Below are 57,671 nucleotides of genomic sequence, written 5' to 3' on the forward strand. Positions count from 1 at the left end.
ATGGGAAACAAAGTTCGGAAAATTGATCTTTCGAAAAGTATAAGGGGAAGGTTATTAGAAAGCTATCTCATTAAAGTTTGATACAGAAAAAGATATAGATAACTTATCCGTAAATATTGGTAGGCTGGCAATCACGGATAATTCTATAGCACCTTCAGAAATAAGAAAAGCAACATTTGACGAAATCATGTTCGAAGATTATGCACATGCAGAAGCCCGTATTTACTGGGAACGCACCCGAAATGCTACATTATATACTATTCATCGGGTAATGGAAGATGGAACCAAAAAGTTTATTGGAGCAACTCCTAATAATGCTTTTTATATTCCTCCATTTGAAAAAGATGGAAAGGAAGATAATTTTGATTTTGAAATTACACCAATCTCTGAAACAGGTGTAAAGGGACCTGTAAAAGAACTTCAATTTGACTGGACCATTCCGACCAATACAGCTGAATTCGTCGATAGAAAAAACAGGGGAAATGTTGCTTTAAACCAACCAGTGGTTTCAAATGTAGATGTGGAAAACGATGGTCCGGTCAATAAAATTAATGATGGAGTTATTACATTAAGTAAATGGGCTACAAAAGGAACATCAAGTAAAACAGATCCACACACTGCCACCATTGATTTGGGAGAAGAGAAGGAAATTAGCCGTTGGGTTGTCCACCACGCAAACGCTCCTGGAGCCGGAGAGAGCCCCTTGATGAACACGGTAGATTTTAAACTGAGATATGCAAAGGATGATGGGTTACCGTTATTGAATGGTGATACCTCCGAAAGTAAAGAACGGGTAAGTAAAATGGAGTTTCTTAATGCCGATTCAGTGACAGATAATAGACTTGATGTCACAGATAGAAATTTATCGGAACCGATCAAGGCTAGATATATTCAGTTATATGTCACAAATTCTGATCGGTCGCAATGGAAAGCAACTAGGGTATATGAATTTGAAGCGTATAAAGAAAAATTCAATCCACGGACAGAACCGATTAACATGCAGTTTGTAAAGGCGAAAAATAACAAAGATGCTGATGATGTTGTTCTTGTAAGTGAAGTTACGGAGGGTGATAAAGTTAACCTCTACAGTGATATAGATTCTAAAGAAGTATTAGCTAGTAAGGTTGCTCCGGAAAGTGGATTAGTAAAATTTACAGAATTAGACTTTGGGACCGACAGAGGGAGAATTTATTATACAGTAAAAAATAAGAACTATTTGGAGAGTGTTAAAAGAAGTGTGCCATATGGTGCTGAAACTGGTGAAAAAATAGAGGTACCGCAAAAAGAAGATATATCTCTAAAGCGTTCATTAAAAGGTAATCAACCTTCTTATGCTAATAAATATGGGGTCTTAACATTGAAGAATCTACCAGACGGTGTCCGTGCTGAAGTGTATACAAGTGAAGATCAACTATTCCCTGATTTATTATCTGCTCCTGCTAGAAACGGGGTTATCGTGCAAGAGCGTATACCACTGGAGGAAAAGAATGGTGAAATTTACATTGAGTTAGTGAAAGAAGGAGTAAACAATTCAGATCGTTTTACCGTTACCTATGAAACGGACAAGTTGTCAGGAGATGTAACCGGGTTGAAAGATATCATTTTCGAGTATGGCAAACTTAAACAAGAAGATTACACCTTAAAATCATGGGAAGATTTTAATACAGCAATGAAGGAAGGCAAAGAAATTTTGGCCAAAGATACTCCAGCAGTAGAGGAGATACTTCGTATACAAGATGAAATAGAGTCTAAAGCCTCGGATTTAAAAGAGAGAGAGGCATTTATCAATTCAGGAATAGATAACTTAGATGATGAACTGGAAATAGCTTATGAAAAAGGTCATATTACTAACCATGGGATCTTTAATAGTTTGCTAAATAAGGCAACCAAGATTCAACAAGTTAGTGATAATAAGGTAGAAGTGATAAATAGATTGAAAGCACTTGGCAATCAAGTTCGAGCACAATCCGGTAAAAAAGTAGATGAAGTGTTCGCTGAAGGGTATTTAAGTTTAATTGAAGATTTAAAGAATGAGATAAAGAGATAGTATTGAAGAAATGACATTGTTAAATATGATTAAAGCTCTGTAAAGAAAATTCTTTGCAGAGCTTTTATGTTTTTCAATAAGTGATGCCGCACCTTCACCCCTTTAGAACCATTCTTTATCCCACATCCCTGACCTTCCATACCCACCAAATCAACACAAATTGTAACGGCAAACGTAGCCATAGAGCATACTCAGAGACACTAAATTTTTCTGGTGTGAATGCCATATAAATGTTTACAGGGAATACGAGTACTAGAAATATGGCAATGAAAACCCCGGCAGGTTTCCTCGTGAACGGGTTTAATAGAGTGATTGCGAGTAAAATTTCTACTACACCTGATACATAGACAATGGCTGTGCGGAAGGAAACCCATTCTGGCATAGCAGCTATGAAGAAGGAATCTAGTAAAAAATGTCCAATTCCTGCAAGGATGAAGAGGGCGGCAAATAAATATAGTGCAATTTTTTTCATGTGGTATCCTCCTGACTTGTTGCTCGTGTTTATTGTAACATGTGTAGAATATGGGTGTGCTTGAGGGGGCCTGATACTTGCCGAATTCTAGAAAATACTATTTCTTTAATAATAAAATAGAATTGCATATAATGGTTTTAATAGGAGGTGAATAACGTGCAAAAACATGAATTAAATGAGATTCATCATGCTTTAAAAAAATATTCAGGGGGAAATAACAGGGAAAATTACTGAACTTGAGGAACGAATGGATGAACGTTTTGAACGTCTTGAAACTAAATTCAATAGCACAAGAGCAGAACTAATAGAGACACAAGAAACAGTGGACTTTCTCTCCAGTAAAACTGTGCAACACGAGAAGAAACTACGTAAATTCCTCAATCAATAACATTCCTACCAGAAGCTTTTTTTAACGTTGAACTTATGTAAGCAATCATTGATGATCAGATTCTGATGTGGCTCTGCTTTTTAATACCTCACCACTATAATCGTCTCAAACATGAAGAAAGGGGCATGGACGGTTTAAAATCCTTTGTTCACTTAAAAGAATTCATTCAGCACCTTATGTCTACGTCTTCTTTTTGTTTCTGTTTCTGTTTAAGTATGGCCCACTTTTTAGAACACTTTTAGGTACTCTTTTGGCCCTCTATTAGGCACATTTTTACACCTTCTCACTAGCCACGATTATCGTTTCTACTTTTTTAAAAAAAATACCCACTATTTATGCCCCCATTCTTTATTTTCCTACGATATTAGATATAAAAGCATTTCTTTAGAAGGTAGAAGGATGGATTATTTTAAACAGCCATGAATTTCCTGAAAGAATTGATTTGGAGCCCATTTCAGTTCATGCATGGTCACTTTGGTTTACTTTGGACTGCTATGGCGAAAGTCTTTTGCTGCGTGCTTCCAGGCTCCAGGTCAAGACAGTGTTATTTATGTAGGCGCGAAACGAATTTATCAATATAGTTTCAAGTGATCGTAACCATTCTGCAGCCTACCCTATGGTTCAATTATAAACGTATCTAGAGGGAATGGAGAGTAATTGTGAACTGCAAAATGAACCACAAGATGAGCCACAAAGTGAGCCCATTAATTAAACATAAATAAAACTAAAATAAAAGAAAAGAGAAGAAGCTGCTGCTATCGTTCGTATCATACAAAAGTCCTGAATTTTAAAAGATAAGCGTTCATTTTCTAGGCAAAAGGATTTGTTTGTTACGAAAGCAATTCTCTCCCTTGCTTTCTTGCCTTATACTATTGGTATAGGAAATATAAGGAAATAGTTGGGAGGGGAAGCATATAAAAGTTCTCAACGTGGAGCAATTACATAATGGATTGGATCAGACGGTAAAAGAGGTTAATGACTTCGGACCTCAAGTCAAAGAATTAGAGCAGCGTATGCAAGCATTAATAAATTTAGAAGATTCTTTTCAGGGAAAAGGCGCCCAAGCGATCAAGTCTTTTTATGAGGAAGCTCATATACCATTTCTGTTGCTGATGGAAGGAATGCTGACTGATTTTACAAAAACGATCGGTCAAATCAAGTCCTCGGTGCAAGCGTTTGAATCGAATAAAAAGGGCGTCATTCATGAGCAATTTTTACAGGAGAATGTGGAGCAGGGACTTACAATGGCGGAAAGTGTTACACTATCTTTAACAGATGAAGCCAATGCGCTCATCGATGAAGTCAAGGATATTGTGGTCCTCCCGGAGATCCAGGAAGAAGATTTTCGGCAACGGATCAAGCAGTCTCGTAATCAAGTGGATCATACTCTGGAAAATCTGTATGCCCTCGACGAGGAAAGTACGGGCAAGCTAGAAAAGATGGACAACGATCTCCAGACGATGAAAACCTATGTAGAGAAAATTTCCGGGTTGTTTCAAAATGGGGATTTGAGTGTTGCAGATTATGAGGTGAAGCAGCTAAGTACGTATGATTTTCATCAGGAGCTGGTGGGAGCGGTAAAGGAAAAGGCGAAACAAAATACGTTTTCCTTGGATGTTTTCCTGGAATGGGGCGGGAAGAAAGTCCTTTCCCGTTTTGGTTCCCTTGGTGATGTTGCCATTGCCTATATCCAGGAAAAGTTCTCTATGCGGACAATGGATTACAGTGTCCGAGCAATGAAAGCAGTGCTTGCAGCGACAGGCAGCCACATTACAGCAGCTGAATTTACGACAGTAAAAGATCAGGTTGTGAAGGAAGTAGCCGTTTCCGATTACAAATCGGAATGGCAGGGCACCTACCTGACCTTGGCTAATGGCCGAATTTTACGGAAGTATACCGACACCGCCGGAGAAGTGCAGTATCAGTTTGTGGAGGAGATACCGGAGAGTCGGGAGCAAAACGCCTTTATGAAAACAATGGACACCTTTGGGGAAATTGGCCAAGACGTTTGGGATGCTGCCGGCCAACGTGCAGACAAGATGACAGATTCCTGGTATGATTTCGGTAATTACATTACGTTTGGCGCTTTTGATACGGGAAAGGGCATGTATGAAGGATACATGCACCGAGCTGATAAGATGTTCGATTCGACGTATGATTTGTTCAATGCCTTTTCCTTTGGCGCAGGAGATATGATTCAGGGAGCAATCAATCCTGAGGAAAACTTTTCAAAAGAGCATTGGCTTAATAGTATCGGTCTTGCGGGAATGGTGGTTGGCGCAAGAGTACCTGCAGGAAGAGCTGGCAGTGGAACGAAAGCAACGGTAAATAAGGTGGAAGGAGCAACGAAGACTCCAGATGCTACTCCTAAAGCGAAACCGGACGCAGGAAAAATGACTATCCCAACCATCCAAACCCTCACAGGGAAGCTTAACTGGTTTAAAGCACATTTGCCTGAACTGCGGGTAGTTCAAGATAGTACGGGCGGGCAGCATTATGTGTTTAGTAAGCGTGGGGATGGGAATGGTAATCTTAGGGAATATAAAAATTATAAGTCAGTAGAGTATAATGGAAATACTAAAGTTAATGGAAAAGTTAGAAACACTAGCAGAAGGGTTTATCAAAGGAAAGACATAGATTACGAAAGAGTTGATCCAAAGACTGGCAAAAATAACTATCAATTAATGAAAAGTGGAAAACCACCAATTTGGAAAGATGGTACTAAAATAGAACTTCATCATTTAATTCAAAGAGAACCTGGATCCATGGTGGAACTCCCGAGTAGTATGCATAAGGAATATGATAGAATATTGCACGGTTTAGTGGAAAATGGCGGGAGTTTTAGAAATGATCCCGTTTTAAAAAAACAATATGAAAATTTTAGAACGAAGTATTGGAGATGGAGGGCTAAACAAATAGATATTGGCGAAAATTATAAGGGGGATTTTTAATGAATAAAAAAAAGCTAATTAATCTTATTAATGAAAATAAAGAACCAGATGATTTTACAGGAGGAGTAGATGAAAAGCAGATTAATTTAGTTCAGGATACTCTAAATTTAAAATTGCCGGAAAGTTATAAGTGGTTTTTAAGTAATTATGGATCTGGTGGTTTATTTGGAGTAGATATTTTAGGGATAGCAAAATCTAATATTGCTACTGTTATTATTGAAACAGAAAGTTATAGAAATTTGGGAATTAATGATAATTTAGTAGTTATTGAGGATATAGATGAATATGCTTATTGTTTAGATACAAGCAAAATGGCGAGTAATGAATGCCCGGTAATAGCTTGGGATAAACAAACAGGGCTGGATGACTACAATACCGCAGAAAATTTTTATGAGTTTTTATATCAAAGGCTACAGGATTGCAAAAGAAGCTTGGGAAGAAGATTTTTGATATAGTAATCGATTAATTTATATAGCTAACAATAAAGCACTTGCTTGTCTTATGAGGCAAACAAGTGTTTTTTTTTCGATACAAATAAAGTGCAAATTTCACATTTAATCATCTGTACTGTCTCCACCTTAATTTTTTTAAGTGTTGACGCGAGTGCGAATAAAACTTTTACTACACTATGAGAAAAAATTAAAACAAAAATAGACTTAGCATTACTTCTTGAATGGAAAAATACTAGAGAATATGGGTAGTAATTAGAGTACCTAAGGATACAGTATTAAATATTGGGAGGGCTGAACAACAGTTTACGTGAAGTATGGTTGGTTTGATCATAATTATAGATGAAGGAGACAAATGAGCTTCCAAATAGATAGGAGAAAACAATGGATAATCGTAAGCAATTACTTGAACAAATAAAAATAGTTATAAATAAAATTGAAAAGGAATATGGTAACGAATTAGATGATGGCATTTTACAAACTATATATATAAGATATAAGAACGCATTAGAAATATTAGAGAATGAAATGAACATAAATGAAATAAATATAACTGGAGGTGTAAGAGCATATATGGATAGTTATAGTGACTATCAAAATCCGCTATTAGGAGAAATACATATAGCTGAAAAAATGCTCAATGTATTAGTGTAAGAAGTTTGAATTTTAGTTAACTCTTATTTACGGCTTTATGTGATAAACATCACAAATAATTGATTTTTAAAATCAAAGTGTTATTATAGATATATAAGATTAGTGCTATTTACTATATCTTATTATGTGAAATAGTGATCAATTAAAATAATGGAGGATGATTTAGAATGAAAGTAGCGGTAATTGGATGTACTCACGCTGGAACTGCAGCGATTAATAATATATTGAAGCTTTATCCTCAGGCGGAAATTGATGTTTTTGAAAAAAATGATAATGTTTCTTTCTTGTCCTGTGGGATTGCACTTTATGTAGGTGGTGTAGTGAATGATGCAAATGGACTGTTCTATGCTTCTGTAGAACAATTTGAAAAGCAGGGTGTGCGTATGCATATGAATCATGAGGTGACTTCCTGTGATGTAAACAAAAAGCAGTTAGTGGCAAAAGATATGAAAACAAATGAGATCACAGCTGTGGATTATGATAAGTTAATTATTACTTCAGGTTCTTGGCCAGTAACACCACCAATTCCTGGCTCAAATTTGGAGAATGTATTGTTATGTAAAAACTTTGCACATGCCAATGAGATCATTGCGCGTTCTGCATCTGTGGAGAATGTTGTTGTTGTGGGAGCAGGATATATAGGGGTTGAGCTGGTTGAAGCATTTGAGCAAAATGGTAAAAATGTAACATTAATTGATAGTGAAGAAAGAATTCTCAACAGATATTTAGATGAAGGTTTTACAGCTCCTGTTGAAAAATCCTTCGAACAACGTGGCATTACGTTAGCACTTGGTCAGACAGTATCTGAGTTTGCAGGAACAGATGTCGTGGAAAAAGTGATTACCGATCAAGGCGAGTATAAAGCTGATTTAGTGGTTATGTGTATTGGATTTAGACCGAATACACAGCTCTTCAACGGCCAGGTTGATATGTTAGGTGATGGTGCCATTGTTGTGAACGAATATATGCAGACAAGTGTAGCGGATGTTTATGCAGCTGGGGACTGTTGTGCGGTGAATTACAATGCAACCAAACAGCCGGCTTATATTCCGCTTGCAACGAACGCTGTCAGAATGGGCACACTTGTGGCGCATAATCTGGTGAAACCTGTATTAGCACATCCTGGAACACAAGGTACTTCCGGATTGAAAATTTATAACCATAACATTGCTTCAACAGGATTAACAGAGCGTGCTGCAGAGATGTCAGGTCTGTCTGTAGATAGTGCATATATTGAAGATACGTCTCGTCCGGAATTTATGCCGGAAAATGCGTTGATCCAATTGAAGCTAGTGTATGAAACAGACACATACCGTATTGTTGGTGCCCAGGTGATATCTGACACTGATTTCACACAGGCGATTAATACAATTAGTGTTTGTATTGCTAACAATATGACCATTGAACAACTGGCTTTAACTGATTTCTTCTTCCAGCCACATTTCAACAAGCCTGTGAACTATTTGAATCAGGTAGCATTGGAAGCAATGGCAAAGGAAAACGCGAAAGCAGCTGAGGAATTGAGTAAAGAGCATGCTGTGTTGGTTTAGAAAAATGGGCTATTGATGTAGAAACACCCGTACTAGCGAGTGGGAGACTCATCGTAACTTTCAAGACATGAAAGATAGATAACTTAGCATGAAAAGCGGACAGTGTCGTACTGTCCGTTTTTTCATGGGATAGAGGATAATGCATACGTTAAAGAAAACTATGCGAACTAAGAAATCACCAAACCTTGCACTTAGTCATTGAAGTTAATATTCCAACATATACGTACATGCTGGTTTCTGTAACGTAGCTCATTCCTGCTTGCCTATTTCTTCCTATTCACTAACTTTGACATTATAAACTCTTAGCCAGTAATCAATTTGGCATAAATGAGCAATGAGCTGTGGGCCAGTCATGAGCTGTCCATACCAGGGTTCTGTGAATTCTTTTCCTTCGCTTTCAACGAGAGCTTCAACTCGCTCCCGTTTGATAAACTCAAATAATCTGGAGTTGGGGTCTGCGAGTATTTCTTTCATCCACTGGACAACCTGACGGGTATATTCAGGGTGGAAGGTTTTCGGATAAGGACTTTTCTTTCGATATAAAACATCGTCAGGCAAAAGTCCTTCCAATGCTTTACGAAGAATTCCTTTCTCTCTGCCATGCAAGTTCTTTATTTCCCATGGGATATTCCAAACATATTCCACCAATTTATGGTCTGCGAATGGAACTCTAACCTCCAGGCTGGCACCCATACTCATTCGATCCTTGCGATCTAATAATTGTGCCATAAACCAATGCATGTTTAAGTAGAACAATTCTCTTCGCTGGGCGTCTTCTTCGCTTTCCCCAGCTAAACGTGGTGTCTCCTGAATGGTTTCTTGATAACGATCCAGGACATAGGATTTGAGATTTAGCTTCTTTTGCCATTCCGGGTGTAGTAAATCGATCCTCGAATCTAATGATTTCATCCATGGGAAAGTCGCTTCTTGATCGCTTAAGTTGTGAAACCAAGGATAGCCTCCAAAAATTTCGTCTGCACATTCTCCTGACAAACTAACGGTTGTATGTTCTTTGATTTTCCGGCAGAGCAATAATAAGGATGAATCAATATCTGCCATCCCAGGTTGATCTCGGAGCTCCACAGATTTCTTTAATGCATTTGCCAGTTCCGTTCCGGATATTACAACATGATGTTGGTTGGTAGAAAATTGGTCAACAACTTTTTCGATCCAAGCATGATCACTAGAGGGCTGGAATTTACTCTTTTGAAAATATTTGTCGCTACCTTCGAAATCCACCGAAAAAGTTGATAATGTGCCTTTGTCGTTTGCTGCAAAATAATTTGCCGCAATTGCGGTGATTGCGCTTGAGTCTAATCCACCAGATAAGAAAGTGGATATTGGAACATCTGCAACTAACTGACGTTCAACAGCATTGACAAATAAACGTCTAACTTTTTCTGCTGTTTCTTCTACGGTGTCCGTGTGTGCATGACTTTTCACATTCCAGTATCGCCAGACATCTAACCCATTTGTGGAAAAGGTTAATGCATGACCAGGGCGAAGTTCCTTCAACCCTTTGAAGATTCCGTGGCCCGGTGTTCTTGATGGTCCTAAACCGAATATCTCTGCAAGGCCAGTAACATCGACCTCAGCAGTAACAGCATCATGGGCTAAAATGGCTTTTAATTCTGAACCGAAAATAAAGCTTTCATCGTTTTCTGAGTAAAATAATGGTTTAACACCAAGTCGATCTCTAGCCATGAAGAGTTGTTTTCTATCCGGATCCCAGACCCCAAAAGCATAGATCCCATTTAAGTAGTTGACACAATCTTCTTTCCACTCGAGATAGGAAGCGAGTAGAACCTCTGTGTCGGATGAAGTTGTAAAAGCATGGCCTTTGCCTGATAATTCTTTTCTTAATTCCTCTGTGTTATATAATTCTCCATTGTATACAAGTGTATAAGTAATGGTATCCTTTTCCTTGTGCATTGGCTGCTTCCCGCCTTCAAGGTCGACAACGGCAAGTCGTTTATGCCCAAAGGCAGCGTTTTTACATGCCCATACTTGTGAATCATCCGGTCCCCTTGAAGTCAACGTATCTGCCATTCTTTGAACTGTTTGCTTTTCCTTCCGAACATCCTTTTTCCAATGAACGATGCCAGTGATTCCGCACAAAATATATCATCTCCTTCGCATTGTAGTAATTAATGGAAGTTATCATATGCAGCAAGATGGGATTTTGCCACAATTAAAAAGGTATGGCGGCATCTTGTTATTTATGTTGAAGGTCACTATGGGCTATTGCTTATTGGAACCCCTGCAGTCTTGAATAAAATTGTTTCACGAACCTGTAAAACAACTCTTCTGATGGCGCAAGTGTTCTTTCTTTTGGTTTAATGATTCCAACTGTGCGGCGAACCTCCGGGATTTCCAGAGGAATCTTAACGGTCATTCTTGGGGTGGATTCGTGAAAGGTGCTCTCTGGTAAAAGGGTGACTCCAATGCCAGCGGAGACGAGACCCTTAATTGCATCAAGGTCTTCTCCCTCTGCAGAAACAGTTGGTGTAAAACCTGCTTGCTTGCACGTGTCCAACATCATTTTTTTCAGGATGTACCCATTAGGAAAACTAACAAAGTCATCTTTTTTTAAGTCGCTAAGGTAAAGGCTATCTCTTTCTGCTAACGGGTGATTTATAGGAAGTAATGCCAGGATGCTTTCAGTAAATAAAATATGGGAAGCTATTTCCGGTTCACTCTTTGGCAGGGGTCCAAGGAATGCTACACCCATCTCTCCTTTTTTTACGGAATCAGTTAGAAAATGATAGGAACCCTGGCGTAGATGAAACTTGATATTCGGGTGTGCCTCCTTAAAAGCAGAAATAACACTTGGCACGAGATGTGTGGACAAGCTTGTTGGGAAGCCAATCTTGATGATCCCACGCTCAGGGTCCAGAAAGTCATCAATTTGTTTTTTAGCATGTTCAATGGCCTGCATAGCAAGCTTTGTATGTGTATAAAATGTTTTCCCAATCTGGCTTAATTTAATATTTCTGCCTTCCCGTTCGAACAAATTCACACCAAGTTCTTTTTCCAAGTTGGTAATTTGTCTGCTTATCGCCGACTGTGCAACATGTAAATGGACAGCCGCCTCCGAAACATGTTCCCGTTCCGCCACTTCCATAAAATAACGTAATTGGCGCAATTCCATATGCCATTCCTCCTTATCTATATCAAAAACGTATTAATTCTATCTAAATTATATATTGTTTCGAACGATTTGGAAATTTATAATTACCAATATAAAGATTTAACAAAAAATGGAGGGATATATAGTGCATTATAATCAGATACCGAAAGCACAGGGTTTGTATAATCCAACCTTCGAACATGATGCATGTGGCATTGGCTTGTACGCACATATTCATGGTGTGCCGAATCATGACATCGTAACAAAAGGCCTTCATTTGCTTTGCCAACTTAATCATCGGGGTGGAAGTGCTGATGAAACTTTAGGAGATGGAGCGGGATTACTAGTGCAGATCCCTGATATCTATTTTCGTAAGGAATGTCCTGAAATGAATTTGCCCGAGCCAGGACGTTATGGTGTTGGGATGATTTTTTTCTCTAATGATATGGATCATGAGGAATGGGAAAATGAAATTAACTCACTTATCAGGCAGGAAGGTCAGGAGGTACTAGGCTGGAGAACAGTGCCTGTCCATGTTAAAGATATTGGAATCGAAGCACAAAAAAGCTGTCCAACTATTCGCCAACTATTTATTGGAGCAGATGTTGCTCATAAGGATAATATGGATTTTGAACGGAAATTATATGTGATCCGTAAGCAGATTGAGAAATTGGTAGTTGAGCAGGGTGGGCATATTTATTTTTCCAGCCTCTCAAGCAAGACAATTGTTTATAAAGGCTTGTTACAGCCTGAACAACTGAATTCCTTTTACACAGATTTGCAGGATCCGGATTTTGAATCTGCCTTTGCGCTCGTTCATTCCCGCTTTAGTACCAATACATTTCCAAGCTGGGAAAGGGCACAGCCAAATCGGTATTTAATGCATAATGGAGAAATTAATACATTACAGGGAAATATGAATTGGATGCGGGCACGTGAGAAACAATTTGTATCCGAAGCGTTTGGTGAAGATTTAGAGAAAGTACTTCCTGTTCTGGATACAGATGGAAGTGACTCTGCCATGTTGGATAATGCACTGGAATTCTTAATTCTCGCAGGTCGGAAGCCGTCACATGTAGCTATGATGCTTATACCGGAACCGTGGGAGAACCACCCGGATATGTCAGATGATAAAAGGGCTTTTTATGAATACCATAGCTCTCTGATGGAACCATGGGACGGCCCGACGTCTATTGCCTTTACCGATGGAAAGCAGATTGGTGCTGTATTAGATCGGAATGGGCTCAGACCCGCACGATATTATGTTACAAAGGATGACTATTTGATCTATTCCTCGGAAGTGGGCGTTATTGAAGTGAAGGAGGATCAAGTTCTTTACAAAGACCGACTAAGTCCGGGGAAAATGCTGCTACTCGATATGGAAGATGGGCGAATTATTTCAGATGAAGAGATAAAAGAAGAATTAATAGATGCAAAGCCGTACGAAGCATGGCTGGATAAACAGCAGGTGATGCTACCGAACAAGGTGGAGCAATTCGAAAGGAACCCATTAAATAATTTGGTGAAAAGACAGAAGGCATTTGGTTATACGTACGAAGATGTTCACAAGTATTTAATCCCATTAGTAACAGAAGAAAAAGATCCCATTGGGGCGATGGGAAATGATGTTCCATTAGCGGTTTTATCCGATCACCCTCAATCCTTATTTGCTTATTTTAAACAATTATTTGCTCAAGTTACCAACCCTCCCATTGATGCTTATCGCGAGCAAGTGGTCACTTCAACCATAACAATGCTTGGTCCAGTTGGAAACATTCTCCAAAATGATGAAAAAATTTGCCGCAGATTGAAGCTTACTACACCTGTATTATCCAATCGTCAATTCCGTTTATTACAGTTGAACCACTATGAAGGTTTTGAGTCCCGTACCATTGATATATTATTCCATGAGGATTTGGAGCTTGCCTTGGAGCAGCTGTTCGAGAAAGCGGAAAAGCTAATTGCAGAGAGTGTGCATATCCTCATCCTCTCCGATCGGAACATGGATGAAAATAATGCAGCGATTCCTGTTCTTCTCGCGGTAAGTGCACTGCATCAGTATCTCGTTCGCCAGGGTAATCGGATGAAGGTAAGTATTATTGCTGAAACAGGAGAAGCCAGAGAAGTACATCATTTTGCAGCACTTATCGGTTATGGTGCGGATGCGATTAATCCTTACCTCGCATATGCAACATTAAATAAAGCAATTGAAGAGAACCATCTGCAACTGAGTTATAAACACGTGATCAATGTTTATATAAATAGTATTACAGAAGGCATTGTCAAAGTAATGTCCAAAATGGGTATTTCCACAATTCAAAGTTATCGGGGAGCGCAAACGTTCGAAGCGATCGGCATTAGTAAAACAGTTATTGATCATTATTTTACAGGTACAGCTTCTCAGCTTGGTGGTATTGGACTGGATACAATCGCTAAAGAAGCTTTGATGCGTCATAAACTAGCTTATGAAAATAATTTGGACACTTCGTTGGATGCGGGGAGTGATTTTCAATGGAGAAAGATGGGAGAGCATCATGCGTTTAATCCGAAAACCATCCATACACTTCAATGGGCGTGCCGCGAGGTGATTATGAACTCTTTAAACAATACTCCCACGCAGCCAATGAAGAGCGACTGAATTTTTTGCGGAATTTACTTGATTTTAAGGACAGGGAATCCATTCCTGTAGAAGAAGTCGAACCAGTTAGCTCTATTGTTAAACGATTTAAAACGGGGGCAATGTCTTTTGGTTCGTTAAGTAAAGAAGCACATGAAACATTAGCGATTGCTATGAATCGAATTGGAGGAAAAAGCAACAGCGGTGAAGGTGGAGAAGATCCGAAGCGTTATGCCCCTGATGCAAATGGAGATTTACGGAGGAGTGCCATTAAACAGATTGCATCCGGACGATTTGGTGTAAAAAGTCACTATTTGATTCATGCAGATGAACTCCAGATAAAGATGGCCCAGGGGGCAAAACCTGGAGAAGGAGGACAGCTGCCCGGGAATAAGGTGTATCCATGGGTAGCTGATGTGCGTGGATCAACCCCGGGTGTTGGTCTCATTTCACCACCACCACATCATGATATTTACTCGATTGAGGACCTGGCGCAATTAATTTATGATTTAAAAAATGCCAATCGGGAGGCACGTATCAGTGTGAAACTCGTTGCTAAATCAGGTATTGGTACGATTGCGGCAGGTGTTGCTAAAGGAAAAGCGGATGTTATTTCCGTAAGTGGCTATGACGGAGGTACAGGCGCTTCACCGAGAACGAGCATTAAGCATACCGGACTTCCATGGGAACTGGGTCTTGCTGAAACCCATCAAACGCTAATGTTAAATAACTTGCGCGAACGAGTGGTTTTGGAAACCGATGGCAAGTTAATGACCGGAAAAGATGTGGTGATGGCTGCATTGCTTGGTGCTGAAGAATTTGGGTTTGCAACAGCACCACTTGTTGTCCTTGGATGTGTCATGATGCGGGTATGTCATAAAGACACTTGCCCCGTTGGAATTGCTACCCAGAATCCCGAGTTGAGGGAAAAATTTATGGGAAATGCGGATCATGTTGTCAACTTCATGCATTATATTGCACAGGAAGTCAGGGAAATAATGGCGATGCTAGGATTTCGGACGATAGAAGAAATGATTGGCCGGACAGATATATTGACGATCAGTGAACGGGCTAAAGTGCATTGGAAAGCAAAGGACCTGGACTTGTCTACATTAATTTACCGTGTGGATGGGGGAAGAACCTGCCAAACCAAGCAGGATCATCAGCTTCAGCGCTCTCTGGATGAAAGTGCTATATTACCGATGGTTCTGTCAATCATTGAACAAAATGAAAAAGTGGATATCACCTATAACATTAAAAATACACATCGTGCCGTTGGAACTATTACAGGCAGTGAGATTACGAAGCGCTATGGGGAAGAAGGGATGGTTGAAGATGCGATCACATTACGGTTCAACGGTTCAGCAGGTCAAAGCTTTGGTGCCTATGTACCTAAAGGCATGACTCTCCGTTTGACAGGAGACGCCAATGATTATGTTGGAAAAGGACTTTCTGGCGGAAAAATAATTATTTCTTCCCCACCGGAAGCAAAGTCTGCTGAATCAGGCAATATCATTATCGGCAATGTTGCTCTTTATGGAGCAACAACTGGAGAGGCTTATATTAACGGATATGCTGGTGAACGGTTTGCAGTTCGTAATAGTGGTGCAAATGCAGTGGTTGAAGGAATAGGTGATCATGGCTGTGAATATATGACAGGAGGTCGTGTTGTCATACTGGGAGATGTAGGAAAAAACTTTGCTGCAGGTATGTCTGGTGGTATTGCTTATATTCTTACAGAGGATCCGGAGAAATTTGATGTGTTATGTAATAAAGAGATGGTTGCCATTGAGACAGTGTCAGACCCAATGGAGTTGGAAGAAGTAAAACGATTAATTCAAAATCATTATCACTACACTGCTAGTCAAAAAGCCCGTTTCGTTCTGTCTCATTGGAATGGATCCATGCAGAAATTAGTGAAAGTGATACCGAGAGATTTCCGGCATATGCAGGAACAAATACAAACATATAAGAATGCTGGGATGAGTGATAGAGAAGCAGCGTTGCATGCGTTTGAATTAAAAAAGAAGAATGCAGTTGGTAATCAGAATTTAAAAACGTCTACCGTTGTTCCATTATAAGAAGGTTTAGAATGGTATAGCGTCGATGGGTTCATACGTCCGGTGTGAAAAGATCGGAACTTATGAAAGGAGCGGTACTATGGGGAAATTAACAGGGTTTATGGATTATGCAAGAGAGGAAGTGGAGGAGCGAGAGGCTCGACATCGGATCAGTGACTGGAGAGAATATAAGGCGCCCTTTTCAGATGAAACGCTTAAAAGGCAGGGAGCGCGGTGTATGGATTGCGGGACCCCTTTTTGTCAAATTGGAGAAGTGCTCGATGGGGCAACAACTGGTTGCCCGATTTATAACCTCATCCCGGAATGGAATCACCTTGTGTATTTGGAAAAATGGGAGGAAGCACTGGAACGGTTGTTGAAAACAAATAACTTTCCTGAATTCACTGGCAGGGTATGCCCGGCACCTTGTGAAGGATCTTGTACCCTTGCTATTGCTGATCCAGCTGTGACGATAAAGAGTATTGAGCGTACGATTATTGATAAAGGATTTGAAAACGGATGGATAGCATCAAGAATGCCACGGAATCGAACAGGCAAATCTGTTGCGATTATTGGTTCAGGCCCTGCCGGATTGGCCAGTGCAGATCAGTTGAATCAAGCTGGTCATATGGTGACTGTTTATGAGCGGCAGGATCGAGCCGGCGGTTTACTAATGTACGGAATCCCAAATATGAAACTGGAAAAAGAAGTCGTGGAGCGTAGGGTTAGGCTTTTGGAGGAGGAAGGCATCCAGTTTATTTTAAACACGGAAGTCGGTATAGACATTCATGCCGATGAATTAAATGAAATGTATGATGCTGTCATCCTTTGTACAGGAGCCTGAAGCAGCGGGATCTTAAGGTGGAGGGGAGGGAAGCAAAAGGGATTCACTTTGCGATGGATTATTTGACTTTATCTACGAAAAGCCTCATAGGGGCTGAGGAAGAAGACCTGGAATGGATTGATGTAAAAGGGAAGGATGTCATTGTTATCGGCGGAGGAGATACCGGTGCGGATTGCATAGCGACAGCACTTCGCCAAGGATGTAAGAGTGTTGTTCAATTTGGCAAGCATCCGAGGCTTCCGACAGACAGAACTCCAAATAATATGTGGCCAGCATATCCGAATGTATTCACAGTGGATTATGCCCACCATGAAGCTACAGCTACATTCGGTCAGGATCCTAGGAACTATTCGATTCAAACAAAACGATTCGTTTCAGATAAGGATGGACAGCTGAAGGAAGTGCATACTGTCCAAATGAAGAAAATAAAAGAAAAAGATGGAAGTATCTCCTTCCAAGTAATCCCTGGTACGGAGAAGGTTTGGCCGGCGCAGCTTGTGTTTATTGCTATTGGATTTGAAGGAACTGAGCTTGGGTTATTACAACAGTACGGCATTGATACAAACCATCATAAGGTGAAGGCGACGTATGGGGATTTTACTACAAACAAAGGGAATGTTTTTGCAGCTGGCGACGCGCGGCGTGGACAAAGTTTAATTGTCTGGGCGATTAATGAAGGGCGTGAAGTTGCTCATAAAGTAGATTCCTATTTAATGGGAAATTCTGTACTGCCATCGTATTTGAAAGGATAGCAAAGAAAATTAGAATTCTTAGGAGGCAAAAATATGGGTGTAACATTATCGAAGGAACAAATACGCAAAAAAATGGATGAGGAAAATGTGCGGTTCATCCGCCTGCAATTTACCGATATGCTTGGAACCATTAAAAATGTGGAAATTCCATTAAATCAACTGGAAAAAGCGTTGGACAATAAAATGATGTTTGATGGATCCTCGATTGAAGGCTTTGTACGAATTGAAGAATCTGATATGCTTTTATATCCTGATTTAGATACATTTGTGGTTTTTCCATGGACATCAGACAAAGGGAAGGTAGCACGCTTTATTTGTGATATCTACAATCCGGATGGAACACCATTTGAGGGGTGCCCACGCTATAATTTGAAAAGAAACCTTAAGAAAATGGAAGCAATGGGTTTTTCTGCATTTAATATTGGAACAGAGCCGGAGTTTTTCCTGTTTAAATTAAATGAGAATGGTGAACCAACCTTGGATCTGAACGATAAGGGCGGCTATTTCGATCTTGCCCCAACAGATTTGGGGGAGAACTGTCGTAGAGAAATCGTTCTTGAATTGGAGGAGATGGGGTTTGAAATTGAGCTTCCCATCATGAGGTCGCTCCTGGACAGCATGAGATAGATTTTAAATACGCAGATGCGCTAAAACACGCGGATGATATTCAAACATTTAAGCTGGTAGTAAAAACGATAGCCCGCAAGCATAATTTGCATGCTACATTTATGCCAAAACCTTTATTTGGTGTGAACGGCTCGGGCATGCATGTGAATATGTCCTTATTTCAAGAGGGCAAAAACGCATTCTTTGATTCACATGGTGACATGCAATTGAGTGAAGTGGCCTACCAGTTTACAGCTGGTATCATAAAGCATGCAATTCATTTCACGGCAGTAACAAATCCCACAATCAACTCATATAAAAGGCTTGTCCCTGGGTATGAAGCACCATGCTATGTTGCATGGTCCGGTTCGAACAGAAGTCCCCTCATTCGTATTCCATCTTCGAGGGGATTAAGCACACGTATTGAAGTACGAAGTCCTGATCCCTCGGCCAATCCATATATGGCCTTGGCGGTGTTGCTTGCAAGTGGACTTGATGGCGTAGAAAACAAGCTGACACCTCCAACGGCTGTGGATCAAAATATCTATACAATGAACAAATCAGAACGAATTAAAAATGGCATCCGCGATTTGCCAGCAACCTTAATGCATGCATTAGAAGAGCTGGAGCAGGATGAAATTATTAAGCAAGCACTTGGTGAGCATCTACTGGAACATTTTGTGGAAGCCAAGCAGATCGAATGGGATATGTTCCGTACAACTGTTCATCCATGGGAACGGGAACAGTATCTGTCTAATTATTAGTTTTGTATTATATATAAACATGGAGGAGTACGGAGGAGACTCACATTTTGATATAACATAATTTTTTGAGAAGGTCGCTTTCGTAGAGCGCCTTTTCTTTGTGGAAAAGTTGCAATTTTGGAAGCTGAATAGTCTCTCTCCTATTGTGTGTGACAATTAGGATGTCATCAATAATAACTGAATTAATTAAGTGTAAATAAAGGGAAATGTGAAAAGCCTTCCAAAAGGAAATATAAAACCTTTTGGAAGGCTTTACTTTTTTAGTTAACCTCCATGCCCTTCGAATTTTTAAGTTTATTCATTTCTTCTGTTGCAGAAATAATAGATAGAAATAGTAATTTAAATCTAGGGATTAAGCTGTCAATTACCAAATATTCCTCTTCACTATGCCATTTACCACCGACAGGCCCCATTCCGCATATAGTAGGAGTCCCAAGCGAAGCTACAAAACCGGCATCTGAAGCGCCTTTTTCATGTTTTTCAGAAACGTTCAGGTTTAATTTCTCTGCGGATTTTTGAACTAATTCAAATAGAGTGGCGACACCATCATGCTTTTCCATTGGTGGGATTCCTTCACCACCTTTTAATTCGCTAATAGTACCGTCTATAAAACTAGTGTTGAAAATAGAAATAAGCTGCTCTTTAACATTTGCGAGATCATTGGAAGTAGGATAGCCAACATGTATAGTGCCGTTTACTTCTGCTGCAACAACGTTAGAGTTTGTACCACCATGAATTGTCCCGATATTTACGCTTATGCCTTTTTTTGTATCATTCAACTTTTGGATTTCCACAATTTTATAACCTAATTCCTCTATTGCACTGATACCTTTTTCTTTAGCTACACCAGAATGAGACGCTTTTCCGTTGATGCTAAAGTTAAAATGAGCTGATCCTTTCCGTTTTGTTACAACTTCACCATTCGGTCTTCCAGATTCTAGTATAAATGCAGCATTAGCTTCCCGGGCTCTTTCTTTAATGAGTCTTCTGGATATGGGGGAACCATATTCTTCATCTGGTGTAAATAATAATTCTATATCGCACGTTTCTATACCAAACTTTTTTATAGTAGCCGCAATATAAATCATACTGACTATTCCTGCTTTCATATCTGACACACCTGGGCCATAAACGTTTGTTTCATCCTTGTGAAATTTATGTGTTTTTTCAGTGTTAGGCGGGTGGACAGTATCATAATGACCAAGTAAAAGAATTTTTCCAGGAATAGCCCCTTTAATGTTTGCGATGAGTTGATCACCATATTCATCTAGCTTTTTTCGAGTGTAATCAATATTATATTTCTTGAGATTATCAGCGATTAATTCAGCTGCTTTATTAACATTATCCTTATTGTGGGTGTACGTATTAATATCTACCAATCTATTTAGTAAATGAAATATCTCTTTCTCATTACTTTCAATAAATTGTAATGCCTGTTCTACTGCCATGTGTATCCTCCTAGCTGTAAACTAATTATTATCAAATTGTTTTTAATATCTCCAGATTATCTACAGTCATTAGTCTATCTTCGTTTTCTATTTCCTTTATCATGCCTAATAAGCTACAAGTCAATGGAGTAGCTATATTGTGCTTTTTAGCGAGTTCAATAACTGGTTCTAGATAATAAGGGACTTCTGTTTTTCTTTTATGGATTTTCAGATCTCTCCAAAAACCCGTTTTAACTTTTTTATATGTGAGTAATCTATTAATATGTTTATCAAACTGTGAGTTTATTTTTGTCCAATTCCTTTGTTCCTTTGGATAAATTAAAGAAGGTACCCAATCATCAAATTCCTCTGGTTCTACACCCTCCTGATGAGCAACAACAAGTGCTTCTGAAGCCAGTTCAATCAGCACTTCTCTATTTTCAACAGGCTTCAGAACATCTACTATTCTTTCATCTGTTAGAGCGGTTGCTATTAGAACAGAAGCATAAGACATTTTTCCCCATAGGTATCCTTGTATATTGGAGGTTTTTTTTGCATCTCCCCAGTTCAACAACTTTCGATGAATAACTTCTAAGCGATTTGTAAAAGAACCATCTAATTCGCCTATATAAAGGCTTCCTGCACCTCCATATTTTATATGCCCTGGCCCTATATAATCTGAAAATATATTTACAAAACTCCCGATTGTTCTATCGACACCTATTAAATTGGCAATTACTTGCTCACAAAGTCCATTTTGCAAAGATACAACCATAGATTCATTATTTAATTTATTTTTTATCTGAAGAATTGCAGTTTCGGTGTGCTGTGCTTTGACTGCTAGAAAAACTATATCTAAATATAGATCCATTTCCATAAATTCTTCCATCGTAACAGCATTGATCTGGGTAGTGAAATCTTCTGTTAGCGCTTCTACTCGTAAACCGTGTTTATTTATCCTTTGAATATGTGCCTCATTAACATCCACTAATGTAATATTTTCACCTGATTTTGCGAGGTACCCTGCGATAACCCCACCTATAGCACCTGCACCAATTATTGTGATAGCCATTTTGAACACCTTTTTTCGTTATATATTCCATCCCATTCCATAAACACCGGGAAGTGTTAATTCTCTTTTTAATTTTTCGGCTGCTTGCTTAGCCCAGTGTGGGTTTTTTAATAGACCCCTGCCAATAGCAACCATATCTACCATCTCATCTTTAATTACTGAATCTGCAATAAAAGGAACTTCTAAGCGGCCCACACCTATTACAGGTACAGTACAAATATCTTTTATCTGTTTTCCAAGTTCAATTTGATAGGCTGGAAAAACTTCAGGCCGATTTGGATCGTTCCCTCCTGAACTCACATCAAATGCATCAACTCCCAAACTTATAAAATCAGGGATATATTGGAGGATATGGTCAATATTATAGCCGCCTTCACTATATTCCTTACCAGATATTCTCATAATCAATGGCATATCTTCAGGTATGTTTTTTCTAACGGTACATATTACCTCATTGGCAAACCGCCCATAATCACCGTATTCATCTTTTCTGTTATTACTTAAAGGCGAGAGAAATTGATGGATCAAATAACCATGGGCACCATGAATTTCAATAGCGTCAAAACCCGCCTTAACAGCAAGTCTTGCTGATTCACCAAAATAATCAATGATATTATGAATGTCCTTTTTAGTTAGTTCTTTTGGTGTACTATACTTGTTAGAAAAAGATATTGCAGATGGAGCGACGGCTGTCTCATCACTAATTTCAGATTTCCGGCCAGCATGCGCTAACTGTATGCATACTTTAGCTCCTTGATCTTTACAAAAATCAACAATCTTTTTATATGCAGGGACTTGATTCTCTGACCAAAGGCCAAGACAATTTTCTGTGATTCTGCCTCTTTTCTCCACATTTGTCATTTCAATACATATAAAACCCACTCCTCCAATCGCTCGCGAACCATAATGTATAAAATGCCAGTCAAGTGGATATCCATCTTTGCCTTTATATTGGCACATCGGGGACATCATAATTCTGTTTTTAAGTTCTAATTTGTTTATTTTAATAGGGTGAAATAAACCTACTGCCATTGTCATTACCTCCAGAAGATTTCTTTGTGATCTCAGCCAAGTTCTCTAATGTTGTAAATTCTACCTCTGGAAATGAAGAGATATAATTAACAAGCTTTTCTAGATAATCTATTCTATGTGCTCTACCAATTAATTGTGGATGAAATGTTAGAACAATAGATTTCTCTTCCTTATAAAGTGCTGTAAATTCTTCCTTCCAAGTTTTAAAAACAGACTCAGTTGGTTGGATTAATCGGCCGTTTAATCTGGATGGAACATAAAAAAGGGAGCATCATCCATAAGCCATTGAACTGGTATTTCTACCACACCATTTAAATGAATATAGGGGTCATCTGCGTCCATCATATTGGAGGAATAAAGGAAATTATATTCAGCTAGAAGATTTAGCGTATTTGAACTGAATTCCCAGGCAGGTGAGCGATAACCCTTTGGTTTTTTTCCTGTTAAACCTTCTATTATATGAATTCCTTTTTCTATTATTTGCTTTTCTTCTTTTACATCCAGGGTGTGTGGATATTCATGCAAATATCCATGATGTCCAACTTCATGACCGTGTTTTACAATTTGTTTCATTTCATCAGTATATGTTTCAATAATCCAGCCAGGTATGAAAAAAGTGCTTTTAATAGAGTGTTTATGAAGGAGGTTTAATATTCTTTTTACACCTGTTTTTGGCCCGTAAGCTCCATGTGATAATGCGACAGGTCTCTTCCAATTACCTTCATCTCTAGATGTCCATAAGGTTTCTCCGTCTACATCAAAAGATAAAGCTACGTATCTTTTTTGCATTTTTTTTCACCTCAATAAATTCCTATCTAATGTTTAAAATGGTGCTATTATCTTTATCAATATTCTCTTGATTTTCTCCAAATAATTTAAAGGTTTTTGGATTCCATAGTTTAAATACCCGGAACAAAATAAGATAAAGTAATGATGAACCTGCGAAGAATAGCATGGATGTTCCAACATTCCATCCCCATAAAATAGGGGCTATACCTAAAAAGATTTGCGTCATGGTTAATGGTAATAATGAATTGTAGAGAGCTATTTCAAGAATTGGTGGGGTTTTAAATCTAGGATCACAATTCTTAGTAATAGAAGAGAATTGGGAACTTGACCTGTCACCATTCCATAAAATGATATACTCCTTTCAAAATCGTAATTGCTTCCCATTCGTTGTCCAATATAAAAGCAGATGACGGTAGTTAGTATGCCGCCAATAACCGTGACAAAAATAATCGGAAGTAGAAATTGTTGTATAGATGCAAGAGAAATAGACATAAAAGATGCCACAATCATAAAATCAACCATCCAACCTGTTAACGACTTCTGCAGATCATCAGAAAACAAGTGGCTAATTTTTAATTTTTTCGCAGCGGTGGAGAAGATCATTCCCCAGAGTACGCCGAAGATAAAAAGGGAACCCATTATAAATGATGCTAGATTAGCAGGGAGTATTTCGCTTAACCATGTCATTGAATAGTAAGCAATAAGGTATACCGCACCAATAATAGCGATATGGAATGCAAGCGTTTCCAAATTAGAAGAATGAAAGGTTAAATTTCCCATTTTCTCAGGCTTATCTTTTTCCATTACACCCTTTAATAAATTCTTAGAAAGCTTTTCGGAATTTTTTGCCAGCCCTTTTCTGATTCCGTATCGTGCAAGTGGGATTCCTACAAATGTAGCAAATATATAACCAACTACCGCAAAGGTAATAGCTACGGACGCAGCGTTTTGGAAACCAATTTCTTCAGCAACCCCACCGTAAGAGATAGCTTGTCCTGTACCCATTGAGAATCCAAATGGCAGTAGAATTCCATACATAGGATCCATAGATTCTCCAAAAATATTTAAACCTTTAATTGTTAACATACCCATAAGAGCTTGTAAATTTACGAGTAAGCCCCAAGCAACTGCAAACCAGATAACTCCTTTGGTTAATGTACTGCCATTTTTCTGTTTAGTGAGGCCATTGTTATTATGACTTCCTGTGCCGGTTAATCCGATAGATATAAAAGATATAATAAAAAACTGTGCAACAAACGTTTGTAATAACCCCTGTGGGATTTGAATTAACCCAAAGTTAATAAGAATGAATCCTACAATTCCTCCAATAGCTGAGCTAGGAATTAGCATTTTTTGCAGGAAATTTATTTTATATCTCAAAAAACTACCTACTACAATCATTAGTGAAAGCCATCCAAAGCCAATCAATACTTCATTTCCCATGTAAATTCCTCCTAAAATTAATATGTTTTGCTAGAGGAGACAGATATCTGTTGTAACCACCCCATTTTTCATTTATTTAAAAAATATATTATTTTCTGTTATTATATAGTAAAAGTATATAAATTAAAAATATATATTTGATATCCTTTATATTAAATAATATATATGAGATTTCTCATTGGAGGAGATTTTATGAATTTACATAAACTTTATTGTTTTACCAAGGTAGTAGAAGAAGGAAGTATTTCAAAAGCAGCAAAAGTCCTTAATATGACACAACCCCCTTTAAGTATTGCTATCCAATCTTTTGAAGAAGAACTTAACGCGAAGTTATTTGAACGTAAAGGAAGAAGACTTATATTAACGGATATTGGTGAGTTATTATATGAAAGAGCGAAAGAAGTATTTGCATTAACAAATCAAATTAGCAACGAGGTTAAAGATCAAAAAAGCGGTCAAATTGGAACAGTCAATGTAGGGTGCTCAACAGTTGCTAATTTAACTGTATTACCTGAGGTAATAAAAAATATTCGTGAAGAAACGGCTGACATTGTTGTTAAAGTTAAGGAAGGAAATTCACATTACGTTATAAGTGAGTTAAGAAATAATAATATTGATGTAGGAATTGTAAGAAATGTTTTTCAGGCTGAGGATTTGGATTTTAATACGATAATCACGGAACCGTTAATGCTAGCACTTCCACCTGAGCATCACTTGTTAGGAAAAACGAACATAACATTAGAAGATTTAAAGCATGAAAACTTTTTACTACAGTCTACGACACTAGGAAGAAATATCTCTGATATTATTATTGAATCCTGTTATAAGAATGGATATACACCTAAAGTTATCTATTGGGGAACTAGTACTTTACCGATGCTTTCTATGGTTAGAAAAGGATTGGGAATAGCATTTGTACCTAAAATATTTGAAAAGTTGGATGAAGTCGCTCTACCTCCAATGGTTGAGTTTATTCATCCAGACTTTACGACTAATTTAACCATTGTAACGCCCAAAGACAGATACATTTCTTCAGCAGCCAAAAAATTTCTTCTTACTACTAAAAAGGTTATAGAAACACTGTATGAGCATTAAAATTTATTAGAAATGGGAGAATTGAAAATAACTAGGCTACCTCCAGGTCAATTTTAGGGTGCTTAGGGCCGTGGTAATTTTGCAATTATGGATATGGAAGACTATGAAAAAAGTCAAGCTACGCTCAGATTGCTTTCTAAACTTATGGAAGCTGAGAAGGTCATCAAAACGGGGGATGAATGGCTGACTGAAGAACAAGTAAGGAGAAAGCTCTGTAATTAAAAAAGGATGTCACCGAATTTTGGTAACATCCTTTTTCTATTATTCTTCTACTGCAGCTTCAAATGCTTTTTTTCCGCCAACAATAGGAAGAAGTGCCTTGCTCTGTCCTAAAGAGACGTCAATGGTTGCTTTGTTTTGCATAGGGAGTAAGCGTTGGTAATTACTACCTGCAATAACAATACCAATCCGATGACCTTCCTTAAAGACATAGTCCTCTGGTAGTGTATCCCATTGGAAACGGTAGCTTTTCTCAGGTTTTAGCAAGTCTGTATAATCAAGAGTTTTCCAGTTTGTTGCATCCATCCAACCATGTGTGACAATTTCATATGGTGCCTCATGAGTTGTCTTTTCTGTTTCTTTATAACAAGCATCATCGGCTGCTGTGCTTTGTCCCCAACAGCTTTCCTCTTCAAGGGTACGAACACCTTCACCACGGTCACGATGATTGACTCTCTCATCTGTTCCGTAATCGACGATAAGTGCTGTTAAATTAGTATTTTCTTTATTGACACTGGCTCGGATATCAATTTCCGGAATTCCACTTAGTCGAAGGTCATCTTCCAACTCAGGGGTCATGAACATTAACCTGTTTTCCTTTGTTGAAAATTCATTTTCTACCATTGCGCTCTCACGCTGGTACGGTTCATCAACGAACGTTTGGTTGAAGTTGCCTTTAACCGGTCCTGTTGTTAATACACCTGGTAGATTTCCATCGGCAGGTGCAAGTCTTACTTTCACCGCTTTTGAATTTTGATCCGGCCAAGCGGAATAGGTCTCCCATTCATCTGCTTCCCGTTCAATATCTACAGCCGGTTCGTCCATAATTCCGTTATCAATATCTAGTAACCAATGATCAAACCAGCGGTGGAGGGTATTAACCCATTCTTCTCTACGGAAATCAAATGGATCCACATGTCCTGTTTGGGTAAGCCAGAGTTTTCTTGGCACATCATTTTCTTTTAAAACTTCCCACCAGTTTGAAAAGTGATTTGCCTTCACATTATAATCATTAATACCATGTACAACGAATACACTTGCTTCTATGTTATGTGCATCTTTTATATAATTGCGTTCATCCCAAAAGGAGTTATAGTCACCAGTTTCGTCGTCAGCTTTTTCCTTGATATTCTCACGAACTGGGGCACAGGCAGGGACTCTTTCGCTGCTTGTGACCAACTTGGATAAACCGTTGGGACCATTATTGCGAAACGTAATACCTTCATAGCGATAATAATCATACCAACTACTGATTGCTCCGATTGGGACAATTGTTTCGAGGCCCTCCACACCAGTAGCGGCTACACCGTTAGCCAATGTACCATCATAGGATTTTCCGATCATACCAACCTTTCCTGTTGACCAGTCTGCGACAATTTTCTCTCCGTTTTCGTTCCATGCTTTTCCTTTTCCGTTTAACCATTCTATTACGACTTTAATACTTTCTATTTCTTCAACGCCACCTGTTGTCGGGCAACCATCCGAGTTGTTACTCCCTACCATATCTACTTGCACCACAGCATATCCTCTCGGAACAAAGTAGTTGTCATAAAATAATGGAAACATATCATTGACACCATCACCGTCAGTATCCTTTATTTCAGATTCGTTTCCACGCCCGAGACTCTCGTAATATGGACTTGCATCCATAATTACAGGAACCTTCATGTCGCCGTTTGATTCCTTTGGCCGGATGATGTCTGCTGCAATTCGATCGGGGGTTCCATCTTCATCACTGTCCAATGTAGATTCCACATAGATGCTCTCTTTAATAGCATCTGCATAATCATACTTTTCTGCAGTAACCCCATCATCGAGCTCATACGCTTGTTGAATGCTATTGCTTTCAGCCTCGTCAGCATAGCTTAATGATGGCATAGCAAGACTCACTGCCATCACTAGTGTTAGCATCCATGAAAAAGATTTAGTGCCTTTTCTCCTTAACAAATAAATCACTCCAATTCTAGTATACTATTTATATAATATTCTAAATAGTTTAGAATGAAAGAGTTAATAGCACTAAATTTGGTAGAAAAAGGAGATTGATGTCATACTTTGGGCCCGTGGTGTAGAAATAGATACAAGCGTAAAAAGGAGCTTAAACTTTCTCTTTTTCTACTATTTCTATAAGCTCTGCTAGTTTACAGATCTCATATGTTGGCTTGATTTCCGTGTTGTTATCTTTTTTATGTGGATTGAACCAGCAAGTATCTACTCCGTAATTGATTCCACCTTGGATGTCGGAAGTCAATGAGTCACCAACGATCAAAACATCCTCCTTCTCCTTAATACCTAGTTTAGAAAAGGTATAATCAAAGAAACCCACGTGAGGCTTCTGGTAACCGGCATCCTCAGAAGTAATGATATGGTCGAAGCTATTATATAGCGGAGAACGACTCAATCTAGAATTTTGCACTGTAGTGAATCCGTTTGTTACCACACCTAGCTTATAGTCGTTAAGCTGATCAAATAATTCTAAGACCCCATCCATGAGATGTACTTCTTTACCGAGATAGTTAAGATATACTTCATTGAATGTTTTCGGATTAATATCAAGGTCATGCTGAAGAAAGAGCCTTCTAAACCTCTCTACTCCTAGTTCGGTTACAGATAAAAGCCCCTGCTCCAGATCCCTCCATAGCCCTTTGCTGATTTTTCTGTAATCAGGTTGGTAATCCACTAATCCCGTTGGTAATTTGTAAGCAAGAAAAGTATGGTGAAGAGCACTTTTTTCTGAGGCACCAAAGTCCATTAATGTATCATCCACATCGAATAAAATAGTTTTATAGTTCATAGTTTCCTCCATTTTGTTTCTGCTAAATTTGAGCTTATCATTCTGTTCTTTATGAATTAACTTTCCTTACTTTATCATCTTTATAAGCTGTCTGTCACTGGGGTTAGGAGGGATGGTATTTGCTGAAGTATATTTCTTAGGGAAGGTTTAGGAGAGACTGAGAGTTTATATTAATGTTATCAAGAAATCCACGAAACGACGGATGCCGCTTCGCGGATTTACTTATTGTTTTAGTGAGCCGTTTTCTGATGGGCATAACAAAAGACTTTTCCATTGAACTTTTTATTTGATAAACAGAATGCCTCTACTTTTTGTGAGACAGGTTTATTACAAATGACACAAGTAGAACTTGAACTGGAATCTTCTACTAATGTATTTGTTTTTAATGCATGTTTATGTTTTTCTATCATTTCGGGGTCAGTAATATTGGCATTTAAAAAAGCATGATAGATTGTGTCAATGTCATTTTCAGATAGGAGAGGCTCTTTGTGATGAATTTTTAATACGGAAACCTTTCTATGGAGAAACTCTGATAACTCCACATCATATACAATGAGCTCATTGGATGCTATTTTACGATAATCATCGCCTACTTTAAATGTGGAACGTTTTGTAAAAGATACCATAGAGATAAATAGATCGCGGTACTTTTTATCTATTAAGGATGTTAATGCCTTTATATGTCCATAGTTTTGCACGAAAGGGTTCATCATTTTAAACTTGCCATTAACTAACCAGGTTTTGCGGTCTTTTCCGCCATAGATGGTCCCTTGGTAGTTTTTTGTTTCGATGACAAATATACCATGAGAAGTTAAAACAACATGGTCAATTTGTGAATATCCTGACTTCGCTTTTGGGTTACTAACAAGAAGGTCACTAAGATAGCGACATCCCTTTGGTAGCTGATCCAATTGAATATCAATCTTGTATTCTCCTATTTCACCTTTCCTCGTAGCGATATGCTCATTTGTTTGTTTGGGTTTCTGGGATTTAGTATGCATTTGTTTAGGTGGGACGACTTTCTTTTTCTTTTTAAAAAAGTTTAGGAATAATAGCATAATCTTCTCCTTATTAAATTGGTTTACTATTTTTCTATTGTACCTTTTTGTGGGGAATTTAACTATAGTAAATGAGGACAGTGCTCTGAAATGCTCTGAAATATTTTCTAATGGAAGAGATAGACCGAGGCATTGATAGACTCCCAACGTACAATACATAATCCACCCCAAACAAAACAAATGTTCCCCGAAAAGATGACACCTTCCTCCCCGCATGCTACACTAAAAGCAACGTTAAATTTTTCGGGTGATAATATGAAGCAGAGCATAAAAATAGCTGCGAGGACGCTAGTGGAGTATGTTTTTCGCAGTGGCAGTATAGAAACTGGTTTCCGCAGTTCGCAACCTTTGGTGGACGGCACTAAGGCACACCAGAAAGTTCAAAAGACGTACGGTAAAAACGATAAAAAGGAAGTTTATCTAAAAACAGAAATTCCTTTTGAGGAGATGACCTTTCAAATAGATGGCCGCTGTGACGGTCTTCTTATAAGTGAGGATGGATCGCTGACCATTGATGAAATTAAATCAACCTCCGGGTCACTTGATGCTATTACGGAGGACAGCTATCCGGTTCACTGGGCACAGGCGACAGTCTATGGTTATATTTATGCCACAGACAATGACCTGGACAAGATAACTATCCAGCTTACGTACATACAAGTTCGTACAGAAGAAAAGAAATACTTTCAGCGAAGCTTAACCCGTGAGGAATTGGCCGATTTTGTCATGGATGTAGTAGCACAATATGCTCCGTATGCCAGGCTGCGATTAGAATTGAAGCGTACACGGGATGAGAGTACCAAGATGCTGGCATTTCCGTTTGAAAGCTATAGGGACGGACAACGCAAGCTTGCAGGAGCTGTGTATAAAACAATTCACGAACAAAAGACGTTGTTTGCCAAAGCATCAACGGGAATCGGGAAGACAATCTCAACCATTTTCCCATCCGCAAAGGCAATTGGCGAGGGCCATTTGGAAAAAATATTTTATCTGACAGCAAAGACAATTACCCGCACTGCCGCAGAAGAAGCATTCCGACTCTTACAGGAAAAGGGGCTGGCAATTACAGTCGTTACAATTACTGCTAAGGATAAGATCTGTTTTCAAGAACAGGTGAACTGTGACAAAACGGAATGTCCTTTTGCGAACGGGTATTATGACCGGATTAACGGGGCGATATTAGATATTTTGCAGAACGAAACATTAATGACAAGACCAGTGATTGAAAAATATGCGCGCAAGCATACCGTCTGTCCGTTTGAGTTTTCATTAGATTTGGCATATGCAGCAGATGCAGTGATTTGCGATTATAATTATATTTTTGATCCAAAGGTGTCCTTGCAGCGACTGTTGGATGAACAGAGGAAAAAGTCGGCGTTGCTCGTTGATGAGGCACATAATCTTGTCGATCGTGCGCGAGAGATGTATTCGGCAACCGTGGAGAAGGAAACCTTTCTTGCGCTATACCGGATGTATAAAGATGAAAATGAAGTTATAGCCAAATCGGCAAATGCCGTAAATGAGTATCTTATGGAAAAGAAGAAGCAAAATCAACAGCTGGAAAAAGAATTGGATGAAAAGCTTGTACATGTCGTGGATGCATTCGCGTATGCGGCAGAAGAAGAGCTAATGCGTGGTGGGGAAGCGGAGGAATTATTGCTAAATGGCTACTTTAGTGCCCAGCGTTTGTGAAAATTGCCAGATTGTATGATAAGCGTTTTACCAGTTATATGACGCTTGAGGGTAGTGATGTACAGTTGAAGTTGTTTTGCCTGGATCCTTCCCATCAGCTAAAGCAAATGGGTAAAGGATTTCGTTCCAAGATCTTCTTCTCTGCCACGCTAACCCCTGCAGGCTACTATATGGACTTGCTTGGTGGAAAGGCGGAAGATTATGTTGTATCCATCCCGTCCCCGTTTCAGCGTGAAAATGCGGAAGTGATTATCCAGCCTTTATCAACTAGGTATCGTGACAGGGAGCATACGATAGAGCCGATGGTCCAATTTATCGTTGATTTATTACAGCAGAGGGAAGGGAATTTTCTCGTATTTTTCCCATCCTATAAATATATGCTGCAGGTATATGAGCAGTTTACCGCAACAGCACCTGGAGAAAAAGTGATCTTACAGGAAACAAGCATGACGGAAGAACGTCGGGAGGATTTCCTGAATTCCTTCCAGGAGAACGAGGACCGGCTTGTTGGCTTTGCTGTACTTGGCGGGATTTTTTCTGAGGGTGTGGATCTAAAAGGAGATCGATTGTCTGGAGTAATTATTGTCGGAGTCGGGCTGCCGCAAATTGGCTTTGAACGGGATATTATTAAGGATCACTTCCAGGCAAATGGACATAACGGCTATAATTATGCGTATGTTTATCCTGGGATGAATAAAGTACTGCAAGCAGGCGGGCGGCTAATTCGTACAGACACAGACCACGGCACCATCGCTTTGATCGATGATCGTTTTCTTCAGCCGATGTACCAGGAGCTGCTTCCATATGAATGGCAGCATTATTCTGTTGGAGGAGCGGCGTCGGGTTCTTTTCGGGGGTAGTAGAGAGGACAGCTTTGGTAGAGTTAAAGAGAATCCTATTATTCTAATAATGTAGGTAATTGCAGCTCGCTATGACTTTTTAGCGGGCTGTTAAATGAAAAAGACCGTTTGGTGTATTCACATCATTCGGTCTTTTATTGGGTTGTGAGTTTCTATAATAAATAATTTTTATGTCACAAAGAACATGAATAAATTCTAATTGATCTTTAAGTGATACCCACTCGAATTATACTACTTAATTCAAACCTAAAGGTGCTTATTTAGACTTTTTAGTTCTTTTATATAAGTTTATTGAGCTTACGTCTACAAGTTTTCAGGATAGAATTTTCACCTCTCATTTTTTTGATAATTTCCACTTGTAATTTATTTAGTAGAATGCTATTATTTAACTAGCAATTAATGCAAACGGTTGCGCAATAAATGCACATAAATGTATAAGAGTGACTCACTAGTGCCATCCTTGTTTTAATTGCTATACTTTTAACTTGTTTATAATATGTGTGCATAATTTTATTAAAGAATGCAAACGTATTCATGAATGAGCTAACACCAAAAAGGGGAGTTGAGTGAAATGAGAGCAAAGCATTTGTTTTCAAAGGTAGCAGTTGTTGCAATGATAATTGGTTTGTTTTTAGCAGGTTGTTCATCAGATGATAGCAATAAATCGAACAACAGTGAAGCGAGTTCCGGAGATAAAGTTACTATTGATATTTTCCAAGGGAAGGTAGAGTTTAAGGACCAATTTGAAGCACTGGCCAAGCAATATGAAGAAAAAAATCCAGATGTTAAAATTAACGTTAAAACAGTGGGCGGCGGAACGGAATATGCTCCTGTCTTAAAGTCTCAATTCTCCTCTGGTGATGAACCGGATATCTTTAATGTGACTGGCCCGCAAGATGTAATTGACTATAAAAAATACTTAGCAGATATGTCAGATACAGAAGCTGCAAAGGCAGCTATTGATGGTACCTTAGCAACAGTTCAGGATGGTGATAAAATACTGGGTTTGCCATTTAACCAAGAAGGATATGGACTAATTTATAATAAGCGTCTATTTGAAGAGGCTGGCATAAAACCAGAAGAGATACTTACGTTCGAAGATTTAGAGCAAGCTGTTGAAAAGTTAGACAGTAAAAAAGATGAGCTGGAGATAGAAGCGGTTTTTGCCTTACCTGGTAAGGAAGCATGGGTAATGGGTGATCATTTGGCAAATGCTTTCTTGGCTCCTGAATTTGACCACGATGTAATGAAAGCGTTTGAATCTGATACGGTAAAATTTGAAAGAGGCAAAGAAATGAAGCGTTTTCTGGATTTGCAAAATAAATATTCTGTGCAGCCGGTGTTAAGTCTGGATTATTCTCAACAAGTGGAAGAGTATTTTTCGCTTGAACGTGTAGCGATGATTCAACAAGGAAACTGGGTTTATCCATCGGTTGAACAAATGGATCCTGAAGTTGCTGAGAATATTGGCGTACTGCCAATTCCGGTAGAAGGTTTTGAAGGTAGTATTCCGGTGGGAGTTCCAAACTACTGGGCAGTTAATAATAATTCTGATAAAGAGGTTGTTGAAGCCTCCAAAAAATTTCTGGATTGGATGTATACTTCTGATGAAGGAAAAGAAGCCGTTTTGAATGAGCTTAAATTCATACCTGCTTATGAAGGCTATGATACAGAGAAAATTTCCGATCCGTTGTCACAAGATATTTATGAGTATGCCTCTGAAGGAAAAACAATTGGTTGGATATTTGCAGGTTATCCGAGCAATCCGTGGGGAACGGCAGTGATGGGAGCGAATGCTCAGCAATATTTAGCTGGCGATATGACATGGGAAGAACTTGAGAAAGATGCTATTTCGAAATGGGAGGAAAAAAGGAAGTAACGGGACAAACAAGCTAACAAATAGTGCCATGTTTGTTAGCTTGTCTTTTTTAATGTTTTTTATTGGGAGGGATTTACCTTGAAAAATAGAGATGTGTCGTTTTGGTTATTTTTGACGCCTGTTTTAGTAGCACTTGGTCTTGTAGTTGTCGTCCCATTGATTTACGGAACGATTTACTCTTTTACTGATTGGAATGGTTTAGTTGCCACAAAGTTTATTGGCCTGGAAAATTATACGCGATTATTTAGCGACGAGCTTTTTCTTAATTCTATTTGGTTTACAATAAAATTTTCTGTTGTTACTGTAATTATTTTAAATGTGTTGGGGTTAGGGTTAGCGATTCTTGTTACGCGTCACATTAAAACAAATAACTTTCTGCGAACTATTTTCTTTATGCCAAATTTAATTGGAGGACTTATTCTTGGTTTCATATGGCAGTTTATTTTTATTAACGTATTTGGAGATATTGGAAAAGCACTTGGTATTGAAGCTTTAACTGGCTGGCTCTCTACAACTGCCACAGGTTTTTGGGGATTAGTTATTCTAACCTGCTGGCAAATGGCTGGTTATATTATGATTATCTATATAGCATATTTGCAGAACATCCCTAAGGAATTAGAAGAATCTGCTGAAATAGATGGGGCTAACAGTTGGCAACGATTTAAAAGTATTACATTTCCTTTAGTAGCTCCAGCTTTTACAATTAGTATGTTTCTAACTTTATCCAATTCTTTTAAAATATATGACCAAAATTTATCGCTGACTAATGGAGGACCCTTTCAGTCTACCCAAATGGTAGCGATGGAAATTGTGAATACCGCCTTCAGTGCAAATGAAATGGCCTATGGACAGGCGAAAGCTGTAGTCTTTTTCGTAATGGTTGCTGCAATTGCACTTACACAAGTGTATTATAATAAAAAACGGGAGGTTGACCTGTAATGTATAAAAAACGGAAACTCTTTCTTGTTGAAATAATTGGCATCCTCCTAGGCTTATTGTGGTTATCACCATTTTACTTAATGCTTGTTAACGCATTTAAATCTAAAAGAGAAATATTTACTGATGTATTAAATTTGCCTGGCACATTATCAATAGAAAACTTTAAAGAGGCTTTTGTTGACTTGAATTTTATTCAATCTTTGTTTAATTCAATATTTATAACTGGCTTAAGTGTTATTATCATATTGTTTTTTACTTCTATGGCTGGTTATGCACTGGCAAGAAATAGAAGCAGATTAAGTGGTGCTTTATTATTAATATTTGTATCAGCAATGCTAATTCCCTTTCAGTCTGTGATGATTCCGCTTGTAGCGTTGTTTGGTAAAGTAGAAATGTTAAATCGTTTTGGACTAATATTTATGTATTTAGGTTTCGGTTCAAGCTTGTCCATTTTCCTATACCACGGAGCTATGACAGGTATTTCCAAGTCATTGGATGAAGCAGCAATTATCGATGGTGCTAATAAATTTCAGACCTTCATTCATATTATTTTTCCTCTTTTAAAACCAATTACCGTTACAGTAGCTATTCTAAATGTAATTTGGATTTGGAACGATTATCTGCTCCCATCTCTTGTTTTATCAGAAAACCAGGCAACGATACCTTTAAAAATGTTTTATTTCTTTGGGCAATATACAAAGCAATGGCATCTCGCATTAGCTGGCTTAACAATTGCTATATTGCCAGTGATTATCGGTTACTTCTTTGCTCAAAAGCAAATTATTAATGGTGTTGCTGAAGGGGCTGTTAAGTAATATTCGCCTAATAAACGAGAAAATAGTCTTTATTGCAGATAGGAGATATCAATAATGGCAGTTACGATAAAAGATGTTGCTAAAAAAGCAAATGTTTCACCTTCAACCGTATCAAGGGTAATTTCCAATAGCCCACGCATTAGTGAAAACACAAAGCGCAAAGTACATCAGGTAATGAAGGAGCTAGGCTATCATCTGAATTATAATGCACATGTACTTGCACAGCAAAAAACTCGAACCATAGGGATAGTAATGAAAAAGTCTGCAAGTGACTCGTTGCATGACCCATTCTTTCCAGAAGTTTTACGGGGAATTAGCGCATATTGTAATAAAGAAGATTATAATATAACACTGACAACCGGGGAGTCTGAAGAAGAAATTTATGAAAATGTTGTTAAGATGGTTCGAGGCAAAAGGGTTGATGGAATGATTGTTACCTATTCAAAACGCGGGGATAAAGTGATTCCATATTTAATTGAAAGTAAGGTTCCTTTTGTGCTTGTAGGTAGACCTAATGATTATGCTGATAAAATTATGTTTGTTGATAATGACAATGTTAAGTCAGCTGAAGAAGCAACAGATTACTTAATTGGTCTGGGACATCAAACGGTTGGTTATATTGGGGGAGATTTAGAATATGAAGTGTCTAACGACAGACTAAAAGGATACCAGCATGCCCTAACAAAAAATAAATTGCCTCTAAAGGAAGAATACGTTGCAAACTCAGACATTAACAGTGAATTGGATGACATTTTATCTCGTTTTATGAATCTAAATCGGCCACCAACTGCGCTTGTAGTAACGGATGACTTAGTTGCGATGAAAGTATTACAAATATGTCGTAAGGAAGGTATCGATGTTCCTGAAGAATTAAGTATTATAAGTTTTAATAATGCATTAATTGCTCAATTATCGAGTCCTGCACTTACATCTGTAGATACACAAGTTTTTTTACTAGGACATGAAGCAGCAAAATGTGTCGTACAAGAAATTAAGGAAACTTCCGCCTATAAGAAGAGTATCATCATTCCAACTGTTATTAAAAGAAGAGAATCATGTCAGCCATTACAAGAACCTCCGAAAAATTAATAATCATTTGAGGAGGATTTTGCATTATTAAATGGAGGGATTTAAATGGGTAATGAAAAGCCAATTATATATCAATTAAGTGAATGGTTTATGCGTCTATCCATCACTAATATCGCTTGGTTTATATCAAACCTGCCTATTGCTTACCTCTTATTAAATTTTGTATACGCAGAGACTAAAGAGAGTAGATATATTTTAGCGATTGGAATACTGCTGTTGGCACCTTTTCTGTTTTTTCCTGCAACTTCGGCTTTATTCGCTATGGTAAGAGATTGGATTTTAAAAAAGGAACAATGTTCATTAATCAAAACTTACTTCACATATTTCAGAAAAAATTATTGCTTCAGTTTGTTAGGTGGACTCTTACTGACTGGTATATGGGCAATCTTAGTTATTGACTTTATATATGTTAGACAAATAAACGTTCTGTTGCTGTTCTGCATATTAGGACTGGGTGTTGTAATTTATATTTTTACTATTAACTTTTTTATTGTACTTGCTCATTATGATGAAAAGTTGACAGTTTTAATGAAAAAAGCTTTTGTTCTTACGCTGGTAAGTCCTAAGTTATTTTTTATTCATTTATTTGCAAGTAGCGGTATTTTATATATTAGTATAGGTGGCTGGCTTGTTTTACTGCCTTTCTTTACTGGCGCGCTTATAGCATTTATCTCCTATGCAGCATTTTACCGCATGTACTTAAATGTTTTAGACTTAAAAAATAATCCAATTTAATGAATTATAGGAGGCAGCATGATGAGAAAAACATGGTGGAAAGAGGTAGTTGCTTATCAAATCTATCCTCGAAGCTTTATGGACTCGGATGGTGATGGAATTGGAGATATTCAAGGAATTATTTCCAAGCTTGATTACATCAAGAATTTGGGAATAGATGTAATATGGATTTCACCGATTTACCAATCTCCTAATGATGACAATGGCTATGATATCAGTGATTATCAAGCGATTTCCACGGAATTCGGCTCTATGGAGGATTTTGATATATTTTTAAAAGAAGTACATGACCGTGATATGAAATTAATTATGGATTTGGTTATCAATCATACCTCAGACGAGCATCCTTGGTTTATAGAATCGCGTTCTAGTAAAGACAATGCCTATCGTGATTATTATATTTGGCATGAAGGTAAAGATGGAGCAGTTCCAAATAACTGGGAATCTATCTTTGGTGGATCAGTATGGGAATATGATGAAGAAACAAACGAGTATTACATGCATGTATTTTCAAAAAAACAACCTGATTTGAATTGGGAAAATCCAGAGGTTCGTTCCGATTTATATGACATGGTGAATTGGTGGTTGGATAAGGGGATAGACGGTTTTAGGATTGATGCGATTTCTCACATAAAGAAAAAGGCTGGATTTCCTGATTTACCAAATCCAGAAAATAAAACCTATGTACCTTCCTATGAAGGACACATGAACCGACCAGGCATTCAAACTTATTTAGAAGAGTTAAAAGAGAAAACCTTTGCTAACTATAATATTATGACAGTTGGTGAAGCAAATGGTGTGAGTATTGAACAGGCTAACGAATGGGTTGGTGAAAAAGAAGGCAAGTTTAACATGATTTTTCAATTTGAGCATTTGGATTTATGGGGGACAAGTAGTACCGGAGGACTTGATATCGAAGCACTAAAACATACATTAAGCAAATGGCAAACAGGCTTGGATGGTATTGGCTGGAATGCATTATTTTTAGAGAATCATGATCAACCACGCTCTGTTTCTACATGGGCTCAAGATACCAAAAAACGTAAGGAAGCTGCAAAAAGCTTTGCAACAATGTATTTCCTCATGCAAGGTACCCCTTTTATATATCAAGGGCAAGAAATCGGTATGACAAATGTTAAATTTGATTCCATTGAAGATTACCGTGATGTTGCGATCAAAAACTTATATAAAAATGAGCGTGAAGCAGGAAAGAGCCATGAGGAAGTCATGAAAATTATATGGAGAAATGGCCGTGATAATTCACGCACTCCGATGCAGTGGGATACAACAAAAAATGCAGGATTTACCACTGGAAACCCATGGATAAAGGTGAATGAAAATTATAAAGAAATAAATGTAGAAGCAGAACTTCAAGATTACTCATCTATACTTAACTACTACAAGTCATTAATACAGTTACGTAAGAAAAACAAGGCTTTAGTATATGGAAGTTATCAGATAATGAATCCAAATCATAAAGAAATATTTGCTTATAAACGATGGTTGAAAGAAGATACATTTATAATTATGGCAAATTTATTTGAAAAAGAAACTGAAATCGATTTACCGTGCGAATTGGCTGGGAAACAAGCGATACTTAAACTGAGTAATTATACAGATGGAAAGTTATGTGAAGAGAAGTGTGAATTAAGTAATAAGATGACATTTAACCCCTATGAAGCAAGAGTTTATAAACTGAGATAATATTAAAAAAAGACGGAGCATACTAACATGTTCCGTCTTTTTTAGTTACTAGATATAGTTACATGGTGAAAAAGCAATTGCAAAAGTTCAGGGAATTTTCTTCGTCAATTTTGCTTTACAATATATAAGAACTACCCACATAATTCACTATCCAAATTTCTAGCAATATAGTAAAATTATACCAGATAATGATATGGAGAGAGGAAACATAATATGAGGATCCGTTATATACTATATTTGCTATTATCTCTAATAGGTTTTACCTTTGTACAACCTAGTGAGGGTTCTGCAGAAACGAATCAAAAAGTAATTGTTATTTATAGTATGAATGAAGAAGAACAGCTTAAGCAAGTTCGTATTTTGGATACACTAATCGGTCAGTTTACCAATGACTACACGTTTGTTCAAGATGATATGCTTCATGAGGAAGATGTAGCCGACTATTCACGCCTTATATATTTGGGCGCAGGAAAAATGAATCTGTCCGAACACGTGACAAATGCAATAAATGAATATGTCGGGCCAGTTTTTATGATTGGACATAATGCAGAGCAATTTAAGCGCAATCACACATGGTTACATATTCAAGGAGAAGTGATAATTAATCAGATAACGCTGCTTAACAGTCAAGCCAATCAACTGCTTCCAGAGGATCGTATTATGTACCAGGTTAATAATGAGATTGGCAATGTTCTTATGACAGGATTTGGTAAGCAAAGTGGCCAGTTTCCATTATTATTAGACAATGAAGGAGATTTTTATTTTGCTGCTCAAAGTTTGTTTTCTCCTGTCGGGGAAGCGCTAACTGAAGCTTTGGGAGTATTTCTGGGTCACGAGGAAACTAAGCATATTCGTTATCTTAGATTAGAGGATATACACCCAAAAGTGGATGCAGCGAAATTGAAGAAACAAGCTACATATTTAAAACAAAAAAACATTCCTTATATGGTGGCGGTTATTCCTGTCTACATGATGAATGGTAAAACTGTACACTTATCTGATTCACCTGAACTTGTAAAAACATTAAAATACATGCAAAACAATGGAGCTAGTATTGTTTTGCATGGCTATAAACACCAGTATCGGGATTCGGAAACTGGCGAGGGGTTTGAATTTTGGGATGTAGAATATGATCGGCCGATTTATCAGCCTGCAACTGAGAAAGCTTTTCTCCGTAAAGATTATCCCTCTGAAAAAAAATACGAGAGTTTTATTGAGGAGGGTAAGGAATTTGAAAAAACTTACATAAAAAATGCGCTTCGAAATGGTGTGGCAGAGCTTGTTGCACATGGTCTGTATCCTCTTGCATTTGAGGCGCCTCACTATGCGATGTCTCAACAAGGTTATAACGTGATATCAGAGTATTTTTCCTCCTATATTGGTCGATTGCAGTTAACAGACCAGACATGGCAAAGCGAATATGTTCCGATGTATGAAACCCAACCGAAATTCATGAATGGGTTGACCTTATATCCGGAAACGGTTGGTTTTATTGAACAAGGAAATGACAAGGCATTTGCCCAATTACAACAATCAATAAAAACTATGAAAGAATATAACAAATCCTATATTTCTGCATTTTATCATCCGTACTTAGGGAAGGAAGGTTTGAAGAAAGTTGTGGAAGAATTAGAGAGAGTTGAAAATGCAACGTGGTTAGACTTAAAGAAAAGAGAAAACTCCGTTGAAATTGATGAAATAAATATAACTTCAAAAGATGGGAAAGTTGAGATATCAAAACCCTTTATCTCCAGTGAGTATGAAAGAAATGTAAAAATTAAGCAGAGTTTGAAGTATATATTACCTAGCTTGTTGGTGGTGGCTGTGTTGATTGTGTTGATAAGAAAACGAAAAAGACGAGAATAAATATATTTTAAATCATTGATAAGGTATTATCAGTGATTTTTTTGTGGTTTTGAGAGGTAAATAAAGCTATAGATGATATTTTTTTAGGTTAGAGATTTCATTGTTAAAGCTTAGTCACAACGTAATAGGCTAGATTCCCCTTAAAGTATACCAATCACTTAAACTCTAGTACGTATCTCCTAAATATAAACTGAATAATCCCAAAATTAAAATAAAAAAGCAATATTTCTAAAAGAAAAGACAAGATCTGCATTGTGTAAGCGCTTAAAAATATGTAGTATAGCCGCAACATGAGGGTGTTTTTCCATGTTTTAGGTCTTTCGACAGTGTATCTTGAGAAGGTTCCGTCACGTATTTCATGAACCTGCAAGAAGAGCATTCCTGGATACATAGTTAAAACGCCGTTCACAGTGTTAGTAGATAGCAGAAATGTTTTAATCCTTCTGTTATTTATTATAAAAAAATAAGGGAGAGGAGAAATGCCGATGTTTAAGAAGCTGATGGGTGTAAGTGCACTGACTGTCATGATGCTTGGCAGTACGAGCTTTGGTGGGGAATCTATCTCCGCAGAAAATGCTGAATATCCGGAATGGAATAACAACCCGGAGATTTTTGAAGTGAACCGGGAGCCTGCACGTGCTGCGATTTCCTATTATAAGGATATTGCGTCAGCATTGAAGGATGATCAGAAGCAGTCGGAGTTTTATAAGACACTCAACGGGGAGTGGAAGTTTAACTGGGCGGAAAATCCAGACAAGCGACCTGAGGATTTTTATCAAGAGGGCTATGATGTGTCAGAATGGGACTCTATTCAAGTTCCGTCCAGCTGGCAGTTGAAGGGATATGGTCATCCAATTTACACGAACGTGACTTATCCATGGACAGGAGTAGAGAATCCGGCACCACCAAAGGCACCGACGAAGTTTAATCCGGTTGGGTCGTACAAAAAAGAATTTACTGTACCAGAAAATTGGAATGGTGATCCGGTTTATGTGTCATTTCAGGGTGTTGAGTCAGCATTTTATCTTTGGGTGAATGGAAAAAAAGTAGGATATAGTGAGGACAGTTTTACCCCTTCTGAATTCGACATTTCCGAATACATCAACCGCGAAGGAAAAAATACCATTTCTGTGGAGGTATATCGCTGGTCTGATGGAAGCTGGCTGGAGGATCAGGATTTTGTTCGTTTAAGCGGCATTTTCCGTGATGTTTATTTATATTCCACTCCAGATACGCATATGCGTGATCTTACTGTGACAACAGATCTTGATGAGAATTTTGAAGATGCCACGTTGAACGTAGAGGTAGATCTTAGTAAATATAGTGACAAGCAAGTAAATGGCCAAACAGTTGAAATGGATTTATACGATGAAAATAATGACAGCGTGTTAGATGGGCACTTACCGGGGAGGTTGCTTTTAATGGAGAGAAGCAGGTAGCTATAAAGAAAAACAAGCTTGTAGCTAATCCGAAAAAATGGTCAGCAGAGCATCCGAATTTGTATACATTGGTTGTCGCATTGAAGGATAGTGATGGAGAAATTATAGAAACAACAAGCACTAAGGTTGGCTTCCGTGAGTTTGAAATGCAAGATGGTCAGATGAAGCTTAATGGTAAAGCGATTACCTTGAAAGGGGTAAACCGCCATGAAATAGATCCATCTGACGGTCGTACGGTTTCCAGAGAGCGAATGATTGAAGATATTAAATTGATGAAAAAGCATAATATTAATGCGGTTCGTACTTCGCATTATCCGAATCAGACAGAATTTTATAAGTTAGCAGATGAGTACGGACTATATGTAATGGATGAGGCGAATTTGGAATCACATGGGAAACGCTTCGAGCTTCCGAAAAGTGATCCGCAATGGCTGCCAGCTTCCCTTGATCGAATGCGCAGCATGGTTGAGCGAGATAAAAATCATCCATCTGTATTGGTTTGGTCACTTGGGAATGAGGCAGGAAGTGGTACGACATTTCAGCACATGGCAGACTTAGCACGTGAGCTCGATCCAAGCCGAATGGTTCACTATGAAGGGGATACACGCTGGGCGGATATGGAGAGTGTGATGTATCCAGCAGTATCCTATGTCGAAAATTACGGAAAATCAGGTAGTGAAAAACCACTTTTATTAATTGAATATGCTCATGCGATGGGCAACAGTGTTGGTAATTTGTATCAATATTGGGATGCTATCGATAGTTATGATAATTTGCAGGGTGGATTTATTTGGGATTGGGTCGACCAAAATCTGTATGAACCGGTGCCAGGTAAGGAAGATGAATATTACCTTGCTTATGGTGGCGACTGGGGCGATAACCCGAATGATGGTAACTTCCTTGCGAATGGCCTTGTTTCTGCAGATCGAACGGTTCAGCCGGAACTAATGGAAGTAAAAAAGGTTTATCAGGATATCGAGGTACATGAAGAAGATGTGAGAAATGGTGTTATCAAACTAAAAAATGAGTTTCTTTTTACAAATGTAAGCAAATTTGATGCGCATTGGGAATTAAAGCAGGACGGTGAGGTTCTTCAGGAAGGTACACTTGACGACTTAGATATTAATCCAATGACGACGAAGGAAATTCAAGTACCAATGGAGCAGCCGTCCTTGGAGGCTGGTGCGGAGTATTATTTGAACATTAGCTTTAAGTTGAAAGAGGATACGAGCTGGGCTTCTAAAGGGCATGAAATTGCCGCAGAGCAGTTTAAAGTGCCATATGACGTTCCGGAGAAGCAGCCGGAAGCGATTGGTGATATGCCGGAGCTAGCTATTGATGAAGGAGATTCAGCAATTGCTATTGAGGGCAGTGGTTTTACATTGGACTTTAACAAAGAGACAGGGACAATTGATTCATTTAAGTTAGGTGGAAAAGATCTGCTGAAGAGCGGTCCACAGCCTGATTACTGGCGCGCACCAAATGAAAATGATGTAGGGAATGGCATGCCTTCACGAACAGGTACATGGCGTGATGCTGGTGCAAATCGAACAGTTACGGATGTTGAAGTAACGAAATATGGGGAGAATGCTGTGCGTATCCGTGTTTCAGGTACATTGCCAACTTCAACGGAATCAAAATACCAAACTGTTTATACCGTTTATGGAACGGGAGAGGTAGCAGTTAAAAACACATTAACACCTGGAAATGGTCTTCCTGAAATTCCTGCAGTTGGAATGGAATTAACATTGCCAGGGGAATTTGAGCAAATTAATTGGTATGGCCGAGGACCGGAAAGTAACTATTGGGATCGTAAAACCGGTTATCCAGTAGGCGTATACAACAGTACGGTTGATGATGAATTTTTTCCATATGCAATGCCACAGGAGACAAGTAATAAGACAGATGTGCGCTGGGTAACATTTACAAATGAAGATGGCACGGGTCTTATGGCAACAGGATTGCCGCTTATGGAATTTGGGGCACTTCATTACACGGAAAAGGACCTCGAAGACGCAGGTCATCCATATGAAATGGAGAAAAAGGATGATATTTTTGTAAACTTGAATTATCACCAGATGGGTCTTGGCGGCGACAACAGCTGGGGGGCACGTCCACATCCAGAGTATACATTGCAGTCAGATCAGTCCTATACCTCCAGTTACCGTTTGCGTCCAATTACCGCACAAGATTCAGCGATGGAATTAAGCAAGCGAGTGGTTACAGATGAGTTAGTAGACGGGATTACCATTGATGGAGAGGAATTGAAGAATTTTAATCCGAGTGTAAATGAATATACGAAGAAATTTTTAAATGGAACGAAGGATGAAATACCTCAAGTTGAAGTAAGTGCGATTAGTGATGACGCGGAGGTAGAGATCACCCAGGCGGATGCGTTGCCGGGTACAGCTGTTGTTAATGTGACCTCAGCAGATGGCTTGCTATCAGCGGAATATCGCATTCAATTTGAGGTTGTTGATGAACTTTATTTGAGTGACTTAGATTGGAAGGATGCCACGATTGGATGGGGATCGATCAAACGGGATGCGAGTGTGGATGGAAACAAACTAACATTAACAGGTGAATCCGAACCTGTTACTTATGAAAAAGGCCTTGGAACACACGCACACTCAGAGATTACGTATGATATCGCCGGGAAAGGCTATGAGACATTTCAATCCTATGTTGGGCTGGATCTAGAAGCGAATAATACGGGAACAATTAATTTCCAAGTCTTTGCAGATGGCGAAAAGTTATTTGAAAGTGGTGTCATGCGACGAGATACACCAGCAAAGCTTATCGATGTGGACATTACCGGTAAGGAGCAGTTGAAACTGGTTGTCACCGATGGTGGAGATAACAATGGGAATGACCATGCCGACTGGGCGGACGCTAAATTTATGGCAAAAACGGATGAAACAAAGCCGGAAGTTACTACTATGATGGACGGGCAAGAACTGAAAGCTGAAACGACGTTGTCTGTCACAGATGAGGTAAGCTTCACCTGGGAAGCGAGGGATGAAGATAGTGGAATAGACAAAGTAGCGGCAACCTTTGATGGAGAAGCATATGAACAAGGTACAGAGTTAAATTTAGCTAGAAAACCAGGCGAGCATCAGCTTGTGGTGACTGCTACAGATAAGGCAGGCAATACAGTTGAAGCAACGTATGTGTTGAAGGTAACTACGAGCGCGGCTGCGATGCAAGCATTGGTTGATCGTTATGCCGCAGAGGATGCATTTGATGCGGAGAAGGATGCTCGTCTGTTGAAACATCAATTGACTACCATTCAACTTTTTGAAGATAAAGAGGAGATGGAGAAGGCTCGGAAGCATTTACAGAGATTTACTATGCTATTAGATAAGCAGTACCAGCGTAATACGATGTCCGATGAAGTTTTTGAGGTGCTACAGGCAAATGCAGAGTATTTGCTGGAATTGTGGCAGTAAGCATATGATGTTTGATGCTTGTGATCATGGAACGGCCTGAAATTTTCCAGGATGACTCGCATCATCTAAAACCTGCGGCAAGTTAAATAGACTTGCCGTTTGGTTTTTTATTGGAGAGTTTGGGTAATCCGTTGGAAGGCGTGGGAATTAGCCGGAGCGCAGAATAATCGGCAGGAGAGTGTGGGAATCGGCCGAAGCGCGGAATAATTGGCAGGAGAGTGTGGGAATCGGCCGCAGAGCTTTTAGCTGATTTTATATGAATGTATAAAGAAAGGAGACGGGATAGTAATGAAATGGCGATGGAGGTTGGGTGTAATACTATTCACTGTGGTTTTTTTAGCGACGGGTTTTGCTGGGTCGAATGGACAGCAAGTCTATGCGTTGGATAATGGTTTGGCAAAGACACCGCCAATGGGGTGGAACAGTTGGAATTATTTCCGTTGTTATGATGTCAATGAAGAAGTGATTAAAGAGACTGCAGATGCAATGGTAGAAAGCGGTATGAAAGATGCTGGCTATGAATATGTGGTTATTGATGATTGCTGGCAAGCTTTGGAAAGAGATGATAATGGTAATTTACAGGCAAATCCGGAGCGCTTTCCAAGTGGTATTAAGGCACTTGCCGATTATGTGCATAAGCTGGGACTTAAATTAGGAATTTATGCTGTGCCGGGAACGGAGACCTGTGCCATGCATTGGGATGATTATCCTTCAGGTAAGATTGGCAGTTATGGACATGAGAAGCAGGATGCGAAGCAATTTGAAAAATGGGGTGTAGATTATCTGAAATATGATTGGTGCCGTGCAGATGTTACGGAAGGTCTGGAGCATATACCTGCATTTGAAAAAATGAGAGATGAACTGCAGGCATTGGATCGTCCTATCATTTATGGTATTTCTGAGTATGGAGATACAAAGCCTTGGGAATGGGCAAAGCCAATTGCAAATATGTGGCGTACCACGAGTGATATTCAAGCAAATTGGGGAAGCTTAATGACTATTTTGGATCAGCAAGTTGGTCTTTATAAATATGCTGGACCAGGGTATTGGAATGATCCCGACATGCTCCAGGTAGGTAATCCTGGTTTGTCTGAAACGGAGAATCGGGCACATTTTAGCTTATGGAGTATACTAGCCGCACCTTTAATGGCAGGAAATGATCTCCGTCATATGTCCACATCTACGGCAGAAATTCTATCAAATAAAGAAGTAACTGCAGTTAATCAGGACCTGATTGGCCTGCAAGGAAGAAAGATTCGTGACGATGGAGATAAAGAAGTATGGATGCGTCCGTTAGCAAATGGTGATCGAGCGATTGTTTTGCTAAATCGAGGACAAAAAGAAACGGAAATGAGTGTTAACATTACTGATCTAGGATTACCTCAGTCAAGCAGCACCTATTATGTACGTGACTTATGGGCACATGAAACAACCCAATCAACAGGCGAGATTCAAGCTTCTGTACCAGGTCATGGGGTGCAAATGTATCGAATTAGTCCTGCAGATCCAGTGGAAGCTTCAGAGAACGTACAGCATGTGAAAACCAGTGATAAGCAAGAAGTTTGGATAGAGTCATTAGAAGATGGAAGTATGCTTGTTACTCTGTTGAACCGTGGAGATAAAGAAGCAAACGTTGGTATTCATACCGATGAATTAAATATGGAGAAAAGTGGTGCGTATATTGTTGAAGATATTTGGTCAAAGGATAAAACAGCTGTTGCTAACACTATTAGGGGAAAAGTACAGGCCTATGATATAACGGTGTTGAAAGTGACGCCAGGTACTCCAGAGGATGCGCCTCCAGCTATACAGCAAGATCTTCAAGTTCCAGAAAAAATAGGAGAAGGAGAAACGAAGGAAGTTTCTTTAACTCTTACGAATAATGGTGTAGTTGCTGCGAATAATGTACAAGTTAATTTGGATGTTCCTAATGGATGGACAGTAGAACCTGTTTCAGAAACGGGATTTGCAACGATTCCACCAAGTTCAGAAAATCAGTCAGTCGAAGTCACTTGGAATGTCACTGCACCAACAAAGCTTTCAGCAGACACAGTTACATTTAATTCTGGCATCACATTTGAATATGGAAAAGCTGAGAAAAGCGCCAATGCTCAAACACAGGCTACATCAGAAATTACCCCAGCTCCGCCAAAGACAGATAGCTTTTTAAGTGACCTGCCATTTTATAAAGATACGATCAATGGCTGGGGACCGGTAGAAAGAGATAGGAGTGTAGGCGGTCAAGAAGCAGGTGATGGGAACACACTAACTATTAATGGCGAAACATTTGAAAAGGGACTTGGTGTTAATTCCAATTCGGAGGTTTCTTACTATATCGGGGGTAATTTTTCTACCTTCACCTCAGCTATTGGAATTGATGATGAAATGGTGTGGGAAGACGGCCAGGAAGGTGATGTTGTTTTTCAAGTATGGGGTGACGGCAAAAAACTTTATGACAGCGGATTGGTGACAGGTGATATGGAGACGAAGTATATTGATGTCGATATCACAGGGGTATCTGTTTTAAAGCTTGTAGTTACTGATGGTGATGATAACAATTGGTTTGACCATGCTGATTGGGCTAATGCCAAAATTATTGCAACCAATAATGGGGCAGACGAAACAGCACCAGAGCTTGAAGTCACTATGAATGGAAAGCTCGTTCAAGACCAAGTGTCCTTATCAGATACGGAGACGATCATGTTTACATGGAAGGCAACGGATGAAGGGAGTGGCATCGCTACTACAACTGCATCCTTTGCAGGAAAAGAATACGATAAGAATAAAGCGTTGCCTTTAGCAGGTAAGCCGGGAGAGCATGATTTCAGTGTAACAGCTGAGGATAAGGCAGGAAACATTACAAAGAAAACCTATCAAATAAATGTGAACACGAGTCCACAGGCTATGAGAACACATGTGGAGCGATTCGATCAAGCAGGTGCTTTCCAAGATACAAAGAATGTGCGGATACTTCAGCTTCATCTAACGACAATTAAGCAATATCTGGATAAAAACAATACAGCAAAAACACGTAAGCAACTAGATTCACTGGGTCAATTACTTGATTATTTGCAGGCTCAAGAAGAGATGTCTGATGATGCTTATCGTGTCTTAAAATCAGATACGAATTACTTGCTGGAAAGGCTGCAATAAAATAAGGAAAAATAGGAGTATAGATTTTTAGGTCACTTGTTAAATAAACTGAGTAATCTTTTCAAGTTAATTTTCCCAAACTATGTAAAAGAGAGGCATAGCCAATTGGTTATGCCTCTTTACCAGTAATCTACACTATTTTTATTTTAATAGGTAATTATATCCAATTTCAACAATTCTCACGGTTCGAATATCCTAATTCAGTTATTATACAGGTCACGAATTACGTGATATTTGGCTCATAGCAAAAATATGAAGTATATGGTAATTTAAATAATAGATAAAAAATACATATTTCAATCTACGATAATAGCCGCATAAATCCCTGACATGAAGCCATTTATAAGATGATTTCTCTGCATAGTTCCCTCAAGGACTTTTTATTCACTTCTAGTATAAAATACCTAAATATAGACATAATAATTTAAACATTATAAAAATAACAATATTTCTAAAATAAAAGACAATATCTGCATTGTGTAAGCGCTTCAATCCATGTAACCTTAATCTAAAGTGGATATAACCTGTTTAGTAATTTTCAAATAAACAAAGCAAAATCTACTAAGTAAGGGGTATCCAGCAAAGATAATTAGAGGGGAGGATAGTAGCGCCATTTTACGTACTTTTATCAGATCTACTCTATCATTCTGCAAGGAGGTTTCAGTGTGGACAATTTTTACAGAAAAAGAATATTTCCTATTTTCTGCGGCGTCTTGCTAGTGCTACCATTATTTTTGTTAAACATGGTAGCACCATTAAAAGCAGATGCAGCAGCTTCCAACCCATGGGAAACGATTTCCACTGGTGGGAATGAAGTGAACAAGGTTGTCGAACAAAACGGAGATTCCTATGTACGTCTTGGTACTGGCGAGGGAAACAATAATGGGGATAACCCGGCAATTTTCCGTCATCAAGATGCCACGGGACAGGAGAAAGGTGTCATGGAGTATACCTTTATTCCAGAGACAGAGGGGAAGACGACCCGTTTTGGCTTTTTTACTCATTATGAAGATCCGAATAACTTTGTTTTTGTTGGCTATGATGCACTTGGCTGGTTTTACCAATATAAATACCAGGGTGAAGGAGATTATCTTCGCGAAAGACCAGAGGTAGCTTTGCCGCAGCCTGGTAAAGAATATACGTTAAAGATCGATTATGATGGAACAGCGTTGAACGCTTCATTAAATGGAAAAGATCTTTTTGGCAATGTACAACTAAATGAAGCTGTTGCTAATTTGACCACTCAACCGGAAGCGTTACGTCTTGGTAAATATGGTGACCAGGATACAAAAGTCCTCATTAAAACAGACATAGGTATTGTGGATGACAAGCTGGAAGAAGGGGACTTAAATATTATCCAAGGAGACGGCACACTTACTTACAACGAGGATGGTTCTGCAACTTTTGGTGTCACCTCTACTGCAAAAAATAAAGTAGTTTACGATAACATGGAACCAATTAAGAATGGTGTTTTTGAAGCAGATATTCAAGCAGATAAGGATTTAAATCGTTTTGGTGTCATCTATCGAGTTCAGGACTCTTCCACGTATACATACGTCGGAACTGGTGATGCAAATGATCAGTACTTTAGCGAAATTTTCTTACCGGAAAACAGCTGGACTGCGATGACAAAAGGTATTCCGCTACAAGCTGATCAGTCTTACCATTTACGCGTTAAATTCATCAATGATACTGCAACACTTTACGTGGATGGAGAGAAAATAGATTCCTGGTCGCAGCCTGATGGTGTAGACGAGGCTGGCTTGCTTGGTTTTGAGAAGAGCCGTGGCGCAGCAAATGTTACTATTTCGAATGTGAAAATTACAGAAAGCTCTGCACCGGAAGCTCCGGATACCGAACCAATTGAGAATACTCTTTCATCAGACGAGATGGAGGTAACGATTGATGAAGTATTTCCGCGAGTTATTAATTATAACGTTGATGGAAAAGTGATGCATGGACAAGAATCTCCTGTGTATGGGTTGAACATCAATGGCATGCTTTATTATCCGGAGGTAGCTTTTGAAAAAGTCAGCGACAATGAAGCAGTTTATACCATGTCTGTTACGGATTTGGATGAAAAGCTTGATGCTGAATTCAAACTATCCTTGAAGGTGGAGGATAATAAAGTTGTTTACAGCTTTGATGAAATCACCAATAAAGCAGATGCACCAATTGAAACGATCGATTTTGCTGATATGAACTTTATTTCCGTAAATGCGGAGGATGGAGATGCAAAAGCAAAATTGACTAATCTAAGTAGTGATATTACCAAGCCGGGTGATACGTCGGTAACAGTGGATGCAGAAATGCAGGATGTTGGGACATCGAAAAGCTATTACACTGCATTTTTATCAACAGATGAATTGAGTGCTGGTGTATGGTCAAGCTCGGAAGTGAATGGATATAAAAACCTGATTGCCAACCGCTTTGAAAATGAAGCTGGTGTAAAAGCAATGGGGATTGGCTCAAGTACACTTTATTATCATCGTGAATTTATGCCGGAACCATCTTCCAATAAGCCGACAATCAAAATTGTAATTACCGAGGATACGAATGGTGATGAGGAGATTGATTGGCAGGATGCGGCTATTGAATATCGTGATTTAATGAAGGATATAAAAGGCGCAGACAATGTAAATAATACAGTCGGCACAAGAATTGCAATGAACTTCGGTTCTCAAGCACAGCAGCCATTCTTAAAAACATTGGATAATGTGAAGAAAGTGGCGCTTGCAACAGATGGAATGGGACAAGCTGTTTTATTAAAAGGATATGGAAATGAAGGGCATGACAGTGCACATCCAGATTATGGTGATGTCGGAGCGCGTATGGGCGGAGCAGCTGACTTACAAACGCTTATCGAGGAAGGACATCAATATAACACGGAGTTTGGTGTGCATATTAACGCACAGGAATCCTATCCGGAAGCAGATGCGTTTAGTGAAGAACTAATTAACAGTCCGGGTTCCAAGGGCTGGGGCTGGCTCGATCAGTCGTATACAATTAATAAATTACGCGATTTATACTCAGGTGCTCGTGCTGAACGAATGGATGCGTTAGCTGAAGCTGCACCAGGTCTTGACTTTATCTATTTAGATGTTTGGTATCAGGACCAGTGGGAATCCAACCGTGTTGCTGAGCAAATTATGGACAGAGGCTGGAGAATGACAACAGAGTTTGGTACAGCTGTTGCCAATTACTCTACTTGGCAGCATTGGGCTACAGATAAGAACTATGGTGGTCCCGAAAATAAAGGAATTAACTCGGATGTACTTCGCTTTATCGGCAACCACCAGAAGGATTCATGGGTGTTAAACTGGCCGGAAGCAGGTGGTACAGCTGATCATCCATTACTCGGCGGATTTGAGCTGGCTGGTTTTGAAGGCTGGCAATCAGATAAGAACTTTGATCATTTCATCCGCAAAACTTTTGATACAAACGTACCTACAAAGTTTTTACAAAAGTATTATGTAACAGATTGGGAGAAGACAGAAGGAGACCCAACGGAGACGAATTTGGAAAAAGAAATCACTCTTAAAGACCCAAGCAATGACGATACGGTTATTGTTAAGAGGAAGGATGACTCCAGAGAACGTATTATTACCCTAAATGGCAATGTTGTTCTTGATGGTGATACGTATTTGATTCCATGGGTAGAGCAGGATTTCGAAACACCTACACCTGATTCCGAGAAGTTGTATCACTGGAATAAAGAAGGTGGCGAAACTACATGGACATTGCCTGATGAGCACAATGAAGTTTCTACAGTGGATGTCTATAAACTGACAGATCAAGGTAGAACTGAAAAGCAAACCATTGATGTAACCGATCATCAAATTACGTTACAAGCGGAAGCTGCAACACCATACATTGTCGTTGCAGGAGAAGATGAAGGCGTGGCGATTGATCAATGGGGTACGGAAAATCTTTATGATGGTGGCTTTAACACAGGGACGATTGATGATGAACATACGACTGTAGAAGGCGACGCGGATGCAGTTAGTGTCATTCGTACAGATCAAAAAGATGATGCACGCAACCTAAGTAGCGGTGACTACTATCTGAATTTTGATAGTCCGACAAAGGATACCGCAGTTACCCGGACATTGAAAAATCTTGAGCCAGGGAAAGAATATGTTGCTGAAGTGTATGTCGAAAATGCCAGCGATGTGAAAGCATCAATCAAGGTAAATGGCGCTAAAAAAGATGTAAGCAATTACACATTAAGAAGCTTACAAAAGAATTATGTAAAAGCAGATTCACATGCAACGAATGATGGCTACAACAGTAAGATGCAACGTATGCAAGTAAGCTTTACAGCGGAGAGCGAAACGGCAGAATTGGTTCTTCATCGTAAAGCTGGAGAAGGTATGACAAAGTTTGATGAAGTACGTGTTGTTCAAAAAGCTTTAGACAACTATAAAGCGGACAATGTTTTTGAACAGGATTTTGAAAATGTATTGCAAGGGATTTACCCATTCGTTATTGGAAATACAGAAGGTGTGAATGACAACCGTATTCACTTGGCTGAGCTGCATGCACCTTATACGCAAAAAGGCTGGGCAGACAAGAAGGTTGTCGATGATGTGCTTGATGGCAACTGGTCAGTGAAAGTAAATACAGGCAACAGTGGTTTAGTGTATCGCACCATTCCACAGCATTTCCATTTTGAAGCGGATACAACGTATAAAGTGAGCTTTGATTATCAGACAACTGCTGACTCTTATCGTTTCATTGCAGGTGATCAGGCAATTGACGTACGTAGCATTGACCAAGCAAAAGGCTTGCAATCAAATGATAAACTAGCAGCAGCAACAGAAACGAAGACAGCGGAATTCACAATCAAGGGATCTGAAAACGGACAAACATATATCGGTATCTTTAATGATGGCACAAGCTTGAATATGGATACAGGTGCAGGAACATTTATGCTGGATAATCTGCGTATTGAGCAGGTATCCCCAGTACTTGAGGTTTCCGACAAAACGATCACAGCAGGTGATGAGCTTGATTTGTCCTCACTTATTGAGGTCGCCCGGGATGTGGAAGGAAATGACCGTTCAGCAGATGTAGTAATTGACGAAGGCGATTTTGATGCATCAACGCCAGGCACGTATGAAATCACGTACACGTTACATGTCGACGGCTATGATGAGGTTGTGGCAACCGCAACAGTGACAGTAGAAGCACCACCAATCTCCAGTGCAACAGATTTAAAAGAACAGTTGGACCAATTGGAGGCAGATGGCGAATTTGCCAACAAAGGAGCAGCACGCTCATTACATGTTCATCTTTCTACTGTTGAGCGTTTTGAGAAGAAAGATCAAGCAGAGAAAGTGGTTAAGCACTTAAAAGGATTTGAAAAATTACTCGATAATCATATTGAGAAAGAGTTACTATCTGAAAAAGCATATACGACATTAAAAATAGGCACCGAGACATTACTTGATAAGTGGAAGTAATCTCATAAACACAAGCTTCTCTGTGACACATATAGGGTCATAGGGAAGCTTGTAATCTATTAAAAAATAGGGAGGAAATTATTTTGGGTATTAAAAAACAATTGGGAATGGGAATTATGTCTGCAGCACTTGGAATCTCGTTAATCGGTGGAGGAACGTATGCCTACTTTAGTGATAGTGAGCAAACGAGCAATACGTTTGCTGCAGGTACATTGGACTTATCTGTCAATCCGACTGCGATCGTGGATGTTGATGATCTGCAGCCTGGTTCATCGATTACACGTAATTTTGAATTACAGAATAATGGGTCATTGGATATCCGCAAAGTGTATTTGGAGTCAGCTTATACAGTAAATGATGCACATAACAACAATACAGAGGATTTCGGGGAGCATATTCAGGTGCAGTTTTTATACAATGCCGATAAGTTTGATGAGGTAATATTTGAAACAACTTTGGCAGAATTAAAAGATATGAGTCCGGAAGCAGTGAACGAAAGTATTTTCTATCCGGAATTTGGAGAGCAGGGTCTGGAGGCTGGTTCTGTTGATGATTTAACGGTTAAATTTAATTTCCTTGATAATGGCGGAGATCAAAACCAATTCCAGGGTGATTCTCTGCAGCTTAATTGGACATTTAATGCGGAGCAAGGAGAAAGTGAAGAGAAATAAGTTGATAGTAGCGGAGGGAGACAGGAATGCTCTCTTCGCTAATTTTGCTCATTTCAGACATCGCATTTGCCATCTTCCATTCCAATCAATAGGTATGAGCTTTAGTTAAAAGGAGGTTTATTGTTTGAAAAAATGGCATGTTATTTTACTGACGTCTTTTCTATTGGTCACCCCATTTTCTGCTATAACCGTGAAGGCAGAGGAGGGGACTGGTAAATCACCCTACGAAATTTATCCACTTCCGCAGAATGAAACAGATTTAGGAACAGCGTTTACACTTACCGATGAAGTAAATGTGGTGGTGGAAGAGAGTATTGACGAACCGACGAGGAAGTTTTTAAAAGAAATTCTAACTTCTGCATCCATTGGTTTTACAATTTCTGAGGAGACTGTTTCTGATCGCACCAATATTTTAATCGGAATAAAAGGCTCCAATGGGTATGTAGATACTTATTTTAATGACCATATCCAATATGATTCTACTATTTTTAAAGAAATAGACCCATATGTGTTAACAATAGACAAACAATTAGAGGAAATGGGATCGATTGCGATTCTTGGAGAAGATACGGATGCAGCCTATTACGGGCTGGAAAGTTTAAAAATGATTATGGATCAGCTTGCAGATAAAAAAGTCCATTCCATGAGATATGAGGATTATGCCGATACGAAATGGCGCGGATTTATTGAAGGCTTTTACGGCTTTCCATGGTCCCATGAAGCACGAAAAAGCTTAATGGAATATGGTGGAAGCATAAAAATGAATGCATATATTTATGGTCCAAAAAATGAGAAATACCACAATAGTGAGTGGCGAAAACTGTACCCGGAAGAAGAATTGGCGAAAATTGAAGATCTGGCTCAAACCGGATATGAAACGAAAACAGAATTTATTTGGGCCATTCATCCTGGATTCAATATGATTGATTGGAACAATTATGATCAGGAGATGGAAAAGCTTTTTGCGAAATTTGAACAAATGTATGGTGCAGGTGTGCGCCAGTTTGGTTTATTCATGGACGACATTAGTACAGCACAGGCATTAAAAGATAAGGATAAGCATGTGAAATTAATTACTGATATTGCAAACTGGGTGGAAGCAAAAGGGGATGTTAAACCATTAGTTTATACACCGCCATTTTACAACCAGTCATGGACAGGATCTTATGGTAAGCCGTATTTAGAGGCATTGCGAGATGTACCTGAAAACGTAGAAATTATGTGGACGGGAAGTGGTGTTGCTGGAACGGTAAATGAACAGGATATGCAGTGGGTCAAAGACATTATTGGACGCGATCCGTTTGTATGGCTGAATTGGCCTGTAAATGATTACGTAAATTCTCGTTTAATGCTTGGCAAAGGGGAGGTACTGGAGCCTGGTACCCATAACATTTCCGGCGTCGTTTCCAATCCGATGCGTTGGGCGGAGCTCTCGAAAATAGCGTTATTTGCAGTTGCAGATTTCACATGGAATGTCGATGCATTTGATGCTGAACAGAGTTGGCTTGACTCATTTGACTATATTGCGCCAAATGTTGCATCTGAGTTGAATACGATTGCCTATCATTTAAGTGATCCATCACCAAGCACACATGGGCTCGTTGTTGGCGAATCAGAAAACATAAAGGAAGAATTAAATACATTTCGAGATAAATTTGCCAACGGTGAATCTGTTGAGGCAGTTGGTCAGCAGTTAATGGAT

At 38.9% G+C, this 57,671-nt stretch carries 31 protein-coding genes and 5 pseudogenes (1 of these 36 running past the window's edge); 24 read left to right on the top strand and 12 right to left on the bottom strand.

Annotated features, from left to right (window positions below; all coding sequences use genetic code 11):
- Positions 1 to 160: 160 nt before the first annotated feature.
- Entirely contained in the window at positions 161 to 2,047 is a 1,887-nt protein-coding gene (locus JCM12304_RS06825; RefSeq protein WP_440130097.1) for a discoidin domain-containing protein, read from the top strand.
- 115 nt (positions 2,048 to 2,162) lie between these two features.
- On the opposite strand, the gene JCM12304_RS06830 is transcribed toward JCM12304_RS06825, so the two are convergent.
- Positions 2,163 to 2,519, bottom strand: a complete 357-nt coding sequence (locus JCM12304_RS06830; RefSeq protein ID WP_060679279.1) for a DoxX family protein — start codon at positions 2,517 to 2,519, stop codon at positions 2,163 to 2,165.
- Between the two features lie 247 nt (positions 2,520 to 2,766).
- On the opposite strand from JCM12304_RS06830, the gene JCM12304_RS19970 reads away from it, so the two are divergent.
- The 5 genes and pseudogenes from JCM12304_RS19970 (at position 2,767) to JCM12304_RS06850 (ending at position 8,511) form a co-directional block, all read left to right on the top strand.
- Complete coding sequence (locus tag JCM12304_RS19970; protein ID WP_256200778.1) at positions 2,767 to 2,907, top strand: hypothetical protein; 141 nt, start codon at positions 2,767 to 2,769, stop codon at positions 2,905 to 2,907.
- Between the two features lie 929 nt (positions 2,908 to 3,836).
- Positions 3,837 to 5,858 (top strand): T7SS effector LXG polymorphic toxin, encoded by a 2,022-nt coding sequence (locus JCM12304_RS19005; protein ID WP_082387998.1) that lies wholly within the window; start codon positions 3,837 to 3,839, stop codon positions 5,856 to 5,858.
- A pseudogene (locus JCM12304_RS06840) lies at positions 5,858 to 6,308 on the top strand (SMI1/KNR4 family protein). Before JCM12304_RS19005 ends, JCM12304_RS06840 begins: the two are co-directional and overlap by 1 nt.
- Before the next feature lie 383 nt (positions 6,309 to 6,691).
- The gene (locus JCM12304_RS06845; RefSeq protein ID WP_060679281.1) at positions 6,692 to 6,961 is read left to right on the top strand and encodes a lipase chaperone; all 270 of its coding nucleotides are present in this window, start codon (positions 6,692 to 6,694) and stop codon (positions 6,959 to 6,961) included.
- Between the two features lie 167 nt (positions 6,962 to 7,128).
- Positions 7,129 to 8,511: an FAD-dependent oxidoreductase gene (locus tag JCM12304_RS06850; protein WP_060679283.1), complete on the top strand. Its 1,383-nt coding sequence runs from the start codon at positions 7,129 to 7,131 to the stop codon at positions 8,509 to 8,511.
- Between the two features lie 273 nt (positions 8,512 to 8,784).
- Here the strand turns inward: JCM12304_RS06850 and asnB are convergent, their stop codons facing one another.
- Positions 8,785 to 10,629 carry an asparagine synthase (glutamine-hydrolyzing) gene (gene asnB / locus JCM12304_RS06855; protein WP_060679285.1) on the bottom strand — a complete coding sequence of 615 codons (1,845 nt, stop codon included), beginning with the start codon at positions 10,627 to 10,629 and terminating at the stop codon, positions 8,785 to 8,787.
- A gap of 130 nt (positions 10,630 to 10,759) precedes the next feature.
- On the bottom strand, positions 10,760 to 11,662 hold the full coding sequence (gene gltC, locus JCM12304_RS06860) for a glutamate biosynthesis transcriptional regulator GltC (protein WP_060679287.1): 903 nt from the start codon (positions 11,660 to 11,662) through the stop codon (positions 10,760 to 10,762).
- Positions 11,663 to 11,786: 124 nt separating this feature from the next.
- On the opposite strand from gltC, the pseudogene gltB reads away from it, so the two are divergent.
- The 3 pseudogenes from gltB to glnA all read left to right on the top strand — a co-directional run bounded on the left by gltB (position 11,787) and on the right by glnA (position 19,284).
- Positions 11,787 to 16,339 (top strand): annotated as a pseudogene (gltB, locus tag JCM12304_RS06865) (glutamate synthase large subunit).
- Positions 16,340 to 16,418: 79 nt separating this feature from the next.
- Positions 16,419 to 17,914: pseudogene (locus JCM12304_RS06870) on the top strand (glutamate synthase subunit beta).
- 33 nt (positions 17,915 to 17,947) lie between these two features.
- Positions 17,948 to 19,284 (top strand): annotated as a pseudogene (gene glnA / locus JCM12304_RS06875) (type I glutamate--ammonia ligase).
- 260 nt (positions 19,285 to 19,544) lie between these two features.
- Here glnA and JCM12304_RS06880 read toward each other — a convergent pair.
- The 6 genes from JCM12304_RS06880 to JCM12304_RS06900 form a co-directional block, all read right to left on the bottom strand.
- Positions 19,545 to 20,732 carry a M20 family metallopeptidase gene (locus JCM12304_RS06880; RefSeq protein WP_060679289.1) on the bottom strand — a complete coding sequence of 396 codons (1,188 nt, stop codon included), beginning with the start codon at positions 20,730 to 20,732 and terminating at the stop codon, positions 19,545 to 19,547.
- Between the two features lie 31 nt (positions 20,733 to 20,763).
- The gene (locus JCM12304_RS06885) at positions 20,764 to 21,783 is read right to left on the bottom strand and encodes a ketopantoate reductase family protein (protein ID WP_060679291.1); all 1,020 of its coding nucleotides are present in this window, start codon (positions 21,781 to 21,783) and stop codon (positions 20,764 to 20,766) included.
- Between the two features lie 18 nt (positions 21,784 to 21,801).
- On the bottom strand, positions 21,802 to 22,815 hold the full coding sequence (locus JCM12304_RS06890) for an NADH:flavin oxidoreductase/NADH oxidase (protein WP_060679293.1): 1,014 nt from the start codon (positions 22,813 to 22,815) through the stop codon (positions 21,802 to 21,804).
- Positions 22,816 to 23,055: 240 nt separating this feature from the next.
- The gene (locus JCM12304_RS06895) at positions 23,056 to 23,604 is read right to left on the bottom strand and encodes a polysaccharide deacetylase family protein (protein ID WP_060679295.1); all 549 of its coding nucleotides are present in this window, start codon (positions 23,602 to 23,604) and stop codon (positions 23,056 to 23,058) included.
- A 22-nt stretch (positions 23,605 to 23,626) separates the two neighbouring features.
- Positions 23,627 to 23,830, bottom strand: coding sequence for a hypothetical protein (locus JCM12304_RS19720; protein ID WP_218185774.1), 204 nt, complete (start codon positions 23,828 to 23,830; stop codon positions 23,627 to 23,629).
- 29 nt (positions 23,831 to 23,859) lie between these two features.
- Positions 23,860 to 25,047 (bottom strand): sodium/glutamate symporter, encoded by a 1,188-nt coding sequence (locus tag JCM12304_RS06900; protein WP_060679297.1) that lies wholly within the window; start codon positions 25,045 to 25,047, stop codon positions 23,860 to 23,862.
- Between the two features lie 192 nt (positions 25,048 to 25,239).
- On the opposite strand from JCM12304_RS06900, the gene JCM12304_RS06905 reads away from it, so the two are divergent.
- Complete coding sequence (locus JCM12304_RS06905) at positions 25,240 to 26,142, top strand: LysR family transcriptional regulator (RefSeq protein WP_060679299.1); 903 nt, start codon at positions 25,240 to 25,242, stop codon at positions 26,140 to 26,142.
- Positions 26,143 to 26,403: 261 nt separating this feature from the next.
- Here JCM12304_RS06905 and JCM12304_RS06910 read toward each other — a convergent pair whose 3' ends face one another.
- The 3 genes from JCM12304_RS06910 to JCM12304_RS06920 form a co-directional block, all read right to left on the bottom strand.
- Positions 26,404 to 28,308 (bottom strand): Xaa-Pro dipeptidyl-peptidase, encoded by a 1,905-nt coding sequence (locus JCM12304_RS06910; RefSeq protein ID WP_157360438.1) that lies wholly within the window; start codon positions 28,306 to 28,308, stop codon positions 26,404 to 26,406.
- 151 nt (positions 28,309 to 28,459) lie between these two features.
- A complete protein-coding gene (locus tag JCM12304_RS06915) occupies positions 28,460 to 29,155 on the bottom strand; it encodes a YjjG family noncanonical pyrimidine nucleotidase (RefSeq protein ID WP_060679301.1) in 696 nt (231 codons plus the stop codon).
- 230 nt (positions 29,156 to 29,385) lie between these two features.
- Entirely contained in the window at positions 29,386 to 30,213 is an 828-nt protein-coding gene (locus JCM12304_RS06920) for a nuclease-related domain-containing protein (RefSeq protein WP_060679303.1), read from the bottom strand.
- A 255-nt stretch (positions 30,214 to 30,468) separates the two neighbouring features.
- Here JCM12304_RS06920 and JCM12304_RS06925 point away from each other — a divergent pair.
- The 14 genes and pseudogenes from JCM12304_RS06925 to JCM12304_RS06990 form a co-directional block, all read left to right on the top strand.
- Positions 30,469 to 32,765 (top strand): annotated as a pseudogene (locus JCM12304_RS06925) (ATP-dependent DNA helicase).
- 571 nt (positions 32,766 to 33,336) lie between these two features.
- Positions 33,337 to 34,644, top strand: coding sequence for an ABC transporter substrate-binding protein (locus tag JCM12304_RS06930; protein ID WP_040956356.1), 1,308 nt, complete (start codon positions 33,337 to 33,339; stop codon positions 34,642 to 34,644).
- 78 nt (positions 34,645 to 34,722) lie between these two features.
- The gene (locus tag JCM12304_RS06935) at positions 34,723 to 35,583 is read left to right on the top strand and encodes a carbohydrate ABC transporter permease (protein WP_019377482.1); all 861 of its coding nucleotides are present in this window, start codon (positions 34,723 to 34,725) and stop codon (positions 35,581 to 35,583) included.
- Positions 35,583 to 36,398: a carbohydrate ABC transporter permease gene (locus JCM12304_RS06940; protein WP_019377481.1), complete on the top strand. Its 816-nt coding sequence runs from the start codon at positions 35,583 to 35,585 to the stop codon at positions 36,396 to 36,398. Before JCM12304_RS06935 ends, JCM12304_RS06940 begins: the two co-directional genes overlap by 1 nt.
- A 54-nt stretch (positions 36,399 to 36,452) precedes the next feature.
- Positions 36,453 to 37,487, top strand: a complete 1,035-nt coding sequence (locus tag JCM12304_RS06945; RefSeq protein ID WP_060679305.1) for a LacI family DNA-binding transcriptional regulator — start codon at positions 36,453 to 36,455, stop codon at positions 37,485 to 37,487.
- Positions 37,488 to 37,532: 45 nt separating this feature from the next.
- Positions 37,533 to 38,222 carry a YesL family protein gene (locus JCM12304_RS06950; RefSeq protein ID WP_060679307.1) on the top strand — a complete coding sequence of 230 codons (690 nt, stop codon included), beginning with the start codon at positions 37,533 to 37,535 and terminating at the stop codon, positions 38,220 to 38,222.
- 21 nt (positions 38,223 to 38,243) lie between these two features.
- A complete protein-coding gene (locus JCM12304_RS06955) occupies positions 38,244 to 39,926 on the top strand; it encodes a glycoside hydrolase family 13 protein (protein WP_060679310.1) in 1,683 nt (560 codons plus the stop codon).
- 213 nt (positions 39,927 to 40,139) lie between these two features.
- On the top strand, positions 40,140 to 41,792 hold the full coding sequence (locus JCM12304_RS06960) for a DUF2334 domain-containing protein (protein ID WP_060679311.1): 1,653 nt from the start codon (positions 40,140 to 40,142) through the stop codon (positions 41,790 to 41,792).
- A gap of 485 nt (positions 41,793 to 42,277) precedes the next feature.
- Positions 42,278 to 43,231, top strand: coding sequence for a sugar-binding domain-containing protein (locus JCM12304_RS19725; protein ID WP_060679314.1), 954 nt, complete (start codon positions 42,278 to 42,280; stop codon positions 43,229 to 43,231).
- Positions 43,232 to 43,233: 2 nt separating this feature from the next.
- Positions 43,234 to 46,680: a glycoside hydrolase family 2 TIM barrel-domain containing protein gene (locus JCM12304_RS06970; RefSeq protein ID WP_218185775.1), complete on the top strand. Its 3,447-nt coding sequence runs from the start codon at positions 43,234 to 43,236 to the stop codon at positions 46,678 to 46,680.
- Positions 46,681 to 46,968: 288 nt separating this feature from the next.
- On the top strand, positions 46,969 to 49,833 hold the full coding sequence (locus JCM12304_RS19010; RefSeq protein ID WP_082388000.1) for an NPCBM/NEW2 domain-containing protein: 2,865 nt from the start codon (positions 46,969 to 46,971) through the stop codon (positions 49,831 to 49,833).
- Positions 49,834 to 50,498: 665 nt separating this feature from the next.
- Positions 50,499 to 55,298 (top strand): endo-alpha-N-acetylgalactosaminidase family protein, encoded by a 4,800-nt coding sequence (locus JCM12304_RS06980; protein ID WP_060679318.1) that lies wholly within the window; start codon positions 50,499 to 50,501, stop codon positions 55,296 to 55,298.
- Positions 55,299 to 55,381: 83 nt separating this feature from the next.
- Entirely contained in the window at positions 55,382 to 55,969 is a 588-nt protein-coding gene (locus JCM12304_RS06985; RefSeq protein WP_060679320.1) for a CalY family protein, read from the top strand.
- A 124-nt stretch (positions 55,970 to 56,093) separates the two neighbouring features.
- Positions 56,094 to 57,671, top strand: partial view of a glycoside hydrolase family 84 protein gene (locus JCM12304_RS06990; protein ID WP_019377445.1) — the start only. Its footprint extends 2,157 nt past the window's final position; 1,578 of the gene's 3,735 nt are visible here — the first part of the coding sequence; its start codon is at positions 56,094 to 56,096; its stop codon lies beyond the right edge, outside the window.

Source organism: Virgibacillus halodenitrificans JCM 12304, assembly GCF_001310895.1.
GTDB lineage: Bacteria > Bacillota > Bacilli > Bacillales > Amphibacillaceae > Virgibacillus_Q > Virgibacillus_Q halodenitrificans.

What these genes read in the sequence shown, in the direction of transcription:
- JCM12304_RS06830 (WP_060679279.1), bottom strand. Translation starts at nt 2,519, where the DNA reads ATGAAAAAAATTGCACTATATTTATTTGCCGCCCTCTTCATCCTTGCA.
- JCM12304_RS19970 (WP_256200778.1), top strand. Translation starts at nt 2,767, where the DNA reads ATGGATGAACGTTTTGAACGTCTTGAAACTAAATTCAATAGCACAAGA.
- JCM12304_RS06845 (WP_060679281.1), top strand. Translation starts at nt 6,692, where the DNA reads ATGGATAATCGTAAGCAATTACTTGAACAAATAAAAATAGTTATAAAT.
- JCM12304_RS06850 (WP_060679283.1), top strand. Translation starts at nt 7,129, where the DNA reads ATGAAAGTAGCGGTAATTGGATGTACTCACGCTGGAACTGCAGCGATT.
- gltC (WP_060679287.1), bottom strand. Translation starts at nt 11,662, where the DNA reads ATGGAATTGCGCCAATTACGTTATTTTATGGAAGTGGCGGAACGGGAA.
- JCM12304_RS06880 (WP_060679289.1), bottom strand. Translation starts at nt 20,732, where the DNA reads ATGGCAGTAGAACAGGCATTACAATTTATTGAAAGTAATGAGAAAGAG.
- JCM12304_RS06885 (WP_060679291.1), bottom strand. Translation starts at nt 21,783, where the DNA reads ATGGCTATCACAATAATTGGTGCAGGTGCTATAGGTGGGGTTATCGCA.
- JCM12304_RS06890 (WP_060679293.1), bottom strand. Translation starts at nt 22,815, where the DNA reads ATGGCAGTAGGTTTATTTCACCCTATTAAAATAAACAAATTAGAACTT.
- JCM12304_RS06895 (WP_060679295.1), bottom strand. Translation starts at nt 23,604, where the DNA reads ATGCAAAAAAGATACGTAGCTTTATCTTTTGATGTAGACGGAGAAACC.
- JCM12304_RS19720 (WP_218185774.1), bottom strand. Translation starts at nt 23,830, where the DNA reads ATGACGCAAATCTTTTTAGGTATAGCCCCTATTTTATGGGGATGGAAT.
- JCM12304_RS06900 (WP_060679297.1), bottom strand. Translation starts at nt 25,047, where the DNA reads ATGGGAAATGAAGTATTGATTGGCTTTGGATGGCTTTCACTAATGATT.
- JCM12304_RS06905 (WP_060679299.1), top strand. Translation starts at nt 25,240, where the DNA reads ATGAATTTACATAAACTTTATTGTTTTACCAAGGTAGTAGAAGAAGGA.
- JCM12304_RS06915 (WP_060679301.1), bottom strand. Translation starts at nt 29,155, where the DNA reads ATGAACTATAAAACTATTTTATTCGATGTGGATGATACATTAATGGAC.
- JCM12304_RS06920 (WP_060679303.1), bottom strand. Translation starts at nt 30,213, where the DNA reads ATGCTATTATTCCTAAACTTTTTTAAAAAGAAAAAGAAAGTCGTCCCA.
- JCM12304_RS06930 (WP_040956356.1), top strand. Translation starts at nt 33,337, where the DNA reads ATGAGAGCAAAGCATTTGTTTTCAAAGGTAGCAGTTGTTGCAATGATA.
- JCM12304_RS06940 (WP_019377481.1), top strand. Translation starts at nt 35,583, where the DNA reads ATGTATAAAAAACGGAAACTCTTTCTTGTTGAAATAATTGGCATCCTC.
- JCM12304_RS06945 (WP_060679305.1), top strand. Translation starts at nt 36,453, where the DNA reads ATGGCAGTTACGATAAAAGATGTTGCTAAAAAAGCAAATGTTTCACCT.
- JCM12304_RS06950 (WP_060679307.1), top strand. Translation starts at nt 37,533, where the DNA reads ATGGGTAATGAAAAGCCAATTATATATCAATTAAGTGAATGGTTTATG.
- JCM12304_RS06955 (WP_060679310.1), top strand. Translation starts at nt 38,244, where the DNA reads ATGAGAAAAACATGGTGGAAAGAGGTAGTTGCTTATCAAATCTATCCT.
- JCM12304_RS06960 (WP_060679311.1), top strand. Translation starts at nt 40,140, where the DNA reads ATGAGGATCCGTTATATACTATATTTGCTATTATCTCTAATAGGTTTT.
- JCM12304_RS19725 (WP_060679314.1), top strand. Translation starts at nt 42,278, where the DNA reads ATGTTTAAGAAGCTGATGGGTGTAAGTGCACTGACTGTCATGATGCTT.
- JCM12304_RS19010 (WP_082388000.1), top strand. Translation starts at nt 46,969, where the DNA reads ATGAAATGGCGATGGAGGTTGGGTGTAATACTATTCACTGTGGTTTTT.